At 59.7% G+C, this 46136-nt stretch carries 39 protein-coding genes and 1 riboswitch; of the genes, 22 read left to right on the top strand and 17 right to left on the bottom strand.

The window, feature by feature from the left end:
- From betI to yccS, 10 genes are all read left to right on the top strand, one after another.
- A partial coding sequence (gene betI, locus F8N85_RS30740; RefSeq protein WP_150807201.1) for a transcriptional regulator BetI occupies positions 1–327 on the top strand: 327 nt, incomplete at its 5' end.
- A 108-nt stretch (positions 328–435) separates the two neighbouring features.
- Positions 436–1908, top strand: a complete 1473-nt coding sequence (betB, locus tag F8N85_RS30735) for a betaine-aldehyde dehydrogenase (protein ID WP_150807200.1) — start codon at positions 436–438, stop codon at positions 1906–1908.
- Between the two features lie 151 nt (positions 1909–2059).
- Positions 2060–3763 (top strand): choline dehydrogenase, encoded by a 1704-nt coding sequence (gene betA / locus F8N85_RS30730; RefSeq protein ID WP_150807199.1) that lies wholly within the window; start codon positions 2060–2062, stop codon positions 3761–3763.
- A gap of 281 nt (positions 3764–4044) precedes the next feature.
- Entirely contained in the window at positions 4045–4740 is a 696-nt protein-coding gene (locus tag F8N85_RS30725; protein ID WP_150645414.1) for an RraA family protein, read from the top strand.
- Positions 4741–4862: 122 nt separating this feature from the next.
- Positions 4863–6305: a TldD/PmbA family protein gene (locus tag F8N85_RS30720; RefSeq protein WP_150807198.1), complete on the top strand. Its 1443-nt coding sequence runs from the start codon at positions 4863–4865 to the stop codon at positions 6303–6305.
- Positions 6305–7642, top strand: a complete 1338-nt coding sequence (locus F8N85_RS30715) for a TldD/PmbA family protein (RefSeq protein WP_150807197.1) — start codon at positions 6305–6307, stop codon at positions 7640–7642. Before F8N85_RS30720 ends, F8N85_RS30715 begins: the two co-directional genes overlap by 1 nt.
- Positions 7643–7795: 153 nt before the next feature.
- Positions 7796–9223, top strand: coding sequence for a multidrug transporter subunit MdtD (gene mdtD / locus F8N85_RS30710; protein WP_150807196.1), 1428 nt, complete (start codon positions 7796–7798; stop codon positions 9221–9223).
- A 153-nt stretch (positions 9224–9376) separates the two neighbouring features.
- Positions 9377–10714 carry an ATP-dependent RNA helicase DbpA gene (dbpA, locus tag F8N85_RS30705; RefSeq protein ID WP_263596395.1) on the top strand — a complete coding sequence of 446 codons (1338 nt, stop codon included), beginning with the start codon at positions 9377–9379 and terminating at the stop codon, positions 10712–10714.
- An 87-nt stretch (positions 10715–10801) separates the two neighbouring features.
- Entirely contained in the window at positions 10802–11980 is a 1179-nt protein-coding gene (locus F8N85_RS30700) for an NAD(P)/FAD-dependent oxidoreductase (RefSeq protein ID WP_150807194.1), read from the top strand.
- Between the two features lie 258 nt (positions 11981–12238).
- Positions 12239–14422, top strand: a complete 2184-nt coding sequence (gene yccS, locus F8N85_RS30695; protein ID WP_150807193.1) for a YccS family putative transporter — start codon at positions 12239–12241, stop codon at positions 14420–14422.
- A gap of 105 nt (positions 14423–14527) precedes the next feature.
- On the opposite strand, the gene F8N85_RS30690 is transcribed toward yccS, so the two are convergent.
- Positions 14528–15265, bottom strand: a complete 738-nt coding sequence (locus F8N85_RS30690; protein ID WP_150807192.1) for a substrate-binding periplasmic protein — start codon at positions 15263–15265, stop codon at positions 14528–14530.
- A 268-nt stretch (positions 15266–15533) separates the two neighbouring features.
- Between F8N85_RS30690 and F8N85_RS30685 the strand changes: the two genes are divergently transcribed.
- Entirely contained in the window at positions 15534–15986 is a 453-nt protein-coding gene (locus F8N85_RS30685) for a GNAT family N-acetyltransferase (protein WP_150807191.1), read from the top strand.
- Positions 15987–16171: 185 nt separating this feature from the next.
- On the opposite strand, the gene F8N85_RS30680 is transcribed toward F8N85_RS30685, so the two are convergent.
- The 3 genes from F8N85_RS30680 to F8N85_RS30670 are packed head-to-tail and all read right to left on the bottom strand — an operon-like array spanning position 16172 to position 19171.
- On the bottom strand, positions 16172–16468 hold the full coding sequence (locus tag F8N85_RS30680; RefSeq protein WP_150644437.1) for a winged helix-turn-helix domain-containing protein: 297 nt from the start codon (positions 16466–16468) through the stop codon (positions 16172–16174).
- 24 nt (positions 16469–16492) lie between these two features.
- Positions 16493–17005, bottom strand: a complete 513-nt coding sequence (locus F8N85_RS30675; protein ID WP_150807203.1) for a M48 family metallopeptidase — start codon at positions 17003–17005, stop codon at positions 16493–16495.
- Positions 17006–17032: 27 nt separating this feature from the next.
- The gene (locus tag F8N85_RS30670) at positions 17033–19171 is read right to left on the bottom strand and encodes a putative bifunctional diguanylate cyclase/phosphodiesterase (RefSeq protein ID WP_150807190.1); all 2139 of its coding nucleotides are present in this window, start codon (positions 19169–19171) and stop codon (positions 17033–17035) included.
- A 321-nt stretch (positions 19172–19492) separates the two neighbouring features.
- Here F8N85_RS30670 and F8N85_RS30665 point away from each other — a divergent pair, with 321 nt between their 5' ends.
- Positions 19493–20161 (top strand): polysaccharide lyase family 7 protein, encoded by a 669-nt coding sequence (locus F8N85_RS30665; RefSeq protein ID WP_150807189.1) that lies wholly within the window; start codon positions 19493–19495, stop codon positions 20159–20161.
- Between the two features lie 79 nt (positions 20162–20240).
- Here the strand turns inward: F8N85_RS30665 and F8N85_RS30660 are convergent, their stop codons facing one another.
- The 7 genes from F8N85_RS30660 to tkt form a co-directional block, all read right to left on the bottom strand.
- A complete protein-coding gene (locus F8N85_RS30660) occupies positions 20241–20732 on the bottom strand; it encodes a hypothetical protein (protein ID WP_412072525.1) in 492 nt (163 codons plus the stop codon).
- A gap of 171 nt (positions 20733–20903) precedes the next feature.
- Complete coding sequence (fba, locus tag F8N85_RS30655) at positions 20904–21968, bottom strand: class II fructose-bisphosphate aldolase (RefSeq protein ID WP_150644440.1); 1065 nt, start codon at positions 21966–21968, stop codon at positions 20904–20906.
- Between the two features lie 292 nt (positions 21969–22260).
- Positions 22261–22590 (bottom strand): MliC family protein, encoded by a 330-nt coding sequence (locus F8N85_RS30650; protein WP_150807188.1) that lies wholly within the window; start codon positions 22588–22590, stop codon positions 22261–22263.
- Between the two features lie 60 nt (positions 22591–22650).
- Positions 22651–22872 carry a hypothetical protein gene (locus F8N85_RS30645; protein ID WP_150807187.1) on the bottom strand — a complete coding sequence of 74 codons (222 nt, stop codon included), beginning with the start codon at positions 22870–22872 and terminating at the stop codon, positions 22651–22653.
- Positions 22873–22904: 32 nt separating this feature from the next.
- Positions 22905–24068 carry a phosphoglycerate kinase gene (locus F8N85_RS30640; protein ID WP_150807186.1) on the bottom strand — a complete coding sequence of 388 codons (1164 nt, stop codon included), beginning with the start codon at positions 24066–24068 and terminating at the stop codon, positions 22905–22907.
- 17 nt (positions 24069–24085) lie between these two features.
- Positions 24086–25150, bottom strand: coding sequence for an erythrose-4-phosphate dehydrogenase (gene epd / locus F8N85_RS30635; RefSeq protein WP_150807185.1), 1065 nt, complete (start codon positions 25148–25150; stop codon positions 24086–24088).
- 193 nt (positions 25151–25343) lie between these two features.
- Entirely contained in the window at positions 25344–27341 is a 1998-nt protein-coding gene (gene tkt, locus F8N85_RS30630) for a transketolase (RefSeq protein ID WP_150807184.1), read from the bottom strand.
- A 260-nt stretch (positions 27342–27601) separates the two neighbouring features.
- Between tkt and F8N85_RS30625 the strand changes: the two genes are divergently transcribed.
- The 4 genes from F8N85_RS30625 (at position 27602) to F8N85_RS30610 (ending at position 32219) form a co-directional block, all read left to right on the top strand.
- The gene (locus tag F8N85_RS30625) at positions 27602–28597 is read left to right on the top strand and encodes an ArsR/SmtB family transcription factor (RefSeq protein WP_150807183.1); all 996 of its coding nucleotides are present in this window, start codon (positions 27602–27604) and stop codon (positions 28595–28597) included.
- A 19-nt stretch (positions 28598–28616) separates the two neighbouring features.
- Positions 28617–29807 (top strand): methionine adenosyltransferase, encoded by a 1191-nt coding sequence (gene metK / locus F8N85_RS30620; RefSeq protein WP_150807182.1) that lies wholly within the window; start codon positions 28617–28619, stop codon positions 29805–29807.
- Positions 29808–30040: 233 nt separating this feature from the next.
- A complete protein-coding gene (gene ligB / locus F8N85_RS30615; RefSeq protein ID WP_150807181.1) occupies positions 30041–31750 on the top strand; it encodes an NAD-dependent DNA ligase LigB in 1710 nt (569 codons plus the stop codon).
- Between the two features lie 73 nt (positions 31751–31823).
- Complete coding sequence (locus tag F8N85_RS30610; RefSeq protein ID WP_150807180.1) at positions 31824–32219, top strand: DUF1090 domain-containing protein; 396 nt, start codon at positions 31824–31826, stop codon at positions 32217–32219.
- A 187-nt stretch (positions 32220–32406) separates the two neighbouring features.
- On the opposite strand, the gene F8N85_RS30605 is transcribed toward F8N85_RS30610, so the two are convergent.
- A complete protein-coding gene (locus F8N85_RS30605; protein WP_150807179.1) occupies positions 32407–32856 on the bottom strand; it encodes a c-type cytochrome in 450 nt (149 codons plus the stop codon).
- Between the two features lie 128 nt (positions 32857–32984).
- Between F8N85_RS30605 and F8N85_RS30600 the strand changes: the two genes are divergently transcribed.
- Positions 32985–34157, top strand: coding sequence for a murein transglycosylase A (locus tag F8N85_RS30600; protein WP_150807178.1), 1173 nt, complete (start codon positions 32985–32987; stop codon positions 34155–34157).
- Positions 34158–34303: 146 nt separating this feature from the next.
- On the opposite strand, the gene F8N85_RS30595 is transcribed toward F8N85_RS30600, so the two are convergent.
- On the bottom strand, positions 34304–34690 hold the full coding sequence (locus F8N85_RS30595; protein WP_150807177.1) for an MAPEG family protein: 387 nt from the start codon (positions 34688–34690) through the stop codon (positions 34304–34306).
- 36 nt (positions 34691–34726) lie between these two features.
- Complete coding sequence (locus F8N85_RS30590; RefSeq protein WP_150807176.1) at positions 34727–35560, bottom strand: EamA family transporter; 834 nt, start codon at positions 35558–35560, stop codon at positions 34727–34729.
- Positions 35561–35756: 196 nt separating this feature from the next.
- Between F8N85_RS30590 and F8N85_RS30585 the strand changes: the two genes are divergently transcribed.
- Positions 35757–36926, top strand: coding sequence for an MFS transporter (locus F8N85_RS30585; protein ID WP_150807175.1), 1170 nt, complete (start codon positions 35757–35759; stop codon positions 36924–36926).
- 346 nt (positions 36927–37272) lie between these two features.
- Here F8N85_RS30585 and F8N85_RS30580 read toward each other — a convergent pair whose 3' ends face one another.
- The 3 genes from F8N85_RS30580 to F8N85_RS30570 all read right to left on the bottom strand — a co-directional run bounded on the left by F8N85_RS30580 (position 37273) and on the right by F8N85_RS30570 (position 40618).
- Positions 37273–39135: a DUF3857 domain-containing transglutaminase family protein gene (locus F8N85_RS30580; RefSeq protein ID WP_150807174.1), complete on the bottom strand. Its 1863-nt coding sequence runs from the start codon at positions 39133–39135 to the stop codon at positions 37273–37275.
- A gap of 130 nt (positions 39136–39265) precedes the next feature.
- Positions 39266–40111: a formate/nitrite transporter family protein gene (locus F8N85_RS30575; protein ID WP_150807173.1), complete on the bottom strand. Its 846-nt coding sequence runs from the start codon at positions 40109–40111 to the stop codon at positions 39266–39268.
- Positions 40112–40213: 102 nt separating this feature from the next.
- Positions 40214–40618 carry an acyl-CoA thioesterase gene (locus F8N85_RS30570; RefSeq protein WP_150807172.1) on the bottom strand — a complete coding sequence of 135 codons (405 nt, stop codon included), beginning with the start codon at positions 40616–40618 and terminating at the stop codon, positions 40214–40216.
- Between the two features lie 198 nt (positions 40619–40816).
- Positions 40817–40923, top strand: a riboswitch (S-adenosyl-L-homocysteine riboswitch).
- A gap of 22 nt (positions 40924–40945) precedes the next feature.
- On the opposite strand from F8N85_RS30570, the gene F8N85_RS30565 reads away from it, so the two are divergent.
- From F8N85_RS30565 to F8N85_RS30550, 4 genes are all read left to right on the top strand, one after another.
- Positions 40946–42355: an adenosylhomocysteinase gene (locus F8N85_RS30565; protein WP_150807171.1), complete on the top strand. Its 1410-nt coding sequence runs from the start codon at positions 40946–40948 to the stop codon at positions 42353–42355.
- 127 nt (positions 42356–42482) lie between these two features.
- Entirely contained in the window at positions 42483–43328 is an 846-nt protein-coding gene (gene metF, locus F8N85_RS30560; RefSeq protein ID WP_150807170.1) for a methylenetetrahydrofolate reductase [NAD(P)H], read from the top strand.
- A 192-nt stretch (positions 43329–43520) separates the two neighbouring features.
- Positions 43521–44336, top strand: coding sequence for a substrate-binding periplasmic protein (locus F8N85_RS30555; RefSeq protein WP_150807169.1), 816 nt, complete (start codon positions 43521–43523; stop codon positions 44334–44336).
- A gap of 224 nt (positions 44337–44560) precedes the next feature.
- A partial coding sequence (locus F8N85_RS30550; protein ID WP_150807168.1) for a DEAD/DEAH box helicase occupies positions 44561–46136 on the top strand: 1576 nt, incomplete at its 3' end.

Raw genomic sequence — 46136 nt, 5'->3', positions numbered from 1 at the left:
GTGATTATCGAAGGCAACTTCGACGCCAGCCAGGTCAATGGCCCGGCAATGAAAACCTGGCTGGCCTTCTGGGCCACCAGCATGCACCACCCGTCATTGCACAGGTTGCAGCGGATCAACGATCACCGCCTGTATTCCAACCTGTGCTGCCAGTTCCGCCGTGTGTTGCCGCTTGATCAAGCGCGCAGCGCCGCCCGTGGTCTGGCAGCCCTCATTGACGGCTTGTGGTTGCGCGGCGCGCTGTCGGGAGATGCTTTCGACACTGAGCAAGCGCACCAGATCGCTTACGAATACATGGATTTCCAACTGGCCAAGCAGGTGAGTTAGAGCACACATAACCGCTCAGCCCCTGAACCGCCACTGACCAGCGCTGCCCCAGCTGATACGGCACGCCCAGTGGTCAACGCCAACCACTTATGCACTTGCGAGGACACTATGGCCCGTTTCGAACTGCAAAAACTTTACATCGATGGCGGTTACTCCGACGCCAGCAGCGACGCCACCTTCGATGCCATCAACCCGGCTAACGGTGAAGTCCTCGCACAAGTGCAGCGTGCGTCCAAAGAAGACGTCGAGCGTGCGGTTGTCGCCGCCGAAAAGGGCCAGAAAATCTGGGCCGCCATGACTGCCATGGAGCGTTCGCGCATCCTGCGTCGTGCCGTTGACATCCTGCGCGAGCGCAACGATGAACTGGCGGCCCTGGAGACGCTGGACACTGGCAAGTCGTACTCCGAAACCCGTTACGTCGACATCGTCACCGGCGCTGACGTGCTCGAGTACTACGCAGGTCTGGTCCCGGCCATCGAAGGCGAGCAGATCCCGCTGCGCACCACTTCCTTCGTCTACACCCGTCGCGAGCCTCTGGGCGTTGTGGCCGGTATCGGCGCGTGGAACTACCCGATCCAGATCGCCCTGTGGAAATCCGCACCTGCCCTGGCGGCCGGTAACGCGATGATCTTCAAGCCAAGCGAAGTCACGTCCCTGACCACCCTGAAGCTGGCCGAGATCTACACCGAAGCCGGTTTGCCGGACGGCGTGTTCAACGTCCTGACCGGTAGCGGCCGTGAAGTCGGCACCTGGCTGACCGAGCACCCTCGCATCGAAAAAATCTCCTTCACCGGCGGCACCGACACCGGCAAGAAGGTCATGGCCAGCGCTTCGAGCTCCTCGCTCAAAGACGTGACCATGGAACTGGGCGGCAAGTCCCCACTGATCATCTTCGACGACGCCGACCTCGATCGCGCCGCCGACACCGCGATGATGGCCAACTTCTACAGCTCTGGTCAGGTCTGCACCAACGGCACTCGCGTATTCGTACCGAGCCACCTGAAAGCCGCTTTCGAAGCCAAGATCGTTGAGCGCGTAGCGCGCATCCGCATCGGCAACCCGCAAGACGAGAACACCAACTTCGGCCCGCTGGTCAGCTTCGCCCATATGGAAAGCGTGCTCGGCTACATCGCCAAAGGTAAGGAAGAAGGCGCTCGCCTGCTGTGCGGCGGTGATCGTCTGACCGACGGCGAATTCGCCAAAGGCGCATTCGTGGCACCGACCGTGTTCACCGACTGCACCGACGACATGACCATCGTTCGCGAAGAAATCTTTGGTCCGGTGATGAGCATCCTCAGCTATGAAACCGAAGAAGAAGTGATCCGTCGTGCCAACGACACCGACTTCGGCCTGGCCGCCGGTGTGGTCACCAAGGACCTGAACCGCGCTCACCGCGTGATTCACCAGCTGGAAGCCGGTATCTGCTGGATCAACGCCTGGGGCGAGTCCGACGCCAAGATGCCAGTCGGCGGCTACAAGCAGTCGGGCGTGGGCCGTGAGAACGGCATCAGCTCGCTGAACAACTTCACTCGCATCAAATCGGTACAGGTCGAGCTGGGCGATTACGCCTCGGTTTTCTAAGGCGGTATTTGTTTCGCCTGCGAGGCCGTCATCGCGAGCAGGCTCGCTCCCACAGGAAACCTCATTCCAATGTGGGAGCGAGCCTGCTCGCGATCGAGTGCGCAGCACTCGCCATGGCCTGACCTGACCCAACACAAAGAGGGTGCATTCAATGTCCCAAGAATTCGATTACATCATCATCGGGGCCGGTTCTGCCGGTAACACCCTGGCGACCCGTCTGACTGAAGACGAAGGCGTCACCGTACTGCTGCTCGAAGCAGGCGGCCCGGATTATCGCCTGGACTTCCGCACGCAAATGCCGGCCGCCTTGGCGTTCCCGCTGCAAGGCCGTCGCTACAACTGGGCGTATGAAACCGATCCGGAACCACACATGGACGGTCGCAAGATGGAATGCGGCCGCGGCAAAGGCCTGGGTGGTTCTTCGCTGATCAACGGCATGTGCTACATCCGCGGCAACGCCATGGACTACGACAACTGGTCGAAACTGCCAGGTCTGGAAGACTGGACTTACCTCGACTGCCTGCCGTATTTCCGCAAGGCTGAAACCCGTGACATCGGCCCGAACGACTACCACGGTAGCGACGGTCCGGTCAGCGTGACCACGCCGAAAGCCGGCAATAACCCGCTGTTCAGCGCCATGGTCGAAGCCGGCGTGCAAGCCGGTTACCCGCGTACCGACGACCTGAACGGCTACCAGCAGGAAGGTTTCGGTCCGATGGACCGTACTGTGACGCCCAACGGCCGTCGCGCCAGCACCGCTCGCGGCTACCTGGATATCGCCAAGAAGCGCTCGACCCTGACCATCGTCACCCACGCCCTGACCGACAAGATTCTGTTCGAAGGCAAGCGTGCGGTCGGTGTACGTTATCTGGTGGGCGACGCTGAAGAGCGTGTTGAAGCACGTGCCCGCAAGGAAGTGCTGCTGTGCTCCGGCGCTATCGCTTCGCCGCAGATCCTGCAACGCTCCGGCGTCGGCCCGGCCAAACTGCTGGAAAGCCTCGACATCCCGGTGGTCCACGACCTGCCGGGCGTCGGTGAAAACCTGCAAGACCACCTGGAACTGTACTTGCAATACGCTTGCACCCAGCCAGTCTCGCTATACCCGTCATTGCTGATGCACAACCAGCCGGCCATCGGTGCCGAGTGGCTGTTCAACGGCACAGGTATCGGTGCCAGCAACCAGTTCGAAGCCGGCGGTTTCATCCGCACTCGTCCGGAATTCGATTGGCCGAACATCCAGTATCACTTCCTGCCGGTGGCGATTAACTACAACGGCAGCAACGGCGTGAAAGAACACGGCTTCCAGGCGCACATGGGCTCCATGCGTTCGCCAAGCCGCGGGCGCATCCAGGCCAAGTCCAAGGACCCACGCCAGCACCCGAGCATCCTGTTCAACTACATGGCCACCGAGCAGGACTGGCAGGAATTTCGCGACGGTATCCGCCTGACTCGGGAAATCATGCAACAGCCGGCTCTCGACGCTTACCGTGGTCGTGAAATCAGCCCGGGCATTGACGTGCAAAGCGACGAGCAGCTGGACACGTTTATCCGCGAGCACGCCGAAACTGCATTCCACCCGTCCTGCTCGTGCAAGATGGGCACCGACGAGATGGCCGTGGTCGATGCCGAAGGTCGTGTGCATGGCATGCAAGCCCTGCGCGTGGTCGATGCCTCGATCATGCCGATCATCACCACCGGCAACCTGAACGCGCCGACGATCATGATCGCCGAGAAAATCGCCGACAAGATCCGTGGCCGTAAACCATTGCCACGCAGCACCGCCGACTACTACGTCGCAGGTGATGCGCCGGTACGCGGCAAGCCGCTGCGGGAAGTGAGCCGGACTGCGCAGTAACCGTTACACCGCGGCGCGGCCATCGCGAGCAAGCTCGCTCCCACACTTAATCTGCGTTGACCACACCATTGTGGTCCGCTGCAAATCTAATGTGGGCGAGCTTGCTCGCGATGGCTCTCTATCAAACGCCACATAACTTCCTGACTCACACCCCATAAACCCACCCCACACCGCTTCACCCTTGATCCCACCCCCTGTGCAGGCCTAATCTAGTGCCGCGCAATCGTTTCACCCCCGCCCCAATCGACAAGCCGCCACTAGACTGGCCACGAGGCTTTCTCATGTTTGATGTCGTATCTTCGAGCAAATGGCCCACCGGCTACATGATCAATCCCAACGCAGAACCCCTCGATCCAAAATGGCTCAAGGAATTCAGCAAGATCCCGGCCGCTGCCGTCAGCGACTGCCTGGGTCGCAATGTCGGCGGCCTGGGCCTCAAGGCCTTCCATGGCAACGCCCCGATGCTCGGCAGCGCACTGACCGTGCGTGTGCGCCCTGGCGACAACCTGATGATTCTCAAGGCCATGCAGATGGCCCGCCCCGGCGATGTGCTGGTGATCGACGGCAGCGCCGACCTGACCCGTGCCGTGTTCGGCGGCATCATGCGTGCCATGGCCCTCAAGGCCGGGATTGTCGGCGTAGTGATCAACGGCGCCCTGCGCGACCTCGACGAGTGGCTGACCGGTGAACTGCCGGCCTACGCCATCGGCGGCGTACACCGTGGCCCGAGCACCGATGGTGGCGGCGAAATCAACGTGCCGATTTCCTGCGCCGGGATGCTCGTTGCACCGGGCGACCTGATGATCGGTGACGGTGACGGCGTGGTCGCAGCTTCGCGCTCCGAGCTCCCGGAACTGCTGATTCGCTGCCACGACCTGCTGGCCCGCGAAAAAGCCACGCTGGCCGCGATCGAAGCCGGCACCCTGGACCCGGATCGTTTCGATGCGATTCTGCGGGCCAAGGGTTGCCCGGTTTAAGCAAAGGCAAAAAGCTTCGCGGGCAAGCCCACTCCCACATGTGATCGCATTTTTTCTGTGGGAGCGGGCTTGCCCGCGAAGAGGTCCTCAAGGCTGCCGCCACTCACAAGGAGGTTCTCCGAATGTTCGATTTCCACCCCCAGCTCAAGCAGCGCTTCGCTGCCTTGCGCACAGGCGCTGAATTCTTTTCGCTGCGCTATGTGCGCGAGTCGGGCCAGTACCTGTCGGTGCGCAAGAACGTTGCGGAGCCTCCCCACCTTGGCCGTGACGAAGGCGCGATGCTGACCGCTCGGGTCAATGGCGTCGAAGCCTACGCCGCGACCAACGACCTGTCCCAAACCGGCCTGCAAGCCGCCCTCGAACGGGCCGAACAGCAAGCCCGGTTGATTGCTGGCCACGCCCTGCTCGACCTGCGCCAACAACCGGTATCCAGCGAGCGCGCCGATTACCTTTCGCCGAACCTCGAACAGCCCTTCCCGTCCCTCGGCGACTGCTACCAATTGCTCGGCGACGAGTCCGCCGCCGTCCCCAAAGACGAGCGGCTGGTGAACTGGGAAGTCAGTATCGGCATCACCCACGTCGAGCAGATCTACCTCAACAGTGCGGGAGCCGAACTGCGTCAGGCCCAGCGTTTTGTCTATCCGAGTCTGGAGGTCACCGCCTATGACGGCAATGACAGCCAGACCCGCAGCCTGGGCCGCGAGAACTTCGGCCAGCAAGGTGGCTTTGACGTAGTCAGCCGCTGCGGGCTGGTGGGTGCCGGCCCCAAGGTCGCCGACCAGGCGCTGCAACTGCTGTTGGCGCCGAATACCCCGCAAGGCCCGCGCGACCTGCTGCTGATGCCGGACCAGATGATGTTGCAGATCCACGAGTCCATTGGCCATCCGCTGGAACTGGACCGGATTCTCGGCGACGAACGCAATTACGCCGGTACCAGTTTCGTCAAAGCCAACGACTTCGGCAGCCTGCAATACGGCTCGAAACTGCTCAATGTCACCTTCGACCCGACTATTCCCGAACAGCTCGCCAGCTACGCTCATGACGATGATGGCACGGCCGCGAGCAAACAATTCCTGATCCGCGAAGGGTTGCTACTGCGCCCATTGGGTGGCGCGCTGTCGCAATACCGTTCGGGCCTCGACGGCGTGGCCAACAGCCGCGCCTGCGGCTGGAACCGTCCGCCGATCGACCGCATGGCCAACCTGAACATCGAGCCGGGCGATCAGTCACTTGAGCAACTGATCGGCGGCATTGAGCACGGAGTGCTGATGTCGACCAACCGCTCCTGGTCGATCGACGATGCGCGCAACAAATTCCAGTTCGGCTGCGAATGGGGCCAGTTGATCGAAAACGGCGAACTCAAAGGGGTGGTGAAGAACCCCAACTACCGGGCAATTTCCGCGCAGTTCTGGCGCAATCTCAGCGCCGTCGGCGACGCCAGCACCTTCAAGGTCCTCGGCACGCCGAACTGCGGCAAGGGCGAACCGAATCAGGTGATCCGGGTCGGCCATGCTTCGCCGGCCTGTGTCTTCAGCAACGTTGATGTGTTTGGAGGAGATGCCTGATGAGTACTGCCATGAGTCAGGTGCAACAATTCCAGACGCTGGTCGATTGGCTGCGCAACAACCTGCGCGAGCCGGAACAGTTCACCCTCGGCTACGATGCCGAGTCCTCGGAATTCATCCGTTTCAACCATGCCAAGGTGCGCCAGGCCGGACATGTGCAGCAGGCGAGCCTGAGTTTCAAGCTGATCAACGACGGGCGTCACGCGGACCTAGGCATCACCCTGGCGGGCGAGCCGGAAGTCGATCGCCAACGCCTGGCCGAGGGTCTACAACAGCTGCGCGAAACCTTGCCACTGTTGCCGCAGGACCCGTATCTGCTGCTCAACCACACTGGTTGGAAGAGCAAGAATGTGCAGGACCACCCGCTGCCGGACACCGCGCACGTGGTCGCCGAAATCGCTCGCGCCGCTGACGGCCTCGATCTGGTCGGTTTTTATGCCGCCGGCCCCATCAGCCGGGGCTTTGCCAGTTCTGCCGGAGCGTTCGGCTGGCACCAGGCCAATAGTTTCAACTTCGATTTCAGCCTGTTTCACGCCAACGGTCAGGCAGTCAAAGCCAGCTACGCCGGGCATGACTGGAGCAGCGAGGGTTTTGCCAAACGCTTCGAGCAAGCTCGCGAGCAGCTGGAATACCTGAGCCGGCCACTGCGCACCCTGGCACCGGGACAATACCGCGCGTATCTCGCCCCGGCGGCCCTCGAGGAAATCATCGGCATGCTCTGCTGGGGTGGTTTCTCGGCGCAGTCGATTGCCAGCAAGAACAGTCCGCTGCAACGGCTGTACGGCGCTGAAAGCCAGTTCAGCCCGCTGCTGTCCCTCGATGAAAAGGTCACCGGTTCGTTGAGCCCGGCGTTCTCCAATGAAGGCTATCCGCGCAGCGACCTGACGCTGATCAACGCCGGCAAGGCCGACGCGCAGCTGGTCAATTCACGCAGCGCCGCGGAATACGGCCTCAGTGCCAACGGTGCCAGTGGCGGCGAATCGCCGAGTGCGCTGAACATGGCGGCGGGCTCGCTGGCACCGGAAGAGATTCTCAAGCAGCTGGGAACCGGCCTGTACATCAGCAACCTCTGGTACCTGAACTACTCGGACCAACCGGCCGCACGCCTGACCGGCATGACCCGTTTCGCCACCTTCTGGGTGGAAAACGGCGAAATCCAGGCCCCCGTCAGCACCATGCGTTTCGACGACAGCGCCTACAGCCTGCTCGGTTCGCAACTGGAGGCGCTGACCCGCGAGCGTGAACTGATTTTGTCGGCCAGCACCTACAGCCAACGACAAACCGCCTCGGCGCTGCTGCCGGGAGCGCTGGTCAGCCGACTCACCTTGACCCTGTGACACCGTGAAAGATCGCAGCCTGCGGCAGCTCCTACGCCGACCGGGTACACCCGCAACAGGTGAGTGAACGCAGAATCTGTAGGAGCTGCCGCAGGCTGCGATCTTTTCAAAGGCGCACACGAAAACAATAGACTCACACCCACAAGAGGTCCCATGCCCGACCGCCCGGCTCTCGACGCAACAACCGCCTACTGGGTGCCCTGGGTGGTGGCCATCGCCTTTTTCATGCAGTCCCTCGACGGGACGATCCTCAACACGGCGCTACCCGCCATGGCCCGGGATCTGGCGGAAGACCCGCTGCGCATGCAAGGCGTAATCATCGCCTACATGCTCACCGTGGCCCTGCTGATTCCCGCCTCGGGCTGGATCGCCGACCGCTTCGGCACCAAAAAGATATTCTTCAGCGCGATTCTGCTGTTCAGCTTCGGCTCGCTGCTCTGCGCGCTGTCGAGCTCCTTGAGCATGCTGATCGGCGCTCGGGTCGTACAAGGTCTGGGCGGCGCGCTGATGCTGCCGGTGGGCAGGCTGGTGGTGCTGCGGGCCTACCCGCGCTCGGAACTGGTGCGAATCATGGGTTTCATCACCATCCCCGGCCTGCTCGGTCCGCTGCTCGGCCCGACCATGGGCGGCTGGATGGTGCAGTACCTGACCTGGCACTGGATCTTCCTGATCAACTTGCCGGTCGGCGTGCTCGGTTGTTATGCCGTGTGGCGCTTCATTCCCGACCTGCGCGGCAGCGAGCGCACCCGCTTCGACGGCGTGGGTTTTGTGCTGTTCGGCGCGGCCATGGTGTTGATCACCATCGCCATGGAAGGTCTCGGCGAACTGCATTTGCCGCACCTGCGGGTGATGTTGCTGCTGTTCGCCGGCATGGCCTGCCTCGCGGCGTACTGGCTGCGCGCCGGGCACGTCGATAATCCATTGTTCGCGCCCTCGCTGTTCAAGACCCGGACCTTTGCCGTGGGCATTCTCGGCAATCTGTTCGCCCGCCTGGGCAGCGGCGCCTTGCCGTTCCTGGTGCCGTTGCTGCTGCAGATCGCCTTGGGTTATTCACCGTCCCAGGCCGGAATGAGCATGCTGCCGCTGGCGGCGGCGGCGATGATCGCCAAATCCGTCGCCCGACCGCTGATCGAGCGCTTTGGCTATCGCATCGTGCTCACCGGCAACACCCTGGCGCTCGGCCTGATGCTGGCCAGCATGGGCCTGGTCAGCGAGCAGACACCTTACTGGTTGTTGTTGTTTCAGCTCGCTGTATTGGGAGCGATCAACTCCTTGCAGTTCACCGCCATGAACACCGTGACCCTGATTGACCTTGACGACGCCAGTGCCAGCAGCGGCAACAGCCTGCTGTCGGTGGTCGCGCAATTGTCCCTGAGCCTGGGTGTGGCCTGCGCCGGCGCGCTCTTGGGGGGATTTACCGCGCAGGCCGGCAACGACGGCGTGAACACTGTGCTGGAGGCGTTTCAGCTGACCTTCCTGACCGTCGGCATCATGGCGATGCTGGCTGCGGCGATTTTTTCCCAGCTGTCGCCCACGGATGGCAGGCGCATTCGGCGCCCACAGGAGCACATCGAGCCGTGATTTCTGACAAAAGGTGCCGGCTTTGGCTACTTTTCGTCCAGAACTTGCAGGGAAAATGCCGGGGACTGGTACACTGCGCGACATTTTGTTTTGCAGGCCAGTCCCGTGACCACCATTGCCACCGCTTTTAATACTTTGCCGCTGTCCGCTGCCATGCTGGCTAACCTCGACTCCCTCGGTTATGCCCAGATGACTCCGATCCAGGCGCAAAGCTTGCCGGTGATCCTCAAGGGGATGGACCTGATCGCCCAGGCCAAGACCGGCAGCGGTAAGACCGCGGCCTTTGGTATCGGCCTGCTGAACCCGATCAATCCGCGCTTCTTCGGTTGCCAGGCGCTGGTCATCTGCCCGACCCGTGAGCTGGCCGACCAGGTCGCCAAGGAAATCCGTCGTCTGGCCCGTGCCGAAGACAACATCAAAGTCCTGACCCTGTGTGGCGGCGTGTCGTTCGGCCCGCAAATCGGTTCGCTGGAACACGGCGCGCACATCATCGTCGGCACTCCAGGGCGCATCCAGCAGCACCTGCGCAAGGGTTCGCTGGTGCTCCATGGCCTGAACACCCTGATCCTCGACGAAGCCGACCGCATGCTCGACATGGGTTTCTACGATTCTATCGAAGAAATCATCGCCCAGACCCCGGAGCGTCGTCAGACCCTGCTGTTCTCCGCCACTTACCCGGTGGGCATCAAGCAGCTGGCGTCGAAGTTCATGCGCAACCCGCAGCAAGTGAAGTCCGAAGCGATGCATGCCGACAGCCAGATCGAGCAGCGTTTCTACGAGATCTCGCCGGAAGAGCGCATGGATGCGGTGGTCAAAGTTCTCGCGCATTTCCGTCCGCAATCCACCGTAGCTTTCTGCTTCACCAAGCAGCAGGTCCAGGAAACCGTTGACCATCTGACCGCCAAAGGTATTTCCGCCGTCGGCCTGCATGGCGACCTGGAACAACGCGATCGTGATCAAGTACTGGCGATGTTTGCCAACCGCAGTACCTCGGTACTGGTCGCCACCGACGTCGCCGCTCGCGGCCTGGACATCGATGCGCTGGACATGGTGGTCAACGTCGAACTGGCCCGCGACTCGGAAATCCACATCCACCGCGTCGGCCGTACCGGTCGTGCCGGTGAGAAAGGCATTGCGATCAGTCTGGTCGCACCGTCCGAAGCCCATCGCGCCCAGGCCATCGAGCAGCTGCAGAAGTCGCCACTGAGCTGGGACCAGCTGGACAACCTGAAGTCCCAGGGCGGCGCCCCGCTACTGCCGGCCATGAGCACCCTGTGCATCGGTGCCGGCCGTAAAGACAAGGTTCGCCCAGGCGATATCCTTGGCGCACTGACCGGCGATGCCGGCATCCCGGGTGCCCAGGTCGGCAAAATCGCCATCTTCGACTTCCAGGCCTATGTGGCCGTGGAACGCAGCATGGCCAAGCAGGCGGTGCAGCGTTTGAGCGAAGGTAAAATCAAAGGCCGCTCGTTGCGCGTGCGGATTTTGTAAGGATTCTTCGCCCCAACGAAGATCCCCTGTGGGAGCGAGCTTGCTCCCACAGTTAGTTTTGTGGTGACACATTAAGAGGACACCGTTTTGCGCTCTACCGAAGTCGTGATCATTGGCGCTGGCGCCGCAGGTTTGATGTGCGCGCTGACCGCTGCCGGGCGGGGGCGCAAGGTGATGTTGATCGACCATGCGAACAAGGCCGGCAAGAAAATCCTGATGTCCGGCGGTGGACGCTGTAATTTCACCAACATGTACACCGAACCGAACAATTTTCTCTCGCAGAACGCGCACTTCTGCAAATCCGCGCTGGCCCGCTACACCCAATGGGATTTCATCGGGCTGGTGGCCAAGCACGGCGTGCCCTACCACGAGAAAAAACTCGGCCAGTTGTTCTGCGATAACAAGTCCAGCGACATCCTCGGCATGCTGCTCGACGAATGCGATCAGGTCGGCGTCAGCCTGCACCTGGACACCTCGGTCCAGAACATCGAAAAACTCGAAAGCGGCTACCTGCTGGAAACCACGTTGGGCCAATTGACCTGCGAATCCCTGGTGATCGCCACAGGCGGCCTGTCGATCCCGACCCTGGGCGCTACCGGTTTCGGTTATCAGGTGGCCAGGCAATTCGGCCACGAGCTGCTGGCAACCCGCGCCGGCCTGGTGCCGTTCACCATTACCGATCAGCTCAAGGAGTTGTGCACCGAGCTGTCCGGGACTTCGGTGGATTGCCTGGTGAGCTGCAACGATCAGAGCTTTCGCGAGAACATCCTGTTCACCCACCGCGGCCTCAGCGGCCCGGCGATTCTGCAGATTTCCTCGTATTGGGAATCCGGCGATACACTGGAAATCAACCTGCTGCCGGATCATGACGTACCAAGCTGGTTGCAGCAGCAACAGGCCGAACGTCCCAATAGCGAGCTGAAAACCCTGCTCGGTGAGATCTTCACCAAGAAGATGGCCAACTTGCTCGCCGACACCTGGTTCGTTTCCAAGCCAATGAAGCAGTACACCCACGCTGAATTGGCCGCTATCGCCGAAAAACTCGCGAGCTGGAAGTTGGTGCCAGCTGGCACCGAAGGCTATCGCACCGCAGAAGTGACCCTGGGCGGCGTCGATACCCGCGAGGTTTCGTCGAAAACCATGGAATCGCTGAAAAGCCCTGGCCTGTACTTCATCGGCGAAGTGCTGGACGTCACCGGCCATCTGGGCGGTTTCAACTTCCAGTGGGCCTGGGCCTCCGGCTACGCAGCAGCACAATACGCCTGACACAACGCCCCCCCCTGTAGGAGCTGTCGAGCGGAGCGAGGCTGCGATCTTTTCGGCCCCGAAACCGGCCGAAGATCAAGATCAAAAGATCGCAGCCTGCGGCAGCTCCTACACGGGACCGCGTTTCAAAGCCACGGCACCGTGTTTCCGAACTTCAAGGACGGAACAGATTTTGCTGTCAGATGTGATCGGCGCCATTGCGTCGTCGTCATTACTGGCTCAATTTAGCTGCATTGCCCCGGAAGGCCTTTCCACTCCATGTCATCAACTTCGTTTCGTCAGTCTCTGCGTCGCCTCTGGGCGCTGGATAAGTTCAGCTACAGCGTGCGGGTATTCATCGCTCTGACCGGCAGCATGGCGCTGTGTTGGTACCTGGATGAAATGGCGCTGCTGATCCCGTTGTTCCTGGGGATTATCGCCAGCGCCCTGGCCGAGACAGACGACAGTTGGCAAGGCCGCCTGAATGCCCTGGCCGTGACGCTGGTGTGCTTCAGCGTCGCGGCGTTTTCCGTCGAAGTGCTGTTTCCCTACCCGCTGATTTTCGTCGTGGCGCTGGCACTGGCCAGTTTCGGTCTGACCATGCTCGGCGCATTGGGTGAGCGCTACGGGGCGATTGCTTCGGCAACCCTGATTCTCTCCGTCTACACCATGATCGGCGTGGAGCAGCGCGGTGGCGAAGTCACCAACCTCTGGCATGAACCGGTCCTGCTGGTGGCCGGTGCAGCCTGGTACGGCTTGCTGTCGGTGCTGTGGCAGGTACTGTTTTCCAACCAGCCAGTGCAGCAGAGCCTGGCGCGACTGTTCAGGGAGCTGGGGTACTACCTGAAACTGAAGTCGTCGCTGCTCGAGCCGATCCGCCACCTGGATGTCGAAGCTCGGCGTCTGGAACTGGCCCAGCAAAACGGTCGGGTGGTCGCAGCGCTCAATACCACCAAGGAAATCATTCTGCATCGGGTGGGCGACGGCCGACCGGGTTCGAAAGTCAGTCGCTACCTGAAGCTGTACTTCCTCGCGCAAGACATCCACGAGCGCGCCAGCTCCTCCCATTACCCCTACAACGCCCTGGCCGAAGCCTTCTATCACAGCGACGTGCTGTTTCGCTGCCAACGCCTGCTGCGCCAACAAGGCAAGGCTTGCCGGGCGCTGGCGGAATCAATCCAGATGCGTCAGCCGTTCATCTACGATGCCAGCTTTGCCGAAGCCCTGAGCGACCTGCATGCCTCCCTCGACCACCTGCGCACCCAGAACAACCCGGCCTGGCGCGGCCTGCTGCGTTCTTTGCGTGCGCTGGCGGCGAACCTGGGCACCCTCGATCGGCTGATCAGCGATGCGAGCAACCCGGACACCCTCGCCGACGCCACCGACAGCAGCCTGCTGGACCGTTCGCCACGCAGTCTCAAGGACGTCTGGACCCGCCTGCGGACCCAACTGACACCGACGTCGCTGCTGTTCCGGCATGCCCTGCGTTTGCCCCTTGCGCTGAGCATCGGCTACGCCATGGTGCATTTGATCCACCCGTCCCAGGGTTACTGGATCATTCTCACCACGCTGTTCGTCTGCCAACCGAACTATGGCGCCACCCGTCGCAAGCTCGGCCAGCGAATCATCGGCACCGCTATCGGGCTGATCGTGGCCTGGGCGCTGTTCGACCTGTTCCCGAGCCCCCTGGTCCAATCGCTGTTCGCGATTGCCGCCGGGGTAGTGTTCTTTATCCATCGCACCACCCGCTACACCCTGGCGACCGCTGCGATCACCATCATGGTGCTGTTCTGCTTCAACCAGGTGGGCGACGGCTACGGCCTGTTACTGCCGCGATTGTTCGATACTCTGCTGGGCAGCCTGATTGCCGGCCTGGCGGTGTTCCTGTTCCTGCCGGACTGGCAGGGTCGCCGCCTGAACAAAGTGCTGGCTAATACCTTGACCTGCAACAGCATCTACCTGCGGCAAATCATGCAGCAATACGCAGCCGGCAAAAGCGACGATCTGGCCTATCGCCTGGCCCGGCGCAATGCCCACAACGCTGATGCAGCACTGTCGACCACCCTGGCCAATATGCTGATGGAGCCGGGGCATTTTCGAAAGGAAGCCGACGTCGGTTTCCGCTTCCTGGTGCTCTCCCACACCTTGCTCAGCTACCTGTCGGGCCTCGGCGCCCACCGTGAAGCCCGGCTACCGCAGGATGTGCGCGAGCATTTGATCAATGGGGCCGGCGTGAGCCTGGCCGCGAGCATCGATGAGATCGCTCAGGGGTTGGCGAGCAAACAGCCCATTGCGATTCAGAGCGATGCGGAAGAAGCGCTGGCCAACGAGCTTGAGCAGATGCCCGATGAAATCGATGAAGGCCAACGGTTGGTGCAGACGCAGTTGGCGCTGATCTATCGGCAACTGGGTCCGTTGCGGACATTAGCGGCGCATTTGATCAAGGAAACAGACGAGGCTTAGAACTGGCCTGCAGATCTCTATCGACTGCCAGGCCGTCTCGCGGGCAAGTCGGATCGCCGCACTGCCGCTACCACAGGGATCGTGGCGCTCTTCAATCCATTCTCTCTACATCCCATGCTGCTTGAGCAACCGGTCGTAGCTGCCATCGGCCTTCATCGCCGCTATCTCACGGTCGAAACCGGCGACGATCTGTTGGTGTTTGGGGTTTTTCAGGCTGACCAGAATGTGCAGGCTGTTTTCACTCAACGGCTGAGGCACAAACTCCACCGCATTGCGCACCTTGGGCGACTCGCGGGCCAGGTAGTAGCGTGCGACGAATTCATCTTCCAGGGTCAGTTTCACCCGGTCCGCAGCCAGCATGCGCACCGCCATCGAAAAACTATGCACCGGCACTTTCCGCAGATCCGGGTCACTGTCGAACGCCGATGAATAAGCGTAACCGCGCACCACCGCGATCAGGTACTCATGCAGTTGCTGCAGATTCTGGTACTCGAACGGCTCGTTCTTGCGTTTGATGAAGCGCACCCGGTTGAGCAGGTATTCGCTGGAGTACTGCCCCAACTGAGTCCTGGCCTCGTTGAACCAGGCATTCACCAGCACGTCGTAACGCCCTTCGCCAACCCCCAGCAAGGCCCTGGCCCAAGGCACTTGTTCGAATTCACTGGCATAGCCGGCCCGCGCCAGGGCAGTACTGACAATATCAGTGGCCAACCCGCCATTGACCAGCGTGGAGTCGGTAAACGGCGGCCACGCATCGGCTACCAGACGCAATTTTTCCGCATAAACGCTCTGACCCAGCAAGAGCAATCCAATCAATGCAAAGGCTCGAAGCAATCGCGGCATGCTAAAACATCCTTAGCGGGGGGCTGCCCAGCGTGTTTTTAGCCAACTCGAAGGCTCGCGCAATGGCACTCAGCCACCAGCGCGATCCTAACTTTAGCTCATGGGAGCCACTGCAAAGAGCTGCAAAACAGATTACACAAAGAAGACAGCGCCGAGCAAAATGAATGATGGCAATTTGATTGCGCTCACATAAACGACCTTTTCCGCCAGCAGACATCCATTTGAATGGCGCCTAGTATCAAAACCAGAGTTCTTACAGGATGACGTGATGACAATTGATTGGGTTTGCAAACACCACAGCGATCTGGGCAAAGAACAGCTGTACGCGATTCTGCAATTGCGCACGGAAGTCTTCGTGGTCGAGCAGAAATGCGCTTATCAGGATGTCGATGGCCAGGACTTGGAGGGCGACACCTGCCATTTGATGGCCTGGGAGGGTGATCGGCTGGTGGCTTATCTACGCTTGCTCGACCCGGCTTCCCAAGGCGGTGACGTGGTCATTGGTCGTGTGGTGATTGCGCCAGAGGCGCGAGGCAAAGGCTTGGGCCATGAGCTGATGGCCAATGCCTTGAAGCAGGCTGAAAAACACTGGCCCGAGGTGCCGATCTATCTGTCGGCACAGGCGCATTTGCAGGGTTATTACGGGCGTTATGGGTTTGTCGTGGCGGGCGAGGAATTTCTTGAAGATGATATTCCGCATATCGGGATGCGTAAGCCTTAAAGATGCCTTCAGGCGAACGCTTACCTGTGGCGAGGGAGCTTGCTCCCGCCGGCCGGTCCGCGCTCGGGCGTAGCAGTCGTAAAACCATCCCGCGCGTTCTGTCTGATACAACGCGGTTGCCAGTTTTAGGGCCGCTGCGCGCCCCAGCGGGAGCAAGCTCCCTCACCACAGGTGGTCGCGAGGCTTCAGGGATACCCTAAAACCGCTTTGACCTGCCCCAGATGCTGAGTAATCCAGCCCTTATCGATCGCTCCCCAGCTGTGGATCTGATAACGCCCGGCATGGTTGCGCGCGCCATCCTTTTGCTCGAACTCACAGACGATATCCAGATCCGCCAACGCGGCAATCGTATCCTGCGCCGTGCGCCGGGGCATGCCGGTGACTTCGGTGATCGCCGGAACACTGCTGGCCAGTTGGCTGTCGATCAGATAGGCCACATACAAGCGCCGGTAAAAGCTGCTCTTGGTCTTGCTCACGTCCATTCACAAACTCCTTGTCGGTCACTGCTACGGGGCCACAACAGCCTTGCCCTGCATGTCCCGATAAGTCAGGTAGATGCGCAGGTCGAATTCCAGTTGGTGGTAGCCCGGCAGCATATGCTCGCAGAGCTGATAAAAAGCTTTGTTGTGGTCGGACTCTTTGAAGTGCGCCAGTTCATGCACCACGATCATGCGCAGAAATTCCGGCGCCGCATCCTTGAACAATGCGGCGATGCGGATTTCCTTCTTGGCCTTGAGCTTGCCGCCCTGTACCCGGGAAATCGCCGTGTGCAGGCCAAGGGCGCGATGGGTCAGGTCCAGGCGGTTATCAAACAGCACTTTGTCGATGGCCGGTGCGTTGCGCAGGTGTTCCTGCTTCAAGGCCAAAGCATAGCTGTACAGCGCTTTGTCGCTCTGCACCGCATGCTTGTCGGGATAACGCTGGCTCAGATAGTCGCCCAACCGATCTTGCGCGATCAGCTGGCGCACTTGCTCTTGCAAGGCGGCGGGATAAGCCTGGAGGTACTTCAACGCGGTCATGGGAGCGGGCAACACAGTCTCGAAAGGTCACCAGTGTAGCGAATTCAGCCTCTGCGCGCCCCAGTCAAACGGCTGCGCGAAACGGCCGGCATCACAGGCCATCAGCGGTTCCCCCACCAGCAGACCTTGCACGTACTCGCACCCATTGGCCTGCAACCACTGGAATTGCTCAGGCGTTTCCACCCCTTCGGCGATCACCTGCAAACCGTATTGCTTGCACAGCTCGATAACGCTACGGACCATCGCGGCATCACGCGGGGAGTCGAGCAGTCGGGCGATCAGCTGCCGATCGAGCTTGAGGGTATCGAACTCCAGGTCGCGCAGGTGAGCCAGGGAGCAGTTGCCCACACCAAAATCATCTAGCGCCACCCGCACCCCAAGGTTGCGCAGCAGGCGCAACTGTTTGCGCGACTCCTCGAAATTCTGCATCAGTGCGCTCTCGGTCACTTCGACTTCCAGCTGGCACGGCTGCAAGCCATGACGCTCAAGCACCTGACGAAACTCGGTGACCAGGTTTGGCATGCTGAACTGACTCCCGCTCAGGCTTACACAAAGCACCAGGTCGTCCCCAAACACGCCCTCCCAGGCGCTACGCTGAACCGCGCTCTGCTGATAAATCCAACTGCTCAGACGGCTGATCAGCCGTGCTTCTTCCAGTAGTGGCAGGAACAGCCCCGGTGGCACATCACCAACACTCGGGTGCTGCCAGCGCAGTAACGCTTCGAAGCCGCGCAGACGGCCATCGGCTATCGCTACCTGAGGCTGATACACCAGGTTGAAATCCTTGTTCTCAATCGCTGAGCGCACGCTCTCTTCGAGCATCAAGCGCGAACGGGCACGGCCGTTCATTTCATGATCGTAGAACCGATACTGCTGACGTCCGGCGCGCTTGGACTCGTACATGGCAATATCGGCCGCCCGCAGCAAGCCATCGAGATTGGAGCCGCAGTCCGGGTAGGTAGCGATCCCGATACTCACCCCAAGCGTCATGTCCAGACCTTCGATCTGCTGGCAGATCGATACTCGCTCTATGAGCTTTTCCGCTATTTTTGCTGCCTGTTCGGGGAATTCCAGATCCAGCAGCGCGGTAAACTCGTCGCCCCCCATGCGCGCCAGGATATCGGATGAGCGCAAGCAGGCCTTCAATTGTTCCGACACCCAACGCAGCACCCGATCCCCGGCATCGTGCCCCAGGGAATCATTGACCCGCTTGAAGCCATCGAGGTCCAGATACAGCAGCACCGGCGTGGTATCCGAACGCTCGGTGCGCAACAGTAGAGTCTCCACGGTCTGGTAGAACCCACGACGGTTGAGCAGCCCGGTCAAGGGGTCGGTGACGGCCTGAAATTCCAGTTGCTGATGCAGATGGCGCACCACTGACATATCCAGCACCGTCACCACCATGGCCTTCTGATCGGCCGGCAACGGTGCGCACGACAGTGCCACGGGCACCTGCTGACCCGGCGCGGTGCGCAGCATGGCATCGTGCAAGCGCCAGGTTTCCCCGCGGCGATAGCCCATATAGAGCTCTGAATCGATCCAGCAGGGCACATGGGGATTTTGCAGAAAACTCACAAACTCCGCGCCCTGCAACTCTCCCACCGGAGCATTGAGCAACCGCGAGATCGCCGGGTTGGCAAAGCGGATCAAGCCGCTTTCATCCACCACCAGAATCCCTTCTGCCGCGTTGTCCAGCACCGAGGCATTGAACGCCCGCGCCACCTCCAGGTCATGACTCAGGTGTTGCAGGGCCCGTCGATTGCGTTGATGTTCGAGCAATGCCTGGACTTTTGGTTTGAGAATCTGCGGGTCGAACGGCTTGAACAGGTAATCCACCGCGCCACTGGCATAGCCCTTGATCACAGAGGCCTGGGACTGCTCGTTGGCGGTGAGGAAAATGATCGGGGTCAGCTGAGTGCGTTGGCTGCCACGCATCAGGCGCGCCACTTCAAAACCGTCCATGCCAGGCATCTGCACATCCAGCAGCACCAGGTCGATTTCATGCTCGAGCAACAAGCCCAGCGCCTCGACTCCGGAGGCTGCCGTCATGACATGCCAGTCCTGGCGCTGCAGCAGCGCACGCATGCTGATCAAATTTTCGGGATAGTCATCAACTATCAAAAGGACTGAACGGACTTCACCTGGCTTGGGTTGCGCGCATTCCATGCTGCTTCTCTTGTCTGGGTGTCGTGTCGGTAACGGAGGGAAAACCGCACAAATACTGAGACTTCACTCTAGACCCGATCCACGAAAGCAGAAGGTGTCATCACGCCATCATCCTAACAAACCCTCAGGCACCCGACTAACGGTATGGCCTACAGGCCCCGAAAACCGGGGAAGATGGCATTTCGCCAGAAGGTTGACGTCAACTCTCCGCCAGACGGACTTAACAAAGGCTTGTTCTGCGCTTATAAAGACCGACCTCAAAAGCGCGAGCTAAAGCCTCTGGCTGCTTGCGTACAGCATGAATCAGCAAAAGGTTTGAATATGATCGATATGGCATCCTGGAACCTGAGCGTTCCCGTCGGCAGCCCCCCGGCGACCATCGAAACCTCCAAACTGGTAAATGGTTTCAAGGATCAGTACTTCAATTCCGATGGCAGCACCGTGTATTTCTGGGCACCCGTGACCGGTACACGCACTGAAAATGCCAAATATCCGCGTACCGAATTACGCGAAACCTACTCCAACGGCACCTTGCACAATTGGTTCTACCCCGACGCTGATAATCTGCTGCGTGCCACCCTGGTAGTGAGCCAGGTGCCGTCCTCGGGCAAGATCGTCATCGGCCAGATCCATGCTTACGGAAGCACCAGACCCCTGGTGAAAGTCGAATACCAATACAGTGAAAGCACACACAGCGGCAACATCGTCGCCAAAGTGCGCATGCGCCCCGATGATAAAGAAGGCCGGGTGATCAATATCGCCCAGGACGTGAAACTGGACAGGGAGTTCAACTACCAGATCCACCTCGGCCGCAGCGGCGCCCTGAGCGTCTCCGCGGCGGGTTATCAGTGGGACACCCAGATCGGCGCCGCCTGGCGCGACAAACCGCTGTACTTCAAGGCCGGGGTCTACGTCCAGGACAATACCGGCTACAAAAGCGAAGGCGGGAAAGCAACGTTCTCCAGGCTGGATATTGATCACAATAAGTAGTGATGGGGCCTGGCCAAGCAACGCTGAAAACCCCGCACCGTCGCGGGGTTTTTATTAACTTCAGTTTGATAACTAATTTTTACTTAACGCACATCAACATAAAACTTAATGAAGAGTCACCCGCCGGCCCCTCCCCACCCACGTTAAGCGTCAGAACATTTACCTTATCGGCAGTTGGGGCTCCACCCAATTTCGCATGCCCATAAAAAATATTATCGTTAGAGCTCACATCTGTCGAAGACACGGAACAAAACCTCGGCGCACGATCCAGCAGCCCTGGGACAAATTTCACCTTGTAATCTGAAAAATAATTGGGCTGTGCATTATGTTCTACGTCGGCAATCCAGTCAGGTGACTGTTCCAGAACGTTACCTGCCCTATCAATCGAAGCAGTAAACACCCCGGCATCCGCATTCGCCGGCATGACCACGCCACAGACGCCTAGAACAGCCAATAACCCCGTACACCTCAACGCTTTGTTCAAGTCCATATGAATAGTCATCCCTTGATGATTAATTGAGCCCTCGGCTAATTTACCGGCACTCTCAAATACACTTAAGACATCCTCCATAGAATTGTCAAAGACTCACATCACAACAAGAGAACTTACCCAAAACCGATTAACAATTCCTACAACCATTAAAGAAACATTTGATCTCTTCGGGCACGGCACTATTTATTCCACCGACAAAAAAACCCGCCTTTCAGCGGGTTTTTTATTAACGCGGTTTAACGCTAAGGCTTAGTTGACCTTGGCGTTCAACTCACCTTTGGCGTAACGCTGGAACATCGCTTCCAGAGAAATCGGCTTGATCTTCGAACCATTGCCTGCAGTACCGAAAGCTTCGTAGCGAGCAATACAGACATCGCGCATGGCGGTAACGGTCGCGCCGAAGAACTTACGCGGGTCGAACTCGCTCGGGTTGGTGGCCATCAGGCGACGCATCGCACCGGTGGATGCCAGGCGCAGGTCGGTGTCGATGTTGATCTTGCGCACGCCGTGCTTGATGCCTTCGACGATTTCTTCAACCGGAACGCCATAGGTTTCTTTAATGTCGCCGCCGTACTGGTTGATGATCGCCAGCCACTCTTGCGGCACCGAAGAAGAACCGTGCATCACCAGGTGGGTGTTAGGGATGCGTTTGTGGATTTCTTTGATGCGGTCGATGGCCAACACGTCGCCGGTAGGTGGCTTGGTGAACTTGTAGGCGCCGTGGCTGGTGCCGATGGCGATGGCCAGGGCGTCGACCTGAGTGCGCTTGACGAAGTCAGCGGCTTCTTCCGGGTCGGTGAGCATCTGGCTGTGATCGAGCACGCCTTCTGCACCGATGCCGTCTTCTTCACCGGCCATGCCGGTTTCCAGCGAACCCAGGCAGCCCAGTTCACCTTCTACCGAAACGCCGCAGGCGTGGGCCATGGCCACGGTTTGTTGGGTAACGCGGACGTTGTAGTCGTAGTCGGTTGGGGTCTTGCCGTCTTCGCCCAGGGAACCGTCCATCATCACCGAGCTGAAGCCCAGTTGAATGGAGCGCTGGCAGACGTCAGGGCTGGTGCCGTGATCCTGGTGCATGCACACCGGGATGTGCGGGAATTCTTCGATCGCGGCCAGGATCAAGTGGCGCAGGAAGGGTGCACCGGCATATTTGCGCGCACCGGCGCTCGCCTGGACGATCACCGGGGAGTCAGTCTTGTCAGCGGCTTCCATGATGGCGCGCATCTGTTCAAGGTTGTTGACGTTGAAGGCTGGAACGCCGTAGCCGTATTCGGCTGCGTGGTCCAGCATCTGGCGCATGCTGATAAGTGCCATTGGGTGTGTATCTCCCGGTTGAGGGTCGTTAATCGTGCAAGCCTGCCGTAGCGGCGGCTGCTATTCAAGTTATTGCAGATCGGGGGTAAACCCTGGCTGCCAATTCGGTGGTGCAAAATCTCGGTACTTACACAGAACCATTGTGGGAGCGAGCTTGCTCGCGATGAGGGCCTGGCAGCCTACAGTGCAGGGACTGTCAGATCGCTATCGTCGGATCGTCGCCCGGAGCAAGCTCGCTCCCACATTTGGCTCTGCTTCCACAATGGATCTGTGGTGTATCAATTTCTTGTATTTACAGCGCTTTACAACCGCGACCGATCAAATCATTGGTGGCGACCCAGTAAACCAGGCCTTCCTCACCTTTTATGTGAAACGCCAGCATGTCATTGCTGTACAGCGAGCCCGAGCCGCTTGGCTCAAGATTCAGGCGGTAGACCTGATCGGCCCCGCCCAAGCGTAAGTCGACTTGCGTACGGTTGCTGTCGGCGTAGCGCCAGACTACTTGAGCCTGGCTGTCGCAACTCCAGGTCGTCCAGCTGTCCTGGGGCGGCGACTCAAACAGGTTCAGGTTGGCGCAACCTGCGAGCAATACCAGCGCCGTCACGGCGATAAAGCCTTTCATCGGCGTTCCCCGGCTTGCGGCTGACAGCCGCAAGCACCGCGCGTTATTGAGTCTGACCCATCAAGGACAGCCATGTTCCTTGGCCTTCGCAGGAGTCTCGTATTTTTCCAGACCTTCCGGCCCCGAGCGCTTGTTGATCACCGGGGCGGTTTCAGCCTGCCACTCGGCCTGATAGCAGCCACCTTCCGGCTCGCCCGCGGCAGGCTCAGGCTTGGTCTGCGGGGTACTCCCGCAGCCTGCCAGCAAACCCGCGAAGAGCAACAGCGCTAATGTCTTGACCATTTGAATGTTCCTTTTTCAGGCCAGATAAACCCTTAGGCTTTCGCGCGGCTTTCCAGCACTTCCACGGCTGGCAGCACTTTGCCCTCGACGAACTCGAGGAACGCGCCACCACCGGTAGAAATGTAGGAGATTTGCCCGGCAACGCCATATTTATCGATGGCCGCCAGTGTGTCGCCACCGCCGGCAATGGAGAACGCCGAGCTTTGAGCGATAGCCTGGGCCAGAACTTTGGTGCCGTTACCGAACTGATCGAATTCAAATACGCCGACCGGGCCGTTCCACAGAATGGTCTTCGACGATTTCAGCAGCTCAGCGAAGTTCGCCGCGGTTTGCGGGCCGATGTCCAGAATCATGTCGTCGTCGGCGACATCAGCGATCAGCTTGACGGTGGCCACAGCGCTTTCGGCAAATTCCTTGGCAACCACCACGTCGACCGGCAATGGCACGCTGACTTTAGCGGCGATGGCGCGGGCGGTGTCCAGCAGGTCCGGCTCGTACAGCGACTTGCCGACCGGGTGACCGGCCGCAGCGAGGAAGGTGTTGGCAATGCCGCCGCCAACGATCAGCTGGTTGCAGATCTGGCTCAGGCTGTTGAGCACGTCGAGCTTGGTCGACACCTTGGAGCCGGCAACGATGGCGGCCATAGGTTGGGCCGGGGCGCCGAGGGCTTTGCCCAGTGCGTCCAGTTCGGCAGCCAGCAACGGCCCAGCGGCCGCGACCTTGGCGAACTTGGCCACGCCGTGGGTTGAGCCTTCGGCGCGGTGAGCGGTGCCGAAGGCGTCCATCACGAAGACGTCGCACAGGGCAGCGTATTGTTTGGCCAGTTCGTCGGCGTTCTTTTTCTCGCCTTTGTTGAAGCGCACGTTTTCGAACAACACGATGTCGCCGGCCTTGACGTCGACGCCACCCAGGTAATCGGAGACCAACGGTACTTCGCGACCCAGGGCCTTGCTCAGGTAATCGGCAACCGGCTTGAGGCTGTTCTCGGCCGAGAACTCGCCTTCGGTCGGACGGCCCAGGTGTGAGCAGACCATCACGGCCGCGCCTTTTTCCAGGGCCAGCTTGATGGTCGGCAGCGAAGCCAGGATTCGCGCATCGCTGGTGACAACACCGTCCTTGACTGGGACGTTGAGGTCTTCACGGATCAGTACGCGTTTACCTTGCAGATCGAGGTCGGTCATCTTCAACACGGTCATGGGTCGCATTTCCTGAGTTACTGCTTTTGAGAAGCAAATAGTGGATTAGCGGTGTGCAGATAGTGCTCTGCAACATCCAGCATTCGATTGGCAAACCCCCATTCGTTGTCGAACCAGGCCAGCAGGTTCACCAGCCGTGGGCCGGAAACGCGGGTCTGACTGGCGTCGACAATCGCCGAGTGAGGGTCATGGTTGAAATCACAACTGGCGTGAGGCAACTCGGTGTAGGCCAAAAGCCCTTTGAGCGGGCCGCTGGTGGCGGCCTCGCGCAGGATCCGGTTGACCTCGATGGCGTCGGTATCGCGTGCGGTCTGCAGAGTAATATCCAGGCAGGACACGTTAACCGTCGGCACTCGCACTGCTTTGGCCTGAATTCGCCCCGCAAGTTCCGGCAACAGCCGTTCGATCCCGCGCGCCAGACCAGTGGACACCGGAATCACCGACTGAAACGCCGAACGGGTGCGACGCAAGTCTTCATGATGATAGGCGTCAATCACCGGCTGATCGTTCATCGCCGAGTGAATGGTGGTGATCGACACGTACTCCAGGCCGATGGCCTGGTCCAGCAGGCGCAACAGCGGCACACCGCAATTGGTGGTGCAGGAGGCATTGGATACCAGCAGCTCGTCGCCGGTCAGACAATCCTGATTGACGCCATAGACAATGGTGGCGTCGACATCCGCTTCGCTGGCCATCGGTTGGGAGAACAGCACCCGTGGCGCGCCGGCATCCAGGAAGCGCTGGCCGTCGACCCGGGTGTGGTAAGCGCCCGAGCATTCGAGCACCAGATCGACACCCAGTGCTGCCCAGTCGATGCCTTCAGGGGTGGCACTGCGCAGAACCTTCACGCAGTCGCCATTAATATGCAGACAATCACCGTCGATCTTCACCTCTCCGGGAAAGCGCCCGTGGGTGGAGTCGAAGCGTGTCAGGTATTCGATGCTGGCCATGTCGGCCAGATCGTTGATCGCAACAATTTCAAACCCGGCCGCCGTCCCTCGCTCAAACAAAGCACGCAAGACGCAACGACCAATCCGGCCGTAGCCGTTGAGTGCAACTTTGTAGGGACGCGGTTGAGGCATGGGGTTCTCGATAGACGCGGTAGACGAATTCTCGTTAACAACACAATCCCCTGTAGGAGCTGTCGAGTGAAACGAGGCTGCGATCTTTTGATCTTGGCTTTTAATCCAACAACCTGAAGATCAAAAGATCGCAGCCTATCGGCAGCTCCTACGCGGGGACCGCGGCAGCCAATGGCCACCGCGTTCGTGCTTTTTAGTCTTCCAGCAACTCTTCAGCCTGACCCAGGATGTTTTCCAGGGTGAAGCCGAACTCTTCGAACAAGGCAGGCGCAGGCGCCGACTCGCCGTAGGTGGTCATGCCGATGACGCGACCTTCCAGGCCCACGTACTTGTACCAGTAGTCGGCGTGAGCGGCTTCGATGGCGATCCGCGCGCTGACCTGCAATGGCAGAACCGCTTGCTTGTAGCCGGCATCCTGAGCATCGAAGACACTGGTGCATGGCATGGAAACCACGCGCACCTTGCGGCCTTGCTCTGTCAGTTTGTCGAAGGCTTGAACCGCCAGGCCGACTTCGGAACCGGTAGCGATCAGGATCAGCTCAGGCTCGCCTGCGCAGTCCTTGAGCACGTAACCACCACGGTTGATGCACTCGATCTGCACCGCATCGCGGGTTTGGTGCTGCAAGTTCTGACGGGAGAAGATCAGCGCTGACGGACCATCGTCACGCTCCAGCGCGAATTTCCAGGCCACCGCCGATTCAACCGCATCGGCTGGACGCCAGGTGTCGAGGTTCGGTGTGCAGCGCAGGCTGGACAGCTGCTCGATCGGCTGGTGAGTCGGGCCGTCTTCGCCCAGACCGATGGAGTCGTGGGTGTAGACGTAGATCACGCGCTTCTTCATCAGTGCCGACATGCGCACTGCGTTGCGAGCGTATTCCATGAACATCAGGAAGGTCGCGCCGTAAGGCAGCAGACCGCCGTGCAATGTTACGCCGTTCATGATCGCGCTCATGCCGAACTCGCGAACGCCGTAGTACATGTAGTTGCCGCTGGCGTCTTCAGCGTTGACACCTTTGCAGCCTTTCCACAGGGTCAGGTTGGAACCGGCCAGGTCCGCGGAGCCACCCAGCAGTTCCGGCAGCAGCGGGCCATAGGCATTCAATGCATTCTGGCTGGCTTTACGGCTGGCGATGGATTCGCCTTTGGCCGCCACTTCAGCGATGTAGGCCGCGGCCTTCTCGGAGAAATCTTCCGGCAATTCACCGCTCAGGCGACGGATCAGCTCATTGGCCAACTGCGGGAATTCAGCGGAGTAAGCAGCGAAACGCTGGTCCCACTCGGCTTCGGCAGCCCGACCGGCTTCCTTGGCATCCCATTGCGCGTAGATGTCGGCCGGGATTTCGAACGGGCCGTGGTTCCACTTCAGCGCAGTACGGGTCAGAGCGATTTCCGCGTCACCCAGTGGGGCGCCGTGGCAGTCTTCCTTGCCTTGCTTGTTCGGCGAACCAAAACCGATGGTGGTTTTGCAGCAGATCAGCGTCGGTTGCGCGCTTTTGCGCGCAGTGTCGATCGCGATCTTGATCTCTTCCGGGTCGTGGCCGTCGACATTGCGGATTACTTGCCAGTTATAGGCTTCGAAACGCTTAGGGGTGTCGTCGGTGAACCAGCCTTCGACTTCACCGTCGATGGAGATGCCGTTGTCATCGTAGAAGGCGATCAGCTTGCCCAGGCCCAGCGTACCGGCCAGGGAACTGACTTCGTGGGAAATGCCTTCCATCATGCAGCCGTCACCCAGGAACACATAGGTGTGGTGGTCGACAACGTTGTGGCCAGGACGGTTGAACTGCGCCGCCAGGACTTTTTCCGCCAGGGCGAAACCGACGGCGTTGGCCAGCCCCTGACCCAGCGGGCCGGTAGTGGTCTCGACACCCGGGGTGTAACCGTATTCCGGGTGACCCGGAGTGCGGCTGTGCAGTTGACGGAAGTTTTTCAGGTCATCGATCGACAGGTCGTAGCCGGTCAGGTGCAGCAGCGAGTAGATCAACATCGAGCCGTGACCGTTGGACATGATGAACCGGTCACGGTCGGCGAACGATGGATTGCTCGGGTTGTGCTTGAGGTAGTCACGCCAAAGTACTTCGGCGATATCCGCCATACCCATAGGGGCACCTGGATGGCCGCTGTTGGCTTTTTGCACGGCATCCATGCTGAGGGCACGAATGGCGTTGGCACGCTCACGACGGCTGGGCATCGCTGATCTCCTGAGGATTAAGTAAAACGAAACGGAAAAAAGGCGAGCATTTTCCCCCAGCGGCATGCCTTGGGGCAATGACAGATAGTCACTGAAGCGACTTTTTCCTGTGGATAAAGACCTAATCTTTTGGTGAAACCATTCTGCTGTTCGTTTGTAGAGTGAGCCAGGGCTCCAGAAGTGCCATCTATCGAGCAATATCAAAACTTTTTGATATTGCTCTTGCGAGGATTCAGGCCCCTCACTAGACTGCCAGCCCTATGAACCTACGCGTGCCCTCCATTCGCCATGACGACTGTGATGAGCTGGCTGCCTTGTGCAAAGCCGGCGGCGATCCGTTGCGGCTGAATGTGTTACGGGTGCTGGCCAACGATTCGTTCGGCGTGCTGGAACTGGCGCAGATCTTCGCCATTGGTCAGTCCGGCATGAGTCACCATTTAAAGGTCCTGGCCCAGGCCGACCTGGTGGCGAGCCGGCGCGAAGGCAACGCGATTTTCTACCGCCGCGCCCTGCCCCATAGCGAATTGCTGGGTGGCAAACTGCACGCGGCCCTGCTCGATGAAGTGGATAACCTGACCCTGCCGGCCGATGTGCAGTCGCGCATTGGTCAGGTCCACGGGCAACGGGCCGCAGCCAGTCAGGACTTCTTCTCCCGGGTTGCGGAAAAATTTCGCGCCCAGCAGGACTTGATCGCTGGCCTGGCGCAGTACCGCGAAAGCGTGGTGGCACTGCTCGACAAGCTGAGTTTCAGCGACGCGGCTACCGCCATTGAAGTCGGCCCTGGCGACGGTGGTTTTCTGCCGGAGCTGGCACGTCGTTTCAGCCAGGTCACGGCGCTGGACAACAGCCCGGCGATGCTCGAACTGGCGCGTCAAGTCTGTGAGCGTGAAGCACTGGCTAACGTCAGCCTGCAACTGGCCGATGCATTGAATGGCGTGAGCCTGCAGGCCGATTGCGTAGTACTGAACATGGTGCTGCACCATTTCGCGGCACCGGCCGATGCGCTCAAGCACATGGCCAAATTGCTGCAACCAGGCGGTAGCCTGTTAGTGACAGAGTTGTGTAGCCACAATCAAAGTTGGGCCAAGGAGGCCTGCGGTGATCTTTGGTTGGGTTTTGAACAGGACGATTTGGCCCGTTGGGCCACCGCTGCGGGACTCGTTCCCGGGGAAAGCCTCTATGTGGGCTTACGTAATGGTTTCCAGATCCAGGTCCGCCACTTTCAGCGACCGGCTGGCGACACTCACCATCGGTAAATTGTAGGAAAACATCGAGATGAGCGAATACTCCCTCTTCACCTCCGAGTCCGTGTCTGAAGGGCATCCGGACAAAATCGCCGACCAGATTTCTGATGCGGTGCTGGACGCCATCATTGCTGAAGACAAGTTCGCCCGTGTGGCGTGCGAGACTCTGGTGAAAACCGGCGTAGCGATCATTGCAGGCGAAGTCACCACTTCGGCCTGGGTTGACCTCGAAGACATCGTCCGTAAAGTCATCATCGACATCGGTTACGACAGCTCCGACGTCGGCTTCGATGGCGCCACCTGTGCGGTGATGAACATCATCGGCAAGCAGTCGATAGACATCGCCCAAGGCGTTGACCGCAGCAAGCCGGAAGACCAGGGTGCCGGCGACCAGGGCCTGATGTTCGGCTACGCCAGCAACGAAACCGAAGTGCTGATGCCGGCGCCGATCACCTTCTCTCACCAGTTGGTGCAGCGCCAGGCCCAAGCCCGCAAATCCGGCCTGCTGCCGTGGTTGCGTCCGGATGCCAAATCCCAAGTCACCTGCCGCTATGAAAACGGCAAGGTAGTGGGCATCGACGCCGTTGTTCTGTCGACCCAGCACAACCCGGAAGTGTCTTACAAAGACCTGCGCGAAGGCGTGATGGAGCTGATCGTCAAGCACGTGCTGCCTGCCGAACTGCTGCACAAGGACACTCAGTTCCACATCAACCCGACCGGCAACTTCATCATCGGTGGCCCGGTGGGCGACTGCGGTCTGACCGGTCGCAAGATCATCGTCGACACCTACGGCGGCATGGCCCGTCACGGCGGCGGCGCGTTCTCCGGCAAGGATCCATCGAAGGTTGACCGTTCCGCGGCCTACGCCGGTCGTTACGTGGCGAAAAACATCGTCGCTGCCGGCCTGGCCGAGCGTTGCGAGATCCAGGTGTCCTACGCCATCGGCGTCGCTCAACCGACTTCGATCTCGTTGAACACCTTCGGCACCGGCAAAATCAGCGATGACAAGATCATCAACCTGGTCCGCGAGTGCTTCGATCTGCGTCCATACGCGATCACCACCATGCTCGACCTGCTGCACCCGATGTACCAGGAAACCGCAGCCTACGGCCACTTCGGTCGTACGCCAGAAGTGAAGACCGTCGGCGACGACACCTTCACCACGTTCACCTGGGAAAAAACCGACCGCGTCGACGCCTTGCGCGCTGCTGCCGGTCTGTAAGCGTTCTTCGGCTGCACCCCAAGCCCCGCACGGCTCACGCCCTGCGGGGCTTTTTCATGCACGCCGGCCCCTCCTGTGGGAGCGGGCTTGTCGGCGAAGACGGTCTGACAGACGGCAACTATTTCAACCCGTTTCAACATCTGCCAGCCGACACACCCGGCAAAATACCTGTCTGATTCCATCGTTTCAGCTGATATAGCCTTACGCATCCCAACCGAGCAAGGATGCATACGATGCTCACCTCTGCACGTCTGTTAGTCGGTTTATGGCTAACCCTCTATTTCCTGAACGCCAACGCGAACACCTGCCCGGACTGGTCGTTCAGCCAGGCAAAGGCGGAAATCACTCAACTTCGACAACAGCTCAATCGCTGGGACGACAGCTATCACCGCCAAGGTCGCTCGCTGGTTGCCGACGAACTTTACGATCAATCTCGCGCCCTGTTCAGTCAATGGCGTGAGTGCTTTCCGACAATCAACGGGCAATCCGCCAATCCTCTGCGCACGGTGGGAGGACCGATTGCCCATCCCATTCCTCAGACAGGCCTGGAAAAGCTCGCCGATGGCCGTGCCGTAGAGGCCTGGCTCAAGGACCGCACCGACGTCTGGGCTCAACCGAAGGTCGATGGTGTGGCCGTCACGCTGATCTATCATCAAGGCCAGCTGGAGCGGGTAATCAGTCGCGGCAATGGCGTGCGCGGGCAAGACTGGACCGCCTCGGCGCGCAAGATTGGCGCCATCCCTGCGCAACTGCCGCAACCTGTGGACCTGCTGCTTCAAGGCGAACTCTATTGGCGCCTCACCGACCACATTCAGGCCACCGCCGGTAGCCTCAGCGCTCGCAGCAGTGTCGCCAGGTTGATGGCGCGCAAGGAGCTCAGTGCCGTCGACGCCGGCGGTATCGGGCTGTTTGTCTGGGATTGGCCGCAAGGCCCGGCTACCTTGCCCGAACGGCTGGCCGGCTTGAAGGCGTTGGGTTTTACCCAGAGCGCGCAATACAGCCAACCGATCAGCCACTTCGCCGACGCCGAACGATGGCGCGACCACTGGTATAACTCGCCCTTGCCGTTCGCCAGCGACGGCCTGGTATTGCGTCAGAGTCAGCGCCCCCCCGCGCAGCGCTGGCAGGTAAAAGCGCCTTATTGGATCGTCGCCTGGAAATACCCCTTCGCCCAGGCACTGGCAGAAGTGCGTGGAGTGCAATTCAACATTGGCCGCACCGGGCGAATTACCCCCGTACTGGAACTCAAACCATTGACCCTCGATGACCGGCAGGTCAAACACGTCAGTGTCGGTTCACTGCAACGTTGGCAGACCCTGGATATCCGACCCGGTGATCAAGTCGCAATCAGCCTGGCAGGCCTGACTATTCCTCGCCTCGACAGCGTCGTTTTACGCGGCGCCAAACGCCCGGAGGTGGTTGCGCCACGGGCAAAGGATTTTCATCAACTGAGCTGCTGGCAGCCTACCCCAGGATGTGAGAGCCAGTTCCTGGCACGCTTGACCTGGCTCAGTGGCAAGCAGGGACTGGCGCTGCCGCATATCGGCCCCGGCACCTGGGAAAAACTGATCAGCGCCGGGCGCATCAACAACCTGCTCGATTGGTTGACCCTCGATGCGCAAGAGCTTGCTAACATTGACGGCTTCGGCGAGCGCAGCAGTGCCCGCTTGTTGAGCAGTTTGCAAAGTGCCAGGCAGCGACCCTTCGAAAGCTGGCTCAAAGCGCTGGGCATGCCACCGACCGCCGACGTTGACCTTACCGGCCCATGGCAGATGCTGGCAGCAAGAAGTACCGCACAATGGCAGACCGAAACCGGGATCGGCCCGGGACGCGCAGCGCAATTGAGCGCATTTTTTCGCGACCCGCAGGTACTGGCCCTGAGTGAAGAACTACGCGCTGCGGGGATCGATGGTTTCCAGAGCCAGGATGCCCGCCAGCTTTGAACCCAAGGGTACAGATGAACTCCAATAGCGATCTGTACACTGACCTGATAGCGATCTTTTTCACGGAGCTTTCATGAATTTTTTGTCACCGCTCGCCCTGCTTACTGTTTGCAGCCTGCTGGCCACCCCTCTGTTGGCCGTTGAAGAAACCCCTGAACTGACCGGCTGCGCGGCTAAACGTCAGGCTATCAGCACCCAGATCGAGCAAGCCAGGGCCCATGGCAATAGTGAACAGCAAGCGGGCCTGGAAAAAGCCCTGAGCGAAGTTACGGCCAACTGCACCGAAGCGTCCTTGAAGAAAGAACGGGAAAACAAGGTGCTGGATGCCAAGCACGAAGTCAGCCGTCGTCAGAGTGACCTTGAGAAGGCCATGAAAAAGGACGACTCCGAGAAAATCAACAAACTCAAAGACAAACTCGCCAAGTCCCGCAAAGAATTGCAGGAAGCGCTGGATGAGCTGGAAAAGTAAGTGCGGTGCCAGGTGTGGCGAGGGGGCTTGCCCCCGCTGGGCTGCGAAGCAGTCCTAAAATCGACTATTTTGCAGTGTCAGGATAAACGCAGCGGCTGGTTTCACGACTGCTACGCAGTCGAACGGGGGCAAGCCCCCTCGCCACAGCAAGCCCCCTCGCCACTGGGTTATCTATTGAGCTGCAAAATCAATGATCACGAAACTGTTTATGGCACGCACTACAGGCGTCTTCGACCTTCTGCACCGCAGGGCCCAGGTTACTGGCCTTGTAGGGCTGAACCTGGCTGGCGATCACCAATTCACCGGTGGCCGCTTCCAGGGTGCGGGCCAACTCTTGAAAGCGTGCCTGCTGCTGCCAGACATCGTCCTTGGCGCTGGTGTGGTCTTCTTCTCTGACCTGAGGAAAATGCTTCCACGGTTCATGGGACAAGCTATCCAGCTTCACCGCGCCCTCGGCAAAACGCGCTCCGTCGAAGGGAATTCGTTCGCGCAGCATGCCGCCCAGGTCTTCGCTGGTCTTGAGCATTTGTTTGAAGATCGCCTTGCGCTGACCCAGCGGAGAATTCGGGTCGACACCACCGCAGGCGGACAATGTCAGGCAGGCCAGCAATACAACTGAAAGTCTTTTAAAAGTCATGGGGGCTTCAGGTCACGGGAAACGGCGCCCAGTATCCTCGCGTCATCCGCAAAGACCAATAGCCCTATTAACAATACGGGTTGTTTGAGCGCCCTGAGCGCTTGGACAACCGGCAAAGGAAATACCGAATGAACAGTCATTTCAAGGCATGGCGTCGCAACCTGGCCTGGACCCTACCGATGGTCGCCCTGCTCGCCGGTTGCAACGGTGGCGACAGCACCAAGCCGGAAACACATGCCATTGCGACCTACGTCAGTGCGACCTGGGAAGCCCTGCCCGCCGTTTCCGATGAAGACTTGTTGGCCGGTTTCGGCTCCTGGCGCAGCGCCTGTACTCGACTCAAGGCCGACCCGATCTGGGCCACCACCTGCGCAGCGGCGGCCAATGTGCCGCAGACGGCTGGCGATGTCCGTGGTTTCCTCAGGGAACATCTGGATGTTTATGGCCTGCGCTCTGCCAATGGTAGCGGTAACGGTCTGATCACCGGCTATTACGAACCGGTGTATCCGGGCAGCCTGACCCAGACGGCGCAAGCCACAGTGCCCGTCTATGGCGTGCCCGAAGACATGATCATCGTCTCGCTCGACAGCATTTACCCAGAGCTCAAAGGCAAGCGCCTGCGCGGCCGGCTCGAAGGCCGGGTACTCAAACCCTATGACGACGCCGCAGCGATTGATGCCAAAGGCGTCAAGGCACCGGTCATTGCCTGGCTCACCGATCCGATGAACCTGCAATTTTTGCAGATCCAGGGTTCGGGGCGCATTCGGCTGGACGACGGCCGTCAGTTGCGCATCGGTTATGCCGATCAGAACGGCCACCCGTATCGGCCAATCGGTCGCTGGCTGGTCGATCAGGGCGAGCTGCAAAAAGAACAAGTGACCATGGGTACCATCAGCGCCTGGGCCAAGGCGAACCCGACACGGATACCCGAGTTGCTCGGCAGCAATCCCAGCTATGTGTTCTTCAATCGCAACCCCGACAGCAATGAAGGGCCGCGCGGCTCGCTGAACGTACCGCTGACCGCAGGTTACAGCGTCGCAGTGGACCGCAAGGTAATTCCACTGGGCAGCCTGTTATGGCTCTCGACCACCCGCCCCGACGGTACCGGGCTGGTACGTCCGGTGGCGGCACAGGACACTGGCGGCGCTATCGCCGGCGAAGTCCGTGCCGACCTGTTCTGGGGCACCGGCGATGCGGCGGGGCAATTGGCCGGAGACATGAAACAGCAGGGGCAGATCTGGATGCTGTGGCCCAAAGGCGCGGTATTGCCCAAAGTGCCGGATGCACCCTCTGCCCCATAGCAGCTGCCGAAGGCTGCGTTCGGCCGCGAAGCAGTCGTAAATCCAGGCGACTCAATCCACCTGGAAAATCGCAGGATGGTATTTGCGACCGCTTCGCGGCCGAACGCAGGCTGCGCCAGCTGCTACGAAAGCCGCGCGGCCGTTGCTCAAATCGACACAAAAAAGAAACTCGCAATCAGTGCCATACCCACAAACCACACCAGCGAACGCAAGACTGCCCAGTCCGCCAGATAACAAATGATGTAGAGCAAGCGGCTGGTGATAAAAAGCACCGCCAATACGTCGATGGTCACCAGCTCGGCATTTTCGCTGATGTACGAAATGATCACCGCCGCGGCAAACGCCGGGGTCACTTCGAAGCTGTTCAGCTGCGCAGAGTGAGCGCGCTTGGCGAAGCCTTCAAGATTGTCGAGAAAAGCCCGTGGATCATGGTTCTCCCGTAGCCCGAACCTACCGCCACTGAACTTGGCGACACTTGTGCACAGGTACGGAAGAAAAATAGCGATCAACACACACCAGAACGCGACGGTCATTGCAGATTCCTTTTTGGAGTTCTATTAAGGTCCGGCTTAAAACTTCATGACCAGCATGCCGATCAGCACCAGCCCACAGGCTAAGAGCCGCGGCCGGCCGAAAGGTTCTTTCAAGTAGCGCATCCCGAACAGCACCACCAGAATCACGCTGATCTCACGCAGCGCCGCTGCTTCGGCAATCGAGCCCAGCTGCATGGCCCATAGCACCAAAGCGTAGCTGAACAGCACACAGAATCCGACGCTCAGCCCCAGGCGCCATTGCTCGCGCCAGAACAACAGGAAAGCCGGACGCTTGCGCACCAGCGCCAGCAAGGGAAACGGCCAGGCGCTGAACAACGTCACCCACACCAGGTAATCCAGAGGGTGCGACCAGCGCCGCAAGGCTTGGCCATCGATGAAGGTGTAGCAGCCGATGCACAGGCCGATCAACGCCACCACCGGCAGCATCGACCACGGCAGGCGCTCGCCGCCGCCCCCTTGCCAGAGCAGGCAGAGCATGCCGAACGGGATCAGCAGAATGCCGAGGATCTGCTGGGTACTCAGCACCTCACCGGCAAAAATCAGGGTCAAGGCCAGCACCACTAACGGTGACAGCCCGCGCATCAGCGGATACACCAACCCCAGATCGCCAACCCGATAGGCCTGGATCAGCAGATAGCGATAGAGCAACTCAAACGCCGCCGAGGCCAGGATCCACGGCCAGATCTCAACCGGAGGCAGCGATACGAAAGGCAACATCAGCGCCACGAACAGCATCGCCACGCTGTCCATGCAAGCCACGACCAGCAACCGCTCGCCGCTGAATTTGATCAGGGTATTCCAGGCCGCGTGTAACAGCGCCGCCACCAACACCAGAGCCGTCGCAAGCACGGCATACTCCTTGTCCGGATTGAGAGAATTGATTCGCCATATGTCGGCAGCTGTTTATACTGCAACCGACCACGCCGCACTCAGTTGCGCACATACCAATTCCAATAATTTCTGCTGCTGCCCACTCCCATGGAGAAGGTAGCCGGCATGCGTATGCCTGATCAGAGCGTCAAGACTACAGACAGAGACCTTGCGCATGCCACTCGCTTTGCTTGCACTGGCTGTTGCCGCTTTCGGCATCGGCACCACTGAATTCGTCATCATGGGTTTGCTTCCCGACGTCGCCAGAGACCTTGGCGTGAGCATTCCCGACGCCGGCCTGTTGATCACCGGCTACGCCCTGGGCGTGGTGTTCGGCGCCCCCATCCTGGCGATTGGCACCGCCAATATGCCGCGCAAGGCCACCCTGCTGGGCATGACCTTGATGTTCATCCTCGGCAATATTCTGTGTGCCCTGGCTCCCAACTACGCCACCTTGATGGCCGCGCGGGTAATCACCGCGCTGTGTCATGGCGCGTTCTTCGGTATCGGCTCGGTGGTTGCGGCCGGGCTGGTGGCACCGAACAAACGGGCGCAGGCGATTGCCATGATGTTCACCGGCCTGACCCTGGCCAACGTGCTCGGCGTACCGCTGGGTACGGCTTTGGGCCAATACGCCGGCTGGCGCTCGACCTTCTGGGCGGTGTCGGTGATCGGTGTGATTGCGGCCATTGCCCAGTGGGTCTGGTTGCCGAAGCACATCGCCATGGACAAAGCCAACCTGGCCAGCGAGTTCAAAGTACTCGGCAAGGTCAATGTGTTGTTGGCGCTGGGCATGAGCGTGCTGGCGTCCACCAGCCTGTTCAGCGTCTTCACCTACATCGCGCCGATCCTGCAGGACATCACCGGCGTCAGCCCTCACGGCGTGACCATCATGTTGCTGTTGTTCGGCGTCGGCCTGACCGCCGGAAGCATGCTCGGCGGACGCCTGGCGGACAGTCGTTTGCTGCCATCATTGGTCGGCATGGCATTGGCGGTGGTGATCGTTCTGGCCGCGTTCAGCCAGACCAGCCACTCGGTGATTCCGGCGGCAATCACCCTGCTGCTGTGGGGAGTGTTCGCCTTCGCCCTGTGCCCGATCCTGCAACTGCTGATCATCGACCAGGCCCATGAAGCACCGAACCTTGGCTCGACCCTGAACCAGAGCGCGTTCAACCTCGGCAATGCCGCGGGTGCCTGGATCGGTGGCCTGGTAGTCGCCAGCGGCGCCGACCTCGCCGACCTGCCATGGACCGGCGCGCTGGTCGGCGGCCTGACCGTGGGCACAGCGCTGTTCTTCATCTATCTGCAGCGTCGTGAGACTGCTGCGGTCAATGTCTGCGGCTGAGGCTCTGGCCCGCATCGCGGCCTAAGCCGCTTTCGCGGGCAAGCCCCAATGCCGGTCAGTTAAGGACTTTGAGACGAACATCGCACCTGTGGCGAGGGAGCTTGCTCCCGCTCGGCCGCGAAGCGGTCGTAAATCCTGCGCATGCGGTGTGCCTGGCAGAAACGGCTCGCAGGTTTTAGGGCCGCTGCGCGCCCCAGCGGGAGCAAGCTCCCTCGCCACAATTAATCACCAGTCGATGGATTTCCGTTAACTGACCGGCATTGGAGCAAGCCCGCTCCCCCAGTAGATCGCTTGCGCGTACAAAAAAGGTTTACTCAACACCGGATCCGCAGTCCGCCCTATCAAACTAAAGCGCCTGAACAATAATCTGACTTTTCAAATCATTAACCATCGCATCGATCGCCGGTTTCATCGCTATGAAATCCTCAGGACTGCACAAAGCACTCGGGTGATTAAAGGTAAAGCGACGATGCACGACGACGGCATTGGCTTCTTTCACATAGGTCGAGGTGTAATCGAAGCTGGCATGACGCAATGTGACCGGCCTAGGGGTGGCGAGAATGCCGACGTCCGCGGGGAACTCGAATCGCGCCTGCTCTTCAGTCACGCCGGAGATACAGGTGAAAGCCTGCAATCGCTCATTTTCCATGGCGAAACCAAACACGTTCTGCGCGATGCCGCCGGCGAAGCTGCTCAGCGTTGGAACGCCAATGGGGCCCGGCAGATTGACCAGGTTTTCGGTACGGCCTGCCATTTTTATCTCAAAGTCGTTTGCGTTACCTTCCAGCGCTCCGGTCTCCAGCTTGCCGCTGCCCGTCTGGCCATAAGCTGTGAGCATTTGCTGGACTATCAAGTCCCGGTCTGTCGGCTTCATGGATTTGAGGACGTATCGATTAAATTCCGCAGCCCATCCTTCTACGTTGGACGCGTGCGTGAAGTCTGCTGCACCCGTCGACCCAACCTTGAAGACCGTTGTGTTTTCGACTTTGCCTTCCTGCGTAAACGGTGTGCGCCCCAGCTCGCCGGACTTGGTGAGGACCACCGGCTTATCAAGTTCAGGAATCGGCAAATAACCGCCCGCGATTTCTGCTGCGGTTGAGTCCAGGTACAGGTCGAGGCTTGGAATATAGGTGATGACGTGATCGAGTAAGCCAAGGGTTGGAACCTTGGGTAGAACATAGGCATTCCCGGCATTGATCAAGGCGGGCGAACTCTCGATCGCCACCGCCGCCAACAGCGCCTCCAACAAGGCGACGTGATCCTTACAGTCCCCATAACGATTGGCCAGAATGGTCTCGACGGAATGAGGAACGACGCCGCCGGCACCAATGTAGACGGCGACATAACGAATGTTCTTGCGCACCCAATCACTCAGCGCAATCGCCTTGGCCCGCGGACTGTCAAGATGGGCGGTGAGGGTGGTTGCCAGCTCGATGACCTCGGGCGTTACCTTGCTCTGGGCCCGGGCATCGTAGGCCTGTGCAAAAGCATTGAAGTTGGCGAAGGTCGAAACCGCCAGATACCGGCCATAGTCCAGGTAAGAAACCGCGCCTTGCTCAATACGGGCATTGTTCCCTGAAACATAGTCCCACCGATAGATTTTGCGTCCTGGCGCAGCGGTCGGGCTGGTCGCCGCGAAGCCCTTGGCATCGGCATACAACGGCATGCTTTCCGGCAGGTCGTAAACAAGGGTGAACTGCTGGGTAGGATGAAACGCCGGAAAGGAAAGGTCCTCGAAGTGTTCGGGGAACAATGCGATTGTGCGGTGTTTTTTATATTGAAGGACCAACCGGTCGCCAACGGCGACCTCTGGAAATATCACGACCTTGACCAGCGTGTCCTGAAACATTGGCGCATTTGAAGACTGGCGCTCTTGCTGCTCCTTGATCTGGTCAGCCTTGACCAACACCTTCCGGCCATCCGGCTTCTGGGTGTAGGCCTCGACCACGTCCAGGGTTTCCAGCGTGCGGTTGTAGCTCAATGAGCGTTGCGCTTGCGCCTTGATGGCACGCTCTTCGTTGAGGAGCATTACCGAGTCGTGGGTCAAGAGGAAGCTGCCATCGGCATTGATGACATTGGTTTGAATCTCTTTCTCGATTGTGACCGACAGATCGGTGCCGTCATCCTTGGCGTGCGCTGTATTCAGCGCCAAAAGAAACACCAGCAAGCTGCTTATCAAGCGCGCAGGAAAGAAACCAGGCAACTGCATAAAGATCCTTCTTTTTTGAATGGGACACATTCGCACCATACAGCAGCCCCATTCCTGACGCGATCCACTCCAACTAAAAAATCCCTGTTTTCAGTCGCTTACAACTAAACCACAACAGTCCTACCGGAACCTACTCCTTCGGCGCACCACCACTCTCACTACGAACCTGCGCATGGCTGATCAAGGCAAAGATAAAGCTGCCTCCGATGATATTCCCGGCCAGCGTCGGGCCGGCGAAGATCAGCCAGAAGTCCTTCCACGGCAACTCGCCGGCGAATACCAGATAGGACACCTCGACCGTACCGGCGACGATATGGGTGAAATCCCCCAAGGCCATGAGGTAGGTGATGAGGATGATGATCCACATCTTGGCGCTTTCCATGGACGGGATCATCCAGACCATGGTGGCGATCATCCAGCCGGAAACGATGCCTTTGGCGAACATCTGGCTGGGGTGGTTTTCCATGATCTTGCGGCCGATGTCGAGGAAGGCCAGATCGGTCTTGCGGTCGAATATCGGCAAATGCAGCATGACGTAGGCCACCAGCAAGGTGCCGACGAGGTTGCCGAACAGCACCACGCCCCATAAACGAAGCAATCGGCCGAAGTTGCCCAGCGTCGGCTTGCTCATGATCGGCAGGACGGCGGTCAGGGTGTTTTCGGTAAACAGTTGCTGGCGGGCGAGGATCACCGCGAGAAAGCCTGCGCAGTAACCGAAGCTGGCGATCACCTTGAAGCCTTCGCCGTCCGGCAGGCGCGAGTTGAGCAGCCCCATGGCCATCAACGACAGGCCCATGGTCAAGCCGGCGGCCAGCGCCGACCACCACAACGCCGCGACGCTGCGTTCCAGTTCCTTATTGCCCTGGGTGCGGATGATTTCATGCAGCACCGCCGCGCGCGGTGGCTGGCTCTTGTCGACCTCGTGCTGCTCCTTGGCGGAGAGGTCGGGGGTCTTGCCTTCTTTTTGCGTGTCCATGGAGCTCCTGAACGATGGGCGTGTCATGTAAGTACGACACGCGCAGGTCAGGGCTGTTCAGTTCTCGCATGCATAGAGAACCTTTGTGGCGAGGGACCGCGATTACCCGTCGATCCCGTCATCCTTGAACTGGTCCTTCACATATTGGATCTCGGTCCGTCCATGGGCGGCGGGCAAACCGTCTTCTCCCAGATTGACGAAGACCATTCTTTCGACCGTGAGGATACTTTTGCGGGTGATCTTGTTGCGCACTTCGCAGGTCAGGGTGATCGAGGTTCGACCGAATTCGGTGGCGGTGATGCCCAGTTCGATGATGTCGCCCTGACGCGAGGCGCTGACGAAGTTGATTTCGGAAATGTACTTGGTGACCACGCGCTGGTTACCCAGCTGGACGATGGCGTAGATCGCCGCTTCTTCGTCGATCCAGCGCAACAGACTGCCGCCGAACAGCGTGCCATTGGGGTTGAGGTCTTCGGGTTTTACCCATTTGCGGGTGTGGAAATTCATGCTCACTCCTGACCGTCTTGCCGATTGATGGGACTGATAATGGCAGACCTCATCCATTAGCTCTATTAAGCAACGCCTATGGCCTCGATTACCGTTCGGACATCGGTCGACAGAAACCCTTGGGAAGTCCCGCGCACACAGCTATAATCGCCACCGTTTCAAAACGGTAACGTTCACTTGATACCGTTTTCCCGCCACCTGTCCGAGGGGCGCTGCAGCAGGCTCGACCTGTCAGGCTCGGATGGGGCGTTGTCCGACCAGGATGATCCGGTCAGACCTTAAACGCACAACGGCGCCCATTCGCATCTCTACGAATGGAGGCTCTTCATGAGCGCTGTAATCACGCCTGCAGATTTTAACGACTTCAAAGTCGCCGACATGTCCCTGGCTGCCTGGGGTCGTCGCGAAACCATCATCGCCGAATCGGAAATGCCGGCCCTGATGGGTCTGCGTCGCAAGTACGCTGGCGAGCAACCGCTCAAGGGCGCGAAAATTCTCGGCTGCATCCACATGACCATTCAGACTGCCGTGCTGATCGAAACCCTGGTTGCCCTGGGTGCCGAAGTGCGCTGGTCGTCCTGCAACATTTTCTCGACTCAGGACCAGGCCGCTGCCGCTATCGCTGCTGCCGGTATCGCGGTTTTCGCCTGGAAAGGCGAGACTGAACAAGAGTACGAGTGGTGCCTGGAGCAGACCATCCTCAAAGATGGCCAGCCTTGGGACGCCAACATGGTCCTCGACGACGGCGGCGACCTGACCGAACTGCTGCACAAGAAATACCCGGCGATCCTGGACAAAGTCCACGGCGTTACCGAAGAGACCACTACCGGCGTTCACCGCCTGCTGGACATGCTGGCCAAGGGCGAGCTGAAAATCCCGGCCATCAACGTCAACGACTCGGTCACCAAGAGCAAGAACGACAACAAGTACGGCTGCCGTCACAGTCTGAACGATGCGATCAAGCGCGGCACCGACCACCTGTTGTCCGGCAAACAAGCGCTGGTCATCGGCTACGGCGACGTGGGCAAGGGCTCTTCGCAGTCCCTGCGTCAGGAAGGCATGATTGTTAAAGTCTCCGAAGTTGACCCGATCTGCGCCATGCAGGCCTGCATGGACGGCTTCGAACTGGTTTCGCCGTTCATCGACGGGATCAACGACGGCACCGAAGCGAGCATCGACAAAGCACTGCTGGGCAAGATCGACTTGATCGTGACCACCACCGGCAACGTCAATGTTTGCGACTCGAACATGCTCAAAGCCCTGAAGAAGCGCGCGGTTGTCTGCAACATCGGCCACTTTGACAATGAAATCGACACTGCTTTCATGCGCAAGAACTGGGCATGGGAAGAAGTGAAGCCACAGGTTCACAAAGTTCACCGTACTGGCGCGGGCGATTTCGACCCACAAAACGACGACTACCTGATCCTGCTGGCCGAAGGCCGTCTGGTTAACCTGGGCAACGCCACTGGCCACCCAAGCCGGATCATGGACGGCTCGTTCGCCAACCAGGTACTGGCGCAGATCTTCCTGTTCGGCCAGAAGTACGCCGACCTGTCGCCCGCCCAGAAAGCCGAGCGCCTGACGGTTGAAGTACTGCCGAAGAAACTCGACGAAGAAGTGGCCCTGGAAATGGTCCGCGGTTTCGGCGGCGTGGTCACTCAATTGACCAAGCAACAGGCTGACTACATCGGCGTAACCGTCGAAGGCCCGTTCAAGCCGCACGCTTACCGTTACTGATCCATACGCGATCCCGCGCGTAGGAGCTGCAAAGGCTGCGATTTTTTAAAGATCAAAAGATCGCAGCCTTCGGCAGCTCCTACGTGGGGGCAAAGCGTCCGGTTTTCGAGTTTCCAAGGATACGACCATGTCCCAAGACCGTCGCTACAGCTTCGAGTTCTTCCCGACCAAGACCGATGCTGGGCATGAAAAGCTCCTCGCCACTGCCCGTCAGCTGGCCAGTTACAACCCCGATTTCTTCTCCTGCACCTATGGCGCGGGCGGCTCCACCCGTGATCGCACGATGAATACCGTGTTGCAGCTGGAGAACGAAGTAAAGATTCCTGCGGCGCCGCATATGTCCTGCGTTGGCGACAGCAAAGGCGATCTGCGCAGCCTGTTGAGTCAGTACAAGGATGCGGGCATCACCCGCATCGTCGCCCTGCGCGGTGACCTGCCTTCGGGCATGGGCATGGCCAGCGGTGAAATGCGCCACGCCAATGACCTGGTGAGCTTCATTCGTGAAGAGACCGGCAACCACTTCCACATCGAAGTCGCCGCTTACCCGGAAATGCACCCGCAAGCGCGTAATTTCGAAGAGGATCTAATCAACTTCGTGCGCAAGGCCAACGCTGGCGCCGACAGTGCGATCACCCAGTACTTCTTCAACGCCGACAGCTACTTCTATTTCGTCGAGCGTGTACGGGCGATGGGCGTGAGCATCCCGATCGTGCCCGGCATCATGCCGATCACCAACTACAGCAAACTGGCGCGGTTCTCCGATGCCTGCGGCGCGGAAATCCCACGCTGGATCCGCAAGCAGCTGGAAGCCTACGGCGATGACACCCAGAGCATTCAAGCATTCGGCGAGCAGGTCATCACGCAAATGTGCGAACGTTTGCTGCAAGGCGGCGCACCCGGGTTGCACTTCTACACCCTGAATCAGGCCGAACCTAGCCTGGCAGTGTGGAACAACCTGAAGCTGCCACGTTGAAGCAGCAACAAGCTTCAAGCTGAAAGCTACAAGCAAGATCAAAAGATCGCAGCCTGCGGCAGCTCCTACGCGGTGGTTCATGTTCCTCTGTAGGAGCTGCCGAAGGCTGCGATCCTTTGCTTTTAGCGCCCGAACCAGAGCTCCCGGATCCAGTTTCTGGCTCTTTACGGTTTCTCGTCGTAATCTCAAGCCATGCCTCTTATCGCCCAGCTTCTGACCGTCCTTCTTTTTTCTTGCCTGAGCGTTGCAGCCCGGGGCGAGAAGCTGCGCATTGTCACCGAACCCTGGGCACCTTATGTGTATGAGGAGAATGGCCAGGCTCGGGGTCTGGATTACGAAACCACAGCGATTGTCTTCCAGCGCCTGGGGATCGAAGTGGAGTGGCAGTTTCTGCCCTGGAAGCGTTGTCTGGCCATGCTCGAACAAGGCCAGGCCGACGGCGTCCTGGATATATTCCACAGCAACGAGCGCGACAGCACACTGCTTTATCCCAGCGAACCCCTGTCGCAGGTGGATTTCGTGTTGTTCTACGCCAATGAGCGACCTCACCTCTTTCGCACCCTTGAGGACTTGCGCGGGCTGACCGTCGGAACCTCGCCAGGTTATCTGTACAGCCAGGACTTCAGCGAATCGCCGTTGTTCCAGCGCGAGCCCGCCCCCAGCCATGAAGCCAACTTCGGCAAACTGGTGCGCGGGCGAATCGACCTGTTGATTACTGATCGCCGGGTTGGCCAGTATTTGCTCAATGAACTGAAACTACGCGACCAGATCAGCGAAAACCCGACAGTGATCAGCAGCAATAGCCAGTTTCTGGCACTGCGGCGCAATGCCGGGATGGATTTGCTGGTGCAACGTTTCGGCGCCGAACTCAAGCGCTTCAAGCGGGAACCGGGCTACGCCGCGCTCAGCGCCCAGTATGCCGGCAACGAGACCATCGCGGCCCAGCAAGCGACACCTTCAACCAACCCTAAAAAAACCGTTGAGCAGCAGGAAAGCAGCGCGCAGTGATTGCTCTGTTATACTCCGGCCTTCCCGCCAGGCTCACGCCCGGACGCTCGGTCTTGTAAAAGGCATCTCGACACCGCTACAGCGCAGCCCCAGGCCCGCGCGAGCGCTTTCAGATGAGCCTTCAAAGCCCAGCAGGACCGGACGGGATTGCGTCCTCTTAAACGCCATTCGCGCCAGGCAAGACTATCCCTTTGGGCCAAGCCCTAACTAAAACAGGATTACTCATGTCCTTTGCTTCCCTCGGTCTCTCCGAGGCTTTAGTCCGCGCCATCGAGGCAGCGGGCTATACCGAGCCTACTCCGGTGCAACAGCGGGCCATTCCCGCCGTGTTGCAAGGTCGCGACTTGATGGTCGCGGCACAGACAGGTACTGGTAAAACCGGCGGCTTCGCCCTTCCGATTCTGGAGCGGTTGTTCCCCAACGGTCACCCGGACAAATCCCAGCGTCACGGCCCGCGCCAACCGCGCGTACTGGTCCTGACCCCGACTCGCGAACTCGCGGCCCAGGTCCATGAAAGCTTCAAGGTCTATGCCCGCGACTTGAAGTTCGTCAGCGCCTGCATCTTCGGTGGCGTCGGCATGAACCCACAGGTTCAGGCCATGTCCCGCGGCGTTGACGTGCTGGTGGCCTGCCCTGGCCGCTTGCTCGACCTCGCCGGCCAAGGCAGCGTCGACCTGTCCCACGTGGAAATTCTCGTGCTGGACGAAGCCGACCGGATGCTCGACATGGGCTTCGTCCATGACGTGAAAAAGGTCCTGGCCCGTTTGCCGGCCAAGCGTCAGAACCTGCTGTTCTCCGCGACCTTCTCCAACGACATCACCGCTTTGGCCGGGAAGTTGTTGCACAACCCGGAACGCATCGAAGTCACGCCACCGAACACCACGGTCGAGCGTATCGAGCAACGAGTGTTCCGCCTGGCGGCCAGCCACAAGCGTTCATTGCTGGCTCACCTGATTACTGCCGGCGCCTGGGAACAGGTCCTGGTTTTCACCCGCACCAAGCACGGCGCCAACCGCCTGGCCGAGTATCTGGACAAGCACGGCCTCACCGCCGTTGCCATCCACGGTAACAAGAGCCAGAACGCCCGAACCAAAGCCCTGGCCGACTTCAAGGCCGGCGAAGTGCGGATCCTGGTTGCCACCGATATCGCCGCCCGCGGCCTGGATATCGACCAGTTGCCACACGTGGTCAACTTCGAGCTGCCGAACGTCGACGAAGACTATGTGCACCGGATCGGCCGTACTGGCCGCGCCGGTCGTTCGGGCGAGGCGATCTCGCTGGTGGCTCCGGATGAAGAAAAACTGCTGAAAAGCATCGAGCGCATGACCAAGCAGAAAATCGCCGATGGCGACCTGATGGGTTTTGACTCCAGTGCCGTAGAAGCCGAGAAACCTGAAGTCCGTGAGCGTCCAGATGTGCGTAACCCGCGCAATACTCCGCGCGGTCCACGTGGTGACGGTCCGAACGGCAGCGGTGGTGGCGGCGGTCGTAAAGACAAGGGCAAGGACAAGGGCGGCAAAGAGAAGCCGGCGGCCGCAGCTCGCTCCGACCGTCCTGCTCGCGAGCAGAAGCCACGTGAAGGCACTCCGGCTCGCGAACAGCGTCAGCCGGCTCCACGCGCAGCCTCCGATCGTGCGCCAGACGAGTTTCTCGACGACGACGTTGATAACTTCGGTAATCGCGTCGATTACGTTCCGCAGCAAAAGGCACCTCAGGGCCGTGGTCGCCGTCCAGGCGCTCCGGCGCAGGGCGCTACTGCAGGCGCCGGCACACCGCCGCGCGGCGGTGGCGCGGCTCGTC

Source organism: Pseudomonas fluorescens (genome assembly GCF_902497875.1).
In the GTDB taxonomy this organism is placed as follows: domain Bacteria; phylum Pseudomonadota; class Gammaproteobacteria; order Pseudomonadales; family Pseudomonadaceae; genus Aquipseudomonas; species Aquipseudomonas fluorescens_BR.
Note: the sequence above shows the minus strand (reverse complement) of the source record. Positions and strands in the feature narration are given on the sequence as shown.

Excerpts from the sequence above, each read along its gene's own strand:
- betB (WP_150807200.1), top strand. The coding sequence starts at position 436 with ATGGCCCGTTTCGAACTGCAAAAACTTTACATCGATGGCGGTTACTCC.
- betA (WP_150807199.1), top strand. The coding sequence starts at position 2,060 with ATGTCCCAAGAATTCGATTACATCATCATCGGGGCCGGTTCTGCCGGT.
- F8N85_RS30725 (WP_150645414.1), top strand. The coding sequence starts at position 4,045 with ATGTTTGATGTCGTATCTTCGAGCAAATGGCCCACCGGCTACATGATC.
- F8N85_RS30720 (WP_150807198.1), top strand. The coding sequence starts at position 4,863 with ATGTTCGATTTCCACCCCCAGCTCAAGCAGCGCTTCGCTGCCTTGCGC.
- F8N85_RS30715 (WP_150807197.1), top strand. The coding sequence starts at position 6,305 with ATGAGTACTGCCATGAGTCAGGTGCAACAATTCCAGACGCTGGTCGAT.
- mdtD (WP_150807196.1), top strand. The coding sequence starts at position 7,796 with ATGCCCGACCGCCCGGCTCTCGACGCAACAACCGCCTACTGGGTGCCC.
- dbpA (WP_263596395.1), top strand. The coding sequence starts at position 9,377 with ATGCTGGCTAACCTCGACTCCCTCGGTTATGCCCAGATGACTCCGATC.
- yccS (WP_150807193.1), top strand. The coding sequence starts at position 12,239 with ATGTCATCAACTTCGTTTCGTCAGTCTCTGCGTCGCCTCTGGGCGCTG.
- F8N85_RS30690 (WP_150807192.1), bottom strand. The coding sequence starts at position 15,265 with ATGCCGCGATTGCTTCGAGCCTTTGCATTGATTGGATTGCTCTTGCTG.
- F8N85_RS30685 (WP_150807191.1), top strand. The coding sequence starts at position 15,534 with ATGACAATTGATTGGGTTTGCAAACACCACAGCGATCTGGGCAAAGAA.
- F8N85_RS30680 (WP_150644437.1), bottom strand. The coding sequence starts at position 16,468 with ATGGACGTGAGCAAGACCAAGAGCAGCTTTTACCGGCGCTTGTATGTG.
- F8N85_RS30675 (WP_150807203.1), bottom strand. The coding sequence starts at position 17,005 with ATGACCGCGTTGAAGTACCTCCAGGCTTATCCCGCCGCCTTGCAAGAG.
- F8N85_RS30670 (WP_150807190.1), bottom strand. The coding sequence starts at position 19,171 with ATGGAATGCGCGCAACCCAAGCCAGGTGAAGTCCGTTCAGTCCTTTTG.
- F8N85_RS30665 (WP_150807189.1), top strand. The coding sequence starts at position 19,493 with ATGATCGATATGGCATCCTGGAACCTGAGCGTTCCCGTCGGCAGCCCC.
- F8N85_RS30660 (WP_412072525.1), bottom strand. The coding sequence starts at position 20,732 with ATGGAGGATGTCTTAAGTGTATTTGAGAGTGCCGGTAAATTAGCCGAG.
- fba (WP_150644440.1), bottom strand. The coding sequence starts at position 21,968 with ATGGCACTTATCAGCATGCGCCAGATGCTGGACCACGCAGCCGAATAC.
- F8N85_RS30650 (WP_150807188.1), bottom strand. The coding sequence starts at position 22,590 with ATGAAAGGCTTTATCGCCGTGACGGCGCTGGTATTGCTCGCAGGTTGC.
- F8N85_RS30645 (WP_150807187.1), bottom strand. The coding sequence starts at position 22,872 with ATGGTCAAGACATTAGCGCTGTTGCTCTTCGCGGGTTTGCTGGCAGGC.
- F8N85_RS30640 (WP_150807186.1), bottom strand. The coding sequence starts at position 24,068 with ATGACCGTGTTGAAGATGACCGACCTCGATCTGCAAGGTAAACGCGTA.
- epd (WP_150807185.1), bottom strand. The coding sequence starts at position 25,150 with ATGCCTCAACCGCGTCCCTACAAAGTTGCACTCAACGGCTACGGCCGG.
- tkt (WP_150807184.1), bottom strand. The coding sequence starts at position 27,341 with ATGCCCAGCCGTCGTGAGCGTGCCAACGCCATTCGTGCCCTCAGCATG.
- F8N85_RS30625 (WP_150807183.1), top strand. The coding sequence starts at position 27,602 with ATGAACCTACGCGTGCCCTCCATTCGCCATGACGACTGTGATGAGCTG.
- metK (WP_150807182.1), top strand. The coding sequence starts at position 28,617 with ATGAGCGAATACTCCCTCTTCACCTCCGAGTCCGTGTCTGAAGGGCAT.
- ligB (WP_150807181.1), top strand. The coding sequence starts at position 30,041 with ATGCTCACCTCTGCACGTCTGTTAGTCGGTTTATGGCTAACCCTCTAT.
- F8N85_RS30610 (WP_150807180.1), top strand. The coding sequence starts at position 31,824 with ATGAATTTTTTGTCACCGCTCGCCCTGCTTACTGTTTGCAGCCTGCTG.
- F8N85_RS30605 (WP_150807179.1), bottom strand. The coding sequence starts at position 32,856 with ATGACTTTTAAAAGACTTTCAGTTGTATTGCTGGCCTGCCTGACATTG.
- F8N85_RS30600 (WP_150807178.1), top strand. The coding sequence starts at position 32,985 with ATGAACAGTCATTTCAAGGCATGGCGTCGCAACCTGGCCTGGACCCTA.
- F8N85_RS30595 (WP_150807177.1), bottom strand. The coding sequence starts at position 34,690 with ATGACCGTCGCGTTCTGGTGTGTGTTGATCGCTATTTTTCTTCCGTAC.
- F8N85_RS30585 (WP_150807175.1), top strand. The coding sequence starts at position 35,757 with ATGCCACTCGCTTTGCTTGCACTGGCTGTTGCCGCTTTCGGCATCGGC.
- F8N85_RS30580 (WP_150807174.1), bottom strand. The coding sequence starts at position 39,135 with ATGCAGTTGCCTGGTTTCTTTCCTGCGCGCTTGATAAGCAGCTTGCTG.
- F8N85_RS30575 (WP_150807173.1), bottom strand. The coding sequence starts at position 40,111 with ATGGACACGCAAAAAGAAGGCAAGACCCCCGACCTCTCCGCCAAGGAG.
- F8N85_RS30570 (WP_150807172.1), bottom strand. The coding sequence starts at position 40,618 with ATGAATTTCCACACCCGCAAATGGGTAAAACCCGAAGACCTCAACCCC.
- F8N85_RS30565 (WP_150807171.1), top strand. The coding sequence starts at position 40,946 with ATGAGCGCTGTAATCACGCCTGCAGATTTTAACGACTTCAAAGTCGCC.
- metF (WP_150807170.1), top strand. The coding sequence starts at position 42,483 with ATGTCCCAAGACCGTCGCTACAGCTTCGAGTTCTTCCCGACCAAGACC.
- F8N85_RS30555 (WP_150807169.1), top strand. The coding sequence starts at position 43,521 with ATGCCTCTTATCGCCCAGCTTCTGACCGTCCTTCTTTTTTCTTGCCTG.